This window comes from Candidatus Hydrogenedentota bacterium (genome assembly GCA_016791475.1).
In the GTDB taxonomy this organism is placed as follows: Bacteria; Hydrogenedentota; Hydrogenedentia; order Hydrogenedentales; family JAEUWI01; genus JAEUWI01.
This window is the reverse complement of sequence record JAEUWI010000032.1, coordinates 1-57,671: the sequence shown is the minus strand read 5'-3', so window position 1 is coordinate 57,671 and position 57,671 is coordinate 1. Positions and strand designations below refer to the sequence as shown.

46 protein-coding genes (1 of these 46 running past the window's edge) are annotated in these 57,671 nt (G+C 60.2%); 27 read left to right on the top strand and 19 right to left on the bottom strand.

The annotated features are described in order from the left end of the window. Both JNK74_17165 and JNK74_17160 read right to left on the bottom strand, forming a co-directional pair. A protein-coding gene (locus JNK74_17165) for a DEAD/DEAH box helicase (protein MBL7647916.1) crosses the window boundary here: on the bottom strand, positions 1 to 459 show its 5' portion. It extends 756 nt beyond the left edge of the window; only the first 459 of its 1,215 coding nucleotides appear in the window; it begins with the start codon at positions 457 to 459; its stop codon lies beyond the left edge, outside the window. A 78-nt stretch (positions 460 to 537) separates the two neighbouring features. Then, positions 538 to 3,033 carry a sodium/solute symporter gene (locus JNK74_17160; GenBank protein ID MBL7647915.1) on the bottom strand — a complete coding sequence of 832 codons (2,496 nt, stop codon included), beginning with the start codon at positions 3,031 to 3,033 and terminating at the stop codon, positions 538 to 540. 307 nt (positions 3,034 to 3,340) lie between these two features. Between JNK74_17160 and JNK74_17155 the strand changes: the two genes are divergently transcribed. The 3 genes from JNK74_17155 (at position 3,341) to JNK74_17145 (ending at position 7,468) form a co-directional block, all read left to right on the top strand. Then, positions 3,341 to 3,709: a sulfurtransferase gene (locus JNK74_17155; protein MBL7647914.1), complete on the top strand. Its 369-nt coding sequence runs from the start codon at positions 3,341 to 3,343 to the stop codon at positions 3,707 to 3,709. 225 nt (positions 3,710 to 3,934) lie between these two features. Then, on the top strand, positions 3,935 to 6,040 hold the full coding sequence (locus tag JNK74_17150) for a penicillin acylase family protein (protein MBL7647913.1): 2,106 nt from the start codon (positions 3,935 to 3,937) through the stop codon (positions 6,038 to 6,040). 165 nt (positions 6,041 to 6,205) lie between these two features. Beyond that, on the top strand, positions 6,206 to 7,468 hold the full coding sequence (locus JNK74_17145) for a Gfo/Idh/MocA family oxidoreductase (protein ID MBL7647912.1): 1,263 nt from the start codon (positions 6,206 to 6,208) through the stop codon (positions 7,466 to 7,468). A gap of 362 nt (positions 7,469 to 7,830) precedes the next feature. On the opposite strand, the gene JNK74_17140 is transcribed toward JNK74_17145, so the two are convergent. Then, positions 7,831 to 8,124 carry a flagellar biosynthesis anti-sigma factor FlgM gene (locus tag JNK74_17140; GenBank protein MBL7647911.1) on the bottom strand — a complete coding sequence of 98 codons (294 nt, stop codon included), beginning with the start codon at positions 8,122 to 8,124 and terminating at the stop codon, positions 7,831 to 7,833. A 342-nt stretch (positions 8,125 to 8,466) separates the two neighbouring features. On the opposite strand from JNK74_17140, the gene flgK reads away from it, so the two are divergent. The 3 genes from flgK to JNK74_17125 all read left to right on the top strand — a co-directional run bounded on the left by flgK (position 8,467) and on the right by JNK74_17125 (position 13,293). Then, a complete protein-coding gene (gene flgK / locus JNK74_17135) occupies positions 8,467 to 10,167 on the top strand; it encodes a flagellar hook-associated protein FlgK (protein MBL7647910.1) in 1,701 nt (566 codons plus the stop codon). A 136-nt stretch (positions 10,168 to 10,303) separates the two neighbouring features. Beyond that, positions 10,304 to 11,983: a DUF1800 domain-containing protein gene (locus JNK74_17130; GenBank protein MBL7647909.1), complete on the top strand. Its 1,680-nt coding sequence runs from the start codon at positions 10,304 to 10,306 to the stop codon at positions 11,981 to 11,983. A gap of 83 nt (positions 11,984 to 12,066) precedes the next feature. Then, on the top strand, positions 12,067 to 13,293 hold the full coding sequence (locus JNK74_17125) for a DUF1501 domain-containing protein (GenBank protein MBL7647908.1): 1,227 nt from the start codon (positions 12,067 to 12,069) through the stop codon (positions 13,291 to 13,293). Between the two features lie 146 nt (positions 13,294 to 13,439). Here JNK74_17125 and JNK74_17120 read toward each other — a convergent pair whose 3' ends face one another. The 4 genes from JNK74_17120 to JNK74_17105 form a co-directional block, all read right to left on the bottom strand. Continuing rightward, positions 13,440 to 14,552 carry a PQQ-dependent sugar dehydrogenase gene (locus JNK74_17120; protein ID MBL7647907.1) on the bottom strand — a complete coding sequence of 371 codons (1,113 nt, stop codon included), beginning with the start codon at positions 14,550 to 14,552 and terminating at the stop codon, positions 13,440 to 13,442. 226 nt (positions 14,553 to 14,778) lie between these two features. Continuing rightward, on the bottom strand, positions 14,779 to 15,762 hold the full coding sequence (locus JNK74_17115; protein MBL7647906.1) for a methyltransferase: 984 nt from the start codon (positions 15,760 to 15,762) through the stop codon (positions 14,779 to 14,781). A 460-nt stretch (positions 15,763 to 16,222) separates the two neighbouring features. Then, positions 16,223 to 17,434, bottom strand: coding sequence for a M20/M25/M40 family metallo-hydrolase (locus JNK74_17110; GenBank protein ID MBL7647905.1), 1,212 nt, complete (start codon positions 17,432 to 17,434; stop codon positions 16,223 to 16,225). Between the two features lie 441 nt (positions 17,435 to 17,875). Further along, on the bottom strand, positions 17,876 to 19,780 hold the full coding sequence (locus JNK74_17105; protein ID MBL7647904.1) for an exo-alpha-sialidase: 1,905 nt from the start codon (positions 19,778 to 19,780) through the stop codon (positions 17,876 to 17,878). A gap of 546 nt (positions 19,781 to 20,326) precedes the next feature. Here JNK74_17105 and JNK74_17100 point away from each other — a divergent pair. The 9 genes from JNK74_17100 to JNK74_17060 all read left to right on the top strand — a co-directional run bounded on the left by JNK74_17100 (position 20,327) and on the right by JNK74_17060 (position 24,656). After that, on the top strand, positions 20,327 to 20,752 hold the full coding sequence (locus JNK74_17100; GenBank protein ID MBL7647903.1) for a hypothetical protein: 426 nt from the start codon (positions 20,327 to 20,329) through the stop codon (positions 20,750 to 20,752). A gap of 11 nt (positions 20,753 to 20,763) precedes the next feature. Continuing rightward, positions 20,764 to 21,438 carry a phage shock protein PspA gene (gene pspA / locus JNK74_17095; GenBank protein MBL7647902.1) on the top strand — a complete coding sequence of 225 codons (675 nt, stop codon included), beginning with the start codon at positions 20,764 to 20,766 and terminating at the stop codon, positions 21,436 to 21,438. A 95-nt stretch (positions 21,439 to 21,533) separates the two neighbouring features. Beyond that, positions 21,534 to 22,028, top strand: coding sequence for a hypothetical protein (locus tag JNK74_17090; GenBank protein MBL7647901.1), 495 nt, complete (start codon positions 21,534 to 21,536; stop codon positions 22,026 to 22,028). 18 nt (positions 22,029 to 22,046) lie between these two features. Beyond that, positions 22,047 to 22,295, top strand: coding sequence for a hypothetical protein (locus JNK74_17085; protein MBL7647900.1), 249 nt, complete (start codon positions 22,047 to 22,049; stop codon positions 22,293 to 22,295). 591 nt (positions 22,296 to 22,886) lie between these two features. After that, a complete protein-coding gene (locus JNK74_17080; GenBank protein MBL7647899.1) occupies positions 22,887 to 23,273 on the top strand; it encodes a PspC domain-containing protein in 387 nt (128 codons plus the stop codon). A gap of 147 nt (positions 23,274 to 23,420) precedes the next feature. Beyond that, positions 23,421 to 23,651 (top strand): hypothetical protein, encoded by a 231-nt coding sequence (locus JNK74_17075; protein ID MBL7647898.1) that lies wholly within the window; start codon positions 23,421 to 23,423, stop codon positions 23,649 to 23,651. Next, positions 23,648 to 23,830 (top strand): hypothetical protein, encoded by a 183-nt coding sequence (locus JNK74_17070; GenBank protein MBL7647897.1) that lies wholly within the window; start codon positions 23,648 to 23,650, stop codon positions 23,828 to 23,830. Before JNK74_17075 ends, JNK74_17070 begins: the two co-directional genes overlap by 4 nt. Continuing rightward, positions 23,827 to 24,216 carry a PspC domain-containing protein gene (locus JNK74_17065; GenBank protein MBL7647896.1) on the top strand — a complete coding sequence of 130 codons (390 nt, stop codon included), beginning with the start codon at positions 23,827 to 23,829 and terminating at the stop codon, positions 24,214 to 24,216. Before JNK74_17070 ends, JNK74_17065 begins: the two co-directional genes overlap by 4 nt. Before the next feature lie 209 nt (positions 24,217 to 24,425). Beyond that, positions 24,426 to 24,656, top strand: coding sequence for a hypothetical protein (locus JNK74_17060; protein ID MBL7647895.1), 231 nt, complete (start codon positions 24,426 to 24,428; stop codon positions 24,654 to 24,656). Between the two features lie 165 nt (positions 24,657 to 24,821). On the opposite strand, the gene JNK74_17055 is transcribed toward JNK74_17060, so the two are convergent. The 6 genes from JNK74_17055 to JNK74_17030 all read right to left on the bottom strand — a co-directional run bounded on the left by JNK74_17055 (position 24,822) and on the right by JNK74_17030 (position 31,104). Continuing rightward, positions 24,822 to 25,394, bottom strand: coding sequence for an ImmA/IrrE family metallo-endopeptidase (locus tag JNK74_17055; GenBank protein ID MBL7647894.1), 573 nt, complete (start codon positions 25,392 to 25,394; stop codon positions 24,822 to 24,824). Next, positions 25,391 to 25,669 (bottom strand): hypothetical protein, encoded by a 279-nt coding sequence (locus JNK74_17050; protein ID MBL7647893.1) that lies wholly within the window; start codon positions 25,667 to 25,669, stop codon positions 25,391 to 25,393. Before JNK74_17050 ends, JNK74_17055 begins: the two co-directional genes overlap by 4 nt. Positions 25,670 to 26,097: 428 nt before the next feature. Then, the gene (locus tag JNK74_17045; GenBank protein MBL7647892.1) at positions 26,098 to 27,948 is read right to left on the bottom strand and encodes a phosphoenolpyruvate carboxykinase (GTP); all 1,851 of its coding nucleotides are present in this window, start codon (positions 27,946 to 27,948) and stop codon (positions 26,098 to 26,100) included. A gap of 431 nt (positions 27,949 to 28,379) precedes the next feature. Beyond that, positions 28,380 to 29,405 (bottom strand): hypothetical protein, encoded by a 1,026-nt coding sequence (locus JNK74_17040; protein MBL7647891.1) that lies wholly within the window; start codon positions 29,403 to 29,405, stop codon positions 28,380 to 28,382. Beyond that, the gene (locus JNK74_17035; protein ID MBL7647890.1) at positions 29,402 to 30,163 is read right to left on the bottom strand and encodes an ABC transporter permease subunit; all 762 of its coding nucleotides are present in this window, start codon (positions 30,161 to 30,163) and stop codon (positions 29,402 to 29,404) included. Before JNK74_17035 ends, JNK74_17040 begins: the two co-directional genes overlap by 4 nt. Continuing rightward, positions 30,163 to 31,104 carry an ABC transporter ATP-binding protein gene (locus JNK74_17030; protein ID MBL7647889.1) on the bottom strand — a complete coding sequence of 314 codons (942 nt, stop codon included), beginning with the start codon at positions 31,102 to 31,104 and terminating at the stop codon, positions 30,163 to 30,165. Before JNK74_17030 ends, JNK74_17035 begins: the two co-directional genes overlap by 1 nt. A gap of 230 nt (positions 31,105 to 31,334) precedes the next feature. On the opposite strand from JNK74_17030, the gene dinD reads away from it, so the two are divergent. Together dinD and JNK74_17020 are read left to right on the top strand one after the other, a co-directional pair. Beyond that, positions 31,335 to 32,204 (top strand): DNA damage-inducible protein D, encoded by an 870-nt coding sequence (dinD, locus tag JNK74_17025; protein ID MBL7647888.1) that lies wholly within the window; start codon positions 31,335 to 31,337, stop codon positions 32,202 to 32,204. 194 nt (positions 32,205 to 32,398) lie between these two features. Beyond that, positions 32,399 to 33,607, top strand: coding sequence for a hypothetical protein (locus JNK74_17020; protein ID MBL7647887.1), 1,209 nt, complete (start codon positions 32,399 to 32,401; stop codon positions 33,605 to 33,607). 39 nt (positions 33,608 to 33,646) lie between these two features. Here the strand turns inward: JNK74_17020 and JNK74_17015 are convergent, their stop codons facing one another. Together JNK74_17015 and JNK74_17010 are read right to left on the bottom strand one after the other, a co-directional pair. After that, the gene (locus tag JNK74_17015) at positions 33,647 to 36,355 is read right to left on the bottom strand and encodes a sigma-70 family RNA polymerase sigma factor (protein MBL7647886.1); all 2,709 of its coding nucleotides are present in this window, start codon (positions 36,353 to 36,355) and stop codon (positions 33,647 to 33,649) included. Positions 36,356 to 36,687: 332 nt separating this feature from the next. Next, positions 36,688 to 39,474, bottom strand: a complete 2,787-nt coding sequence (locus JNK74_17010) for a sigma-70 family RNA polymerase sigma factor (protein MBL7647885.1) — start codon at positions 39,472 to 39,474, stop codon at positions 36,688 to 36,690. A gap of 154 nt (positions 39,475 to 39,628) precedes the next feature. On the opposite strand from JNK74_17010, the gene JNK74_17005 reads away from it, so the two are divergent. Continuing rightward, on the top strand, positions 39,629 to 40,888 hold the full coding sequence (locus tag JNK74_17005; protein ID MBL7647884.1) for a Gfo/Idh/MocA family oxidoreductase: 1,260 nt from the start codon (positions 39,629 to 39,631) through the stop codon (positions 40,886 to 40,888). A 192-nt stretch (positions 40,889 to 41,080) separates the two neighbouring features. On the opposite strand, the gene JNK74_17000 is transcribed toward JNK74_17005, so the two are convergent. The 3 genes from JNK74_17000 to JNK74_16990 form a co-directional block, all read right to left on the bottom strand. After that, a complete protein-coding gene (locus JNK74_17000) occupies positions 41,081 to 43,066 on the bottom strand; it encodes an FAD-dependent oxidoreductase (protein MBL7647883.1) in 1,986 nt (661 codons plus the stop codon). A 108-nt stretch (positions 43,067 to 43,174) separates the two neighbouring features. Beyond that, complete coding sequence (locus JNK74_16995; protein ID MBL7647882.1) at positions 43,175 to 44,287, bottom strand: hypothetical protein; 1,113 nt, start codon at positions 44,285 to 44,287, stop codon at positions 43,175 to 43,177. A 51-nt stretch (positions 44,288 to 44,338) separates the two neighbouring features. Then, positions 44,339 to 44,494 (bottom strand): hypothetical protein, encoded by a 156-nt coding sequence (locus JNK74_16990; protein ID MBL7647881.1) that lies wholly within the window; start codon positions 44,492 to 44,494, stop codon positions 44,339 to 44,341. A gap of 216 nt (positions 44,495 to 44,710) precedes the next feature. On the opposite strand from JNK74_16990, the gene JNK74_16985 reads away from it, so the two are divergent. Further along, positions 44,711 to 46,090 carry a Gfo/Idh/MocA family oxidoreductase gene (locus tag JNK74_16985; GenBank protein MBL7647880.1) on the top strand — a complete coding sequence of 460 codons (1,380 nt, stop codon included), beginning with the start codon at positions 44,711 to 44,713 and terminating at the stop codon, positions 46,088 to 46,090. 229 nt (positions 46,091 to 46,319) lie between these two features. Continuing rightward, positions 46,320 to 47,912 (top strand): sigma-70 family RNA polymerase sigma factor, encoded by a 1,593-nt coding sequence (locus JNK74_16980; GenBank protein MBL7647879.1) that lies wholly within the window; start codon positions 46,320 to 46,322, stop codon positions 47,910 to 47,912. A 33-nt stretch (positions 47,913 to 47,945) separates the two neighbouring features. Here the strand turns inward: JNK74_16980 and JNK74_16975 are convergent, their stop codons facing one another. Then, complete coding sequence (locus tag JNK74_16975; protein ID MBL7647878.1) at positions 47,946 to 49,109, bottom strand: amidohydrolase family protein; 1,164 nt, start codon at positions 49,107 to 49,109, stop codon at positions 47,946 to 47,948. 263 nt (positions 49,110 to 49,372) lie between these two features. On the opposite strand from JNK74_16975, the gene tadA reads away from it, so the two are divergent. The 7 genes from tadA to JNK74_16940 all read left to right on the top strand — a co-directional run bounded on the left by tadA (position 49,373) and on the right by JNK74_16940 (position 57,471). Next, entirely contained in the window at positions 49,373 to 51,352 is a 1,980-nt protein-coding gene (gene tadA / locus JNK74_16970; protein MBL7647877.1) for a Flp pilus assembly complex ATPase component TadA, read from the top strand. 677 nt (positions 51,353 to 52,029) lie between these two features. Further along, positions 52,030 to 53,136: a DNA polymerase III subunit beta gene (gene dnaN / locus JNK74_16965; protein MBL7647876.1), complete on the top strand. Its 1,107-nt coding sequence runs from the start codon at positions 52,030 to 52,032 to the stop codon at positions 53,134 to 53,136. A 528-nt stretch (positions 53,137 to 53,664) separates the two neighbouring features. Further along, positions 53,665 to 54,150: a chemotaxis protein CheX gene (locus JNK74_16960; GenBank protein ID MBL7647875.1), complete on the top strand. Its 486-nt coding sequence runs from the start codon at positions 53,665 to 53,667 to the stop codon at positions 54,148 to 54,150. Positions 54,151 to 54,155: 5 nt separating this feature from the next. Next, positions 54,156 to 54,638 (top strand): N-acetyltransferase, encoded by a 483-nt coding sequence (locus JNK74_16955; GenBank protein MBL7647874.1) that lies wholly within the window; start codon positions 54,156 to 54,158, stop codon positions 54,636 to 54,638. A 47-nt stretch (positions 54,639 to 54,685) separates the two neighbouring features. Then, on the top strand, positions 54,686 to 56,194 hold the full coding sequence (locus JNK74_16950; protein MBL7647873.1) for a hypothetical protein: 1,509 nt from the start codon (positions 54,686 to 54,688) through the stop codon (positions 56,192 to 56,194). 91 nt (positions 56,195 to 56,285) lie between these two features. After that, entirely contained in the window at positions 56,286 to 56,867 is a 582-nt protein-coding gene (locus JNK74_16945; GenBank protein MBL7647872.1) for a HupE/UreJ family protein, read from the top strand. A gap of 46 nt (positions 56,868 to 56,913) precedes the next feature. Continuing rightward, positions 56,914 to 57,471 carry a HupE/UreJ family protein gene (locus tag JNK74_16940; protein ID MBL7647871.1) on the top strand — a complete coding sequence of 186 codons (558 nt, stop codon included), beginning with the start codon at positions 56,914 to 56,916 and terminating at the stop codon, positions 57,469 to 57,471. Positions 57,472 to 57,671: the final 200 nt, after the last annotated feature.

Below are 57,671 nucleotides of genomic sequence, written 5' to 3'. Positions count from 1 at the left end.
TTCGTCGAAGACCAGAATCTCCAGGTTATCGAACTTCACCGCGCCCCGGCTCATGTGGTCCAGCAGGCGGCCCGGCGTGGCCACGATGACATCGCAACCCCGCTTCAGGTCGGCGATCTGACCGCCGAACCCCACGCCGCCGTAGATCAACGCACTGTGCATATGCAGCGCCTTGCAAAGTCCCGCGATCACCGACTCCACCTGCACCGCCAACTCACGCGTGGGCACCAGCACCAGCATCCGGTTGCGCGATTCTTTCTCCTTCGCAAGCCGCGAAAGGGAGGGAAGGGCAAAGGCCAGCGTCTTGCCGGTTCCAGTCTGTGCCGTCGCCACCAGGTCTTTTCCGGTGAGCACGATAGGGAGCGCCTGCTCCTGCACGGGGGTGGGGGATTCGATCCCCATCTGCTTCAATACGCGCAGGCAGCGCGGATCGAGATCCTCAAATTCCTCAAATGTCATAATTTCTCTCTGGTTCAGGTTTCCAACAGTATAGCGGATCGAAACGCCGGAAATGGAATTTTGCTCCCCGGCCGTATGCTACCCCTGCGGGGCCGTGTCCACCTTCCGGGGCGCAAGCAGGCTCGCGATATAGCCCACAAAGAAAGAAACCAGGAATCCGATCATGCCGTGGAGATAGAAGTGGGTCAGGTTCTGGGCATTTACGTAATACACCGCCACCGCGCTCACCGCCGCGCCCGCAAGAACGCCCCAGCCGCTGGCGCGTTTCGTGAACATGCCCAGCGCCACCACGCCCGCCAGGCCCCCGCCCGCCATCCCCAGAAGCTTCATATAGGTGTCAAACAGCGAGGTCGCCTGGGTGCCCGCCAGAAACCACGCCGCCCCCGTGCCCAGCCCGCCCAGCAACACCGTCAACCAGCGCGCGATACCGAGCGCCTTTACTTCGCTCACCTCGCCCTTGAAACGGCGATAATAATCATTTACGAGCACCGATGCCATGCTGTTCATGCTGCTGTCCAGGGAAGACATGGCCGCGGCAAAGACACCCGAGATCAACACGCCCTTCATCCCCGTCGGGAACATGGCCATCACGAAAACCGGCAGAATCGCGTCGTTTTTCAGCGTGGGATCCAATTGGCCGGGGTGGTGCTTGAAATACACAAACAGCGCCGTGCCCAGGCCGAAAAAGATCACCGACACCGGTATGGTAAGCGCGGCATTCACCCAGACCGCACGCTTCGCGTCGTTCTCGTTTCGCGCACTCAGATAGCGCTGCACCATCGTCTGATCCGCCGTGTACGGATAGAGCATGGCGAAAAAATTGCCCACGAGACAGACCCACACCGCCGTCGTGGTCATGTCCCAGGTCCAGTTGAAGGTATGGAACTTGTCGTTTTCCACCGCCGTTGCGAATGCCCCGACAACCCCCCCATCAATATTGGTAGCCACCAGATACAGCGCCAGCACGGCCCCCGCAAGCAATACGATCGACTGGACCACATCGGTCCAGATCACCGCCTCAATCCCGCCCATCATGGTGTAGAACGTCGCCAATACCCCCGTCGCCAGAATACAGATTTCGATGCTCAGGCCCGTGGACGCGGACAAGGTAATGGCGGGCAGGTAAAGCACGATAGCCATGCGCCCAAATTGAAACAGCATAAAAACCAGGCTGCCGTAGATCCGCACCGCCAGATTAAAGCGCTGCTCCAGGTAGGTGTACGCCGTGGGGACTTTTGCGTTCCGATAACGGGGTACGTAGAGCCATACGACAAAGGGTGCGACCAGCACAATGCACGTATTGCTCAAGAATCCGACCCAGTTGGTCGCGTAAGCATTCGCCGGAATGGCCAGGTAGGTAATTGAACTGAGCGACGTACCGAAAATACTGATGCCCAGGGCCCACCAGGGGATTCGACCACCACCCAGGAAATACACTTCCGTATTCGCCTCGCGACGAGAACAATAGATCCCGATATAGACCAGCGCGGCAAAATACAGCCCGAGCGCGCCATAATCCAGCCAGCCAAGACTCTTGGCAATGGCCATAGGCACGCCCGAAAGGACCGACGACATCCGATGCCCCGGTCGATCTTCACCACCGGGAATTACCATCCGATCCTGCCACAGCACCGCCTGCGTCGTCACCGTGGGCTGGGGCACCGTGCCCTTCTCCACCCACGTGTCCGTAATCGTGTGATACGCCCAAATCGTCTTGGGAAAACCAGGGTGACCATCCCCCAGTTCCGCCGACTGCTCGAAGAGCTTTCCGTCGTCCCCGCTGCTCACCAGAATATGCGCCTGGCCCCAGGGCAGCGCGGGCGCCGCCACCAGCGGCACGGGCGGGCCCGTCAAAGTCTTCCAGCCCTTGCCCGGTGTGTAGCGATAACCGTCGTTCAGAAACACCCGGCCCGGCGTGCCGTCGTCCTTCTTAAACAATGACGCCCCGCTGAAAACATAAAGGCTGTCGTCCCGGCTGAGCACCACCGGCAGCATCCGCGATCCACCGGGCAGCGCCTCAACCTCTTCCCAGGTCGCGCCCGCATCCGCATACGCCCACGACCAGGTTCGGTTCAAGGCCTCCGTGGCTTTCGGATCAGACTGCCCGCCCGTAAGGTAGATGGATTTTCCCACCAGCGCGGCCCCGTGAAAGGCCAGGGGCACGGGAATCGTACCCGCCGCGTCGATTGATACCGCCCCGCCTTTCCACGCCAGCCGCAGCACGCTCTCGAAACACGTCTGGCCATCCGTACCGCCGATAAGAAAAACGCCCTCCGGCGTGGACACCGTACCGCCGTAGGCCCGAGGCTGGGGCAATTGCCCCGCGTCGATCCACGCTTCCGCGCCGGGTTCCAGCACGTAGATCCGGTCCAGCCACTGCTTTTCACCGCCCTGGAAGGGGGAAACGGGAAAATTGGAGCCGCCCGCGACGATCAACGCGCCACCGTGAGTACCGGAAAAATGCCCCGACATGGGAACGGGCAGGGGGGGGAGATCCTTCCACGCCATCTCCGCCCGCGCCCCGGAGATCATCCCCACAACGACAACAAAACACACCACTATCCAACACGGCACCGACTTAAATCCAAGCACCAGCCCAAATCTCCCTTGTTACCCGACTATCGTTGCGACTCAGAGCCCGGCGGCTATTGGACCTGAAACCTTCCGGGCATTTCCAGTGTCTGGAAGGGGACCGTCCCCCGTTTTTAAAGCGCGGGACAGTCCCGAACGCAAAGCGGGCTTCGTCGCAAGGCAATGGCCGGATTGACCCGCAGCTCAGGCGCCGTTGTTCTGGGACCTTTGCGCTCAGGACAGTCACGTCGCGTCATCGGCTATACTAGCGCTTCGACTAGTTTTCAGGACCCGCCCAGAGGAGCACCCCATGTGCCGTTTTTCAGATATCGTAGACCACGCCAAGACCCGCGTGCAGGAGCAAACCGTGGAGGAAGTCAAGGCACGCCTCGACGGGGGCGAGGGCCTCGCCTTCATTGATGTGCGCGAAGATCGCGAATGGGTCACCGCCCACGCCACCGGCGCAACCCACATCAGCAAGGGTGTGCTCGAACGCGACATCGAGAAGGCCGTACCCGATACCACCACCCCTGTCGTGCTCTACTGCGGCGGCGGCTCCCGCTCCGCCCTGGCCGCGGAATCCCTCCAGCGCATGGGCTACACCCAGGTCGTCTCCATGATCGGCGGCTTCGGCGGCTGGAAAAACGCGGGCTACCCCGTAAGCGCCGGCGATGAGTAAGGTCGGAAGTGAACTGCCCGTAATCTAAAGAATGGGTCTTATAGGTCGTATGGGTCGTATGGGTCATTATGAACCCATACGACCCAAAAGACCCAAAAGACCCAAAAGACCCAAAAGACCCAAAAGACCCAAAAGACCCAAAAGACCCAAGAGACCCATAAGACCCATAAGACCCATAAGACCCATAAGACCCATAAACCCTGCCACCACCAAAGGAAACCCCTTATGCCAAAGCATCCCCTGGCCCTCTTGCTCGCCCTTGGCCTGGGCGCCCTGATTCAGAGCGCCCACGCCGGAACCGCCACGGTCTACCGTGATACCTGGGGCACGCCCTACATCTACGGCACCACCGACGCCGAAGCCGCCTATGGCCTGGGCTATGCCCAGGCCGAGGATCGCCTCGACGACATCTACCTCAACGTCCGCCAGGCCGTGGGCCGCATGGCCGAAGTCCTCGGTAAAGACCACATCGAATCCGACTACGTCATGCAGATGGTCGGCAATGAAAAGCGCTGCGAAGCCTTCTGGCCCTCCGCCTCCGAGCCCGTGAAAGCCATGGCCGCGGGCTACGTGGCCGGCGTCCAGGCCTATCTGGCCGATCACCCCGACCGCAAATCCCCCTTTGCCCTCGATCTCAAGCCCTGGCACTCCCTCGCCATCATGCGCGCCATGATCCTCAACTGGCCCCTGGGCACCGTGCGCGATGAAATGAATCAGGAAGGCAACACCCTTGGCTGGGGTTCTAACGAATGGTCGGTATCGCCCGCACGCAGCGCCGAGAACTGCGCCATCCTCCTCACCGATCCCCACCTCACCTGGCAGGGCATGTCGGTCTTCTACGAGGCCAACGTCTACGGCGATGCCCTCAGCGAACAGCACGGCTACTTCCTCGTAGGCACCTTCCTGCTGGCCTATGGCCACACCGAGCACTTCGGCTGGGCGCCCACCACGGGCGGCCCGGACACCGCCGACGTCTACGCCATGAAGCTTAATCCCGCGAATCCACTCCAGTATGAATACGACGGGCAATGGCTCAACGCGGAGCTCGGCGCCGTGACCATCAATGTGAAGGACGGCGCGCCGGTAACCATGCCCACCTACACCACCATTCTCGGACCGGCCTTCGCCGAGCCCAATCTGGAAAAGCAGACCATCCTCGTGGGCGCCACACCCTACCTCGAGCAGACCCTCCTCCTGGAGCAGGGCTACAAATGCCTCCAGGCAAAGAATGTCGACGACTTCATGGCGGCCCTCGCCATGAACCAGTACATGGAGCAGAACCTCATGTCGGCGGATCGCGACGGCAACATCGCGTACATCCGAACCGGCCGCGTGCCCATCCGGCCCGAGGGCTACAACTGGAGCGCGCCGGTGCCCGGCAACACCTCCAAGACCAAGTGGCTCGGCATCCATGACGCCAAAGATCTCGTCCAGATCAAGAATCCCGAGCAGGGCTACATGCAGAACTGCAATATCAGCCCCGAATTCATGATGGAGAACTCGCCCCTCACCCCGGACAAATATCCGGGCTATATCTTCAACGTAAGCTGGGACTCCCGCAACAGCCGGGGCGATCGCGCCCTCCAGGCCCTCGCCGCCGATAACAGCCTCACCAAGGAAGAGGCCATGGATCTCGCCTTCGACGTGACGGACCCCTACCGCGAGGGCTGGAAAAAGGCCCTCAAGAAAATGGCCATGAGCTCCGCCAAGAAGGCCCTGGAAGATCCCGCTTTCAAGGCCGATTTCGATCGCCTTGTCAATTGGGATGGTCGCTACATCAAAGAGAGCAACGCCGCGCCCCTCATGCGCTATTTCCGCATGGAGGCCTTCCAGGTGGTCGACCCCCTCAAGGTCAACGCCGGAAAAGATCTCTCCGTGGAAGAATACCTGGCGCTGAAAAAAGCCATCGACTCGGCCCGGGAAACCATGCTCAAACTCTATGGCAAGACCGATATCACCTGGGGCGACATGATTGAAGTCGGCCGAGGCGATACCTTCGTGCCCACCTCCGGCGCCGATTTCGGGCGCGGCGAGAACGACAAGAGTGTCCGCACCCTCCTGAGCATCGGCGTGCGCGAAACGCCCGAAGGCAGCGGCAAGTATCGGGCCTACAAGGGCTCCATGGCCATGCTCCTCATGTTCATGCACAAGGACGGCATCGAGTCCTACAGTTGCATCCCCTGGGGCCAGAGCGGCGATCCCGCCTCGCCCCACTACATGGACCAGGGCGAGAAGCTCTTCAGCAACCGCACCTTCAAGCCGGTCTACCGCAGCAAGGACGAGTTGCTGAAAAACGTGGAATCGGAAAAGAAGCTGGAGGTGGCGCTGTAACCCCAATAGGACGGATAAGACCGATAGGACAAATCTCATACGTCCTATCGGTCAAATCCGTCCTATGCGTCGGATTGAATTCCCCCGCAAATATGCTATGCTGGTCAGCGCTGTGCATTGACCGCACCAAACAACCCCACACGTCAGACCAAAGGAGAGGACCTCATGTCAGAGAAACCTGCATCGGGCATGTCCCGCAGAAATTTCGCCCAAACCAGCGCCGCCGCGGGCTTCGCGATTCTTGCCGCCAAGACCGGCATCGCGGAGAACAACGGCGAAACCATCAAGATCGGCCTCATCGGCTGCGGCGGACGCGGCACGGGCGCGGCGGTGGACAACCTCACCGGCAACAAGAACATGAAACTGGTGGCCATGGCCGATCTCTTCCAGGATCGCCTGGACAACTCCCGCAAGACCCTCAGCGGCCACGCCAACCCCCAGGTAAGCTCCCAGGTCGACGTCACGGATGAAATGTGCTTCGTCGGCCCGGACGCCTACCTGGAACTCCTCAAGACCGACGTGGACATGATCATCCACGCCACCACCCCCTACATCCGCCCCAAGCACATCGAAGCCGCCGTCAACGCCGGCAAGCACATCTTCACCGAAAAGCCCATCGCGGTTGACCCCGCGGGCGTCCGCCAGTTCATCGCCGCCGCCAAGCTCGCCGAAGAAAAGAAACTCTGCCTCGTCACCGGCCTCCAGCGCCGCCACCAGAAATCCTATGTGGACACCATGAAGCAGGTCCAGGACGGCGCCATCGGCGAAATCCTCTCCGGACGCGCCTACTGGTGCGGCACCCTGCCCTTCGCCCACAAGCGCAAGCCCGAATGGAGCGACCTCGAAACCCGCATCCGCAACTGGTACGCCCACTGCTGGGTCTGCGGCGACAACATCGTGGAGCAGCACATCCACAACCTCGACATCATCAACTGGGGCCTCGGCACCCCCGTCAAAGTTTTCGCCTCCGGCGGCCGCGCGTGGAAACACCTGGAAGACCCCGAAACCTACGGCGATCTGTGGGATCACTTCTCCTGCGACTATGAATACGCCAACGGCGTCCACGTACTCAGCATGTCCCGCCACTGGCACAGCGAATGCACCCAGGACGTGTCCGAACACCTCGTCGGCACCAAAGGCGTCACCAATTGCCACGACAAGGGCAAGGACGATGAGAACCCCTACGTCCAGGAACACATCGACCTCGTCAAGGCGATCCGTGGCGAAGCCCCCTACATCAACGAAGGCGTGCGCACCGCCGAAAGCACGCTGACCGCCGTCATGGGCCGCATGTCCGCCTACACCGGCAAGGCCGTCACCTGGGAAGAGGCCATGAACTCGCCCCTGAGCATCGTGCCCGAAGTCCTCGACTTCAGCAAGCCCTACCCCGTCGGCCCGGTCCCCGTACCCGGCCCCGCGAAGGCCTGATCGCTTCCAACAGTAAAGGGCCGCGGCAACCGCCGCGGCCCTTTTTTTGCTGGGAGCGCCAAAGGCGCTGCCCGCACTCTGCGCAACCCGCCAAGTGCAAAAGAAAAGCATTCGACCATTGGGAGCGCCGACATCCCTGTCGGCACATTGCGCCAAAGGCGCAATAACCCTTCAGGTTGCTTTCGCTCAAACAAAGTAGCATGAATTCACTCAAATTACCCTCGCTACCTTGCCGGCAGGGATGCCGGCGCTCCCAACTTACAAATCACTTTGATACGTGCAGGTGCGTATCGCGCACCAACAACAAAAAAAGCGCACCCGGAATCCCGAGTGCGTCCTGATTCTTTGAATGGGCGGTCGCCTTAGATATAGCTCACCAGGGCCGAGGCCAGTTCCGTCAGAACCTCCTCCACCCGCTGGCGGCCTTCACTCAAGTTCTGCTTCGCGGCTTCAACGCGTTCCTGGCGAATTTCCGAGTCCTTGGCGGACTCGCGAAGGTAACGGGCCACTTCCGCAGCCTGCTGGGCCGCTTCGCTGATCTTGACGGCGTCCTGGTCAGTGGACGGAGCGTCCGCGGCCGGCAGGTTACGGGCGCCCTTGATGGGCCGCGCAACCTGCAGCTCATTCAAGTTTCCGATGCCTGTGATTCCGGTCATGACTTGCTGCTCCATTTTGGGTGTTGTCGCTGCATTATTCCGGGCCTGTCCGTAGTGCGGACCTTCCGCTTTCGGTCAGGCTCGGTCGCTTCAACTGTCTGAACTACCCTGATTATCGGCAAAGCGCGAGGGGAGCTTTAGCGGAATTCACTGCCGGAAGCCCGTGGGCAATTCCTGCCTACAGGCGGTAGTTAATGCCGCACGGGCCCACAAAATGCGGGGCCGACCCGCCCCCATACCCCCGTATTAAGTACCTGTCAACTCCCGCCGATAATTGGAACGCACCTTGCTCTAAGGCAGGGGAATGAGCTTTTTCAACCAACCCAGTGATCGGAGTTCGCCGTGGGCACCCTCTTCAGCGCCTTGGACATCGGTCGAAGCGGCCTGAGTACCGCCCAGATCCAGCTTGATGTCACGGGCCACAATATCGCCTCCGCCAATAAAGTGGGCTTCTCCCGCCAGCGCGCCGATATTTCCACCCGCGCCCCCCTGGAACGCTCCTACGGATTTCTCGGACGGGGACCCTTCATCTCCGGCGTGAACCGGCTCCGGGACGCGTTCCTGGACATTTCCTACCGGGACCAGGTCGCTACCCAGCAGAATGCGGAGATTCAGACCAGCTTCTACTCCCGCCTCGAAGACCTTTATCAGGAACCAAGTGAAGACGGCTTCTCCGCCAAGCTAAATCAATTCTTCGACGCGATGAACGACTTCGCCAACAACGTGGAAGACATTCCCACCCGCGTGGCCACCATCACCGAGGCGGAATCCCTCGCCTCAACCCTGCGCCAGAACGCCGCCGCCCTCGAAGACCTCCGCACCGCGGCCAATGAAGACGTGCGCGCCCTTGTGCCCACCATCAATGGCGTGGCCCAGCAGATCGCGGACCTGAACTTCGCCATCAAGACCCTCGAAGCCACCGGCGGCACCGCCAACGACCTCCGCGACGACCGCGATGTCCTCCTCGATGAACTCGCCGGGTACATCAATATCGATTACCGCGAACGGACCGACGGCCAGGTGGATGTGTTAATCTCCGGCGAGGAACTCGTCATCGGCAACCGCGCCCGAGAGATTGAGGCTGTGCCCGACGGCTCCATCGACCCCGACCGCCCCGATTTTCTGCGGGTGCGCTTCGCCAACAACGGGACCGAGGTAAATGTGATTGATGGCGAGCTCGCCGGCGCGTTGGAACAGCGCGATGTCGTCCTTGCCGAGCTGGTCGATCGAAACGACACGCTGGCCGCCGCGCTCATTGAAGAGGTCAACGCCATACATTCCCGTGGCAACGGTCTGAGCAACCTCCGGCAGCCCCTGGCCGCTTCCAACGCGGTCACCAGCGCCGCCGCCGCTCTGGACAGCGCCGGACTTCCCTTCACCGTCAATGACGGCGCCTTCGACATCGTCGTGTACGACAGCGCGAACAATATCAGCGAAACCATTTCCGTCCCGGTTACCGCGGGCACAACCAGCCTCAACGACATCGCCGCCGCCATCAACAGCTCCGGGAACATGAGCGCCTCCATCGCCAACGGCGTGCTCACCGTGACGCCCGACGCCGGTTTTACCTATACCTTCGCCAATGACACCGCCAACCTCCTGCCCGCCCTCGGGCTCAACGGCCTCTTCACCGGCAGCAACGCCCGAAACATCGGGGTGAGCCAGCACATCATCGACGACCCCGCGCTCCTGAGTTCGGGCGACAGCCTGAACGTCCTCGAAACCGGCAATAACACCATCGCCCTCGAACTCGCCGCCCTGCGCAATACCCCCGTGCTCACCAACGACACGGAAACCCTCGGCGACTACTTCGAATCCACCGTGGTACAGCTCGGCATCGACGCCGGCGCCAATCTGGACCGCCGGGACGTGCAGAACGCGGTCATAAACGACCTCAACCTACGGCGCCAGGAAGTCTCCGGCGTCAACCTCGACGAAGAAGTCACCACCATGATCCAGGTTCAAAAGGCCTTCGACGCCTCCGCCCGGGTCATCACCATCACCGACCGCATGCTCGATACCCTCCTCGGCATCGTGCGGTAAACAACGCCATAGCGGAAGCGCGGCTTTTCATAAACGCGTTCTTTCTCGATCACTGAGCGGACCCAGGGAACCTCCCCGCTCCGGCGGTGTTTCAGCTAACATCAATCCCTGCTGAATCACCAAAAAGGAGCACATCATGGCCAGCCTGCCCCCCCTGGGACCTGAATCCTGGGATCTTGCCAAAGCCCGACACCTGCTGAACCGCGCCGGGTTTGGCGTTCCCCACGCCCTGGCGGTACGCCTCTCCGAAATGACCCCCGACGCCGCCGTCGACTACCTCCTGAACTACGAGTCAATCCCTTTCGAATTTCCCGAGCCCGACTTCCTCGTGCCGCCCATGAGCAACAAAGAGCGGGCCGAAGCGAGGAAAGCCCTCGGCGAGGAAGAACGGCGCGAACTCCAGCAGAAGATGCAGCGGGAAGAGCGGGAGGCCGTTCAGAAACTCCGGGGCTGGTGGCTCCAGCGCATGCGGACCTCCCCCCGGCCGCTGGAGGAAAAAATGGCCCTCATGTGGCACGGCCACTTCGCCACCTCCGCCCAGAAGGTCAAGGCCTCCGAGGTCAATTACGCCCTCTACGAAGTCTTCCGCACCCACGCCACCGGCAATTTTAAACGCCTCACCACCGAGGTGGGCCAGTCCCGCTGCATGCTGCGCTATCTGGACAACGACCGCAGCACGAAAAAACAGCCCAATGAAAACTGGGCCCGGGAACTCATGGAACTCTTCACCCTGGGCCAGGGCCAGTACACCGAAGACGATATCAAGAACTCCGCCCGGGCCTTTACCGGCTGGTCCACGGACGGAGTCTCCTTCGCCTTCAACATCACCAATCACGATCCGGGCGCCAAGACCTTCATGGGCCGCACCGGCGAATTCGACGGCTGGGACATCATCAATATCATCTTCGAGCAGCCCGCCCTGGGCACCTTCATCTGCGGGAAACTCTACAAGTTCTTCGCCGCCGAGGAAGTGGACCCCGCCGTGGTCGAGACCCTCGCCGAAACCTTCCGCGCAAATAACTTCGAGCTGAAACCGGTCCTCCGCCAGCTCTTCCTTTCCCAGGCCTTCTACAGCCCCCGGGTGATGGGCACCCAGGTTAAGAGCCCCGCCCAGCTCGTGGTCAAACTGACACACGACCTCAGCCTCGATTCCGTGCCGCCCACCGCCATGGCTCAGGCCACCGCGACCCTGGGCCAGAACATCCTCCATCCACCCAATGTGAAAGGTTGGGACGGTAACCGGGCCTGGATCAACGCCAACACGCTCCTCCTGCGCTATAACCTTCCCGCAACCCTGGCCAGCGCCGCCACCAAGGGCCACAATCAGTTGATGATGGGCGGCGGCGAAAGCACCATGATGCTGGCGGGCGAAGGCGACCCGGAGGCCATGTCCCCAGCCGCCATGGCCGAAACCCCAAAGCCCGATCCGCGCGCCGCCATCCGCGAACAGGTCCGGGAAAAGCTGAAGAGCCTCCCGAAGGAGGAGCGACAGGCCAAGGTGAAGATCCTGCGCGAAGGTAAACCCGCCGAACGAAAGGCCCTCCTTCAGGAGCTTGGTATCGACGCGCCGCCGGCCTTCGATCCCCTGGACGACATGTTCGAAGGCCTGAATTTTTCCACCGCGACCGAATGCGTCACCGTCGTGGCGGGCAAGCTGCTCGACGCGCCCTTGAGCCCCGAACAGCAGTCCACCCTGGTGGGCGTTCTGGGAGTCGCCGCACCGGACAGCCCTTTTGCGCCCGACAACCTGACGGATGACAAGCGAAAAGAGCTGCTTCACCTGATTACGAGCATGGCCGAATACCAGCTCTGCTGAAGACGGGGCGCTGATTTCAGTGCAACGGACGAGAAGATTGAATTTCAAATGATACGGCGCAACCGCGACCGAGGAGAACTAGAATGCCGATTTCACGCCGCGACTTCATGAAGGGGATGGCCGTCTTTTCCGGCATCGGCCTGGCCCCGAAATTCCTGACCGACGCCTACGCCGATCCCGCCCAGGTGATCCAGGGATTCAACGACGACCGCGTCCTCGTGGTGGTGCAGTTGGGTGGCGGCAATGACGGCCTCAACACCATCGTGCCCTTTGAAGACGACCTCTACCACCGCGCCCGGCCCCAGATCGGTCTCAAGCCCGAACGACTCATCAAGCTGAACGATCTGACGGGAATCAACGACGCCATGCGGCCCGTCATGCCCTTCTTCGAGCGCGGCGAGCTCGCCGTGATCCAGGGCGTGGGTTATCCCAACCCCGACCGGTCGCACTTCCGCTCCATGGAAATCTGGCACACCGGCAGCGACTCCGACGAGTACCTCGGCGATGGCTGGATCGGGCGCTACTTCGACAACAACTGCGCCGGCGCCGCCCAGCCGCAGGTGGGCCTCGCCCTGGATGCCGAACGGCCCCAGGCCTTTGGCAGCGCCCTTGGTTATGGCGTGGCCACCACCGACCCCGGCAAATTCGGCTGGAATCCCGGAAAGGGCGCGGACAATGAGGCCGCTTTCCTGGCCCTGAACGCCGGCAAGCCCGCCCATAACCCCACCCTCGATTTCCTGCGCCACACCACCGCCAACGCCGTCACCAGCTCGGAAGAGGTGCGCGCCGCCGCGAAGAAGGGCAATATTCAGATGATCGAAAAGGGCAAACGAAACGCCGGGCCAAGCCAGCTCGACGCCGTGGCGGGCCTGATTCGCGGCGGCCTCGCCACGCGCATCTACTACGTCTCCACCAGTGGTTTCGACACCCACTCGGGTCAGGTTGCAACCCATGACCGGCTCCTCGGCGGCGTTGCGGGCGCCCTGGCGCGCTTTCAGGATCAGTTGGAAAAAGACGGCACCGCCGATCGCGTGACCACCATGGTCTTTTCCGAATTCGGCCGCCGCGTGAACGAGAACGGCAGCGGCGGCACGGACCACGGAACCGCCGCGCCCATGTTCCTCATGGGCAAGTCCGTGAAGGGCGGCATCCACGGCGCCGCGCCGAACCTGGGCGACCTCGACGGCGGCGACCTGAAATACAGCACCGATTTCCGCCAGGTCTACACCACTCTGCTGGAAGACTGGCTCCACGCGGACCCGGCAAAGGTCCTCGATCAGCGTTTCGACAAACTGCCGCTTCTGGCGTAAGGGGTTTCGGAAGCGCAGTGGGCCGCCGGCGGATGCCGGCGGCCCATGTCGTTTGTGGCATGGGACGGATAGGACATACAGGACCGATTGATCAGATCGGTCCTATCGGTCTCATCGGTCCCATCGAGAAAAGCGCGCGCCGCCCCTCAGCCCGTATAGGCAATCCGATAAATCACATTCGCAAAGTCATCGGAGACCAGCAGCGCGCCGTCCGGCATCACCCGCACGTCCACGGGACGTCCCCAGGCCTCCTGGCGATCCAGCCAGCCCGTGGCAAAGTCCTCATATTTCGCCACGTTGCCCGCGTCATCCAGCGTGATCTGCTTCACGCTGTAGCCCACCTTGATCGACCGGTTCCAGGAACCGTGCAGCGCCGTGAATATGCGGTTCTTGTATTCCGCCGGAAACTGCTCGCCCGTGTAGAACTTCAGGCCCAGCGGCGTAACATGCGCGCCCATCTGCTGGATCGGCTTCACGTAGTCGTCCGCATTCTTGCCCGCGCCATGGACCGGATCGGGAAGGTCCCCGCCATGGAAATAGGGATAACCGAAGTGCTGCCCCGGCTCCGTCGCCCGGTTCAATTCACACTGAGGAACATCATCACCCATCAAATCGCGACCGGTATCGTTGAAGTACATCGCCTTCGTCGCGGGATGCCAATCGAAGCCCAGCGAATTGCGCACGCCCAGGGCGAAAGTTTCAAGCCCCGTGCCATCGGTATTAATGCGCTGCAGCGTTCCGAATAAAGGATTGTTCTGTTCTTTCGCCGCATCGCAATCGTTGCAGGGCATTCCGATATTGAAGTAAAGCTTGCCGTCCGGGCCGATGTTCAGATACTTCCAGCCGTGCATCTGCTCCTGCGGCAGCGTGTCGATCACCACCACCGGCTCCGGCGGCGCGTCCAGCGAGTTTTCGATATTCTCAAACTTCACGATCCGGCCGATCTCCGCCACATACAGCGTGCCATCCTTGAAGGCCACGCCATTGGGCCACCAGAGTTCCTCCGCAACCACCACCGTGCTGTCCGCCTTGTGGTCGCCATCCGTATCCGAAACCGCATACACATTCCCCGCGCGCTGAGAACCAACAAATACCGTGCCCTTGTCGCCCAGCGCCATGGAACGGGCGCCCGGCACGTCGTCGGCATACACGCTGATGGAAAAGCCCTGGGGCAACTTAATCTTATCCAGAGGAAGCTCCGCAGCAAATGCGGGAACAACCGCGAGCGCCAGCAAGGTACCTGCAACCGTCTTCTTCATGACACACTCCCGTGATAGTCCATTGGTTTCCACAGCCCATCATGCTAAGCCATACCCCGCATACAGGACAACAAACGCCCGGGGGACGGACCCGCGACCGGAAAACCGATTCGGTACAAAGTCCCGAATTCAAAAGGCACGCCCAACCGGGACAGGCCCACGTCAACGCGCGGGCCTGTCCCAGGGGATAAACGAAGAGGTTCGGACACGCCAGAAGAGCCCGTCCCTACTTATACGCAATCACCGCAGACGACGGCCCGGTCAGCGGCATCACCTCCACACGCTTGAAGCCCGCTTCCAGCGCCCAGCCTTTGAAGTCGGCCGCAGAATAGTCGAAGCCGCCCGTGGTCTCCAGCAACATGTTGACGGACATGAGCAGACCAAACACATTGCTGCGGCGCTCGTCGTCGATGATCGTCTCGATCACGGCAAAGGCGCCGCCGTCCGGCAGGGCCTCGAAGGCCTTTCTCACGAGCAACCGCTTCTGCTCCAGATTCCAGTCGTGCAGAATGGACCCCATGGTGATAATATCCGCGTTCGGGAAGGGATCGCTGAACATGTCGCCCGCCAGGGCCTGAACCCGCGACGAGAGTCCGGCGGCGGCAATGTTCTCTGCGGCCACCTCCGTCACCTTTGGCAGATCAAAGCTCGCCCCCTGGACATCGGGGTTGTGTCGCGCCACCTGGATCGCCAACTGGCCGCCCGCGCCGCCGATATCGCAATGGCGCGAATGGCCCGAGAAATCGAAGCGCTCCGCAAAGGCGATGAAGTTGCCCATCTGAATGCCGCTCATGGCGTTCAGGAAACCGCGCAAGTGGGCATCATCGGAATAGATCGCCTCGAAAATTCCCTTACCCGTCAGCCGCGCCTCGTTCTGCAGTAAACCCGACCTAAGCCCGTCCTCCAGGCGGCTCCAGAGGTCGTAGCTCCGGCTGTCCATCATCTCCAGGATGCCACCCATGTAGCTTGGCTTGTTCTTGTCCAGGAACAGATCGACATCCGGGGCATTGGAATAGATCGCGTCGTCAAGAATTCCAGTGCGTTCCAGAAAGCCCAGCGCCACCAGCGCATCCAGGAAATCATACAGCGCGCGTTCGTGCAGGCCCAGCCGATCCTTGATTGCCGCGCCGCTCCGCGGCCCCTGCGCCAACTCGGTAAACAACCCCAGCTTCACCGCCACCAGAAGCGTCTTTGACGCCCAGAAACCCATACCCACCTGCACAATTTTCGAAGGATCAACCACTGCTGCTGCCTTTCTAAGATCGGGCGCTGCCACGCCCGCCAGGTTGGGATGCCATGCATCCAGAATGCCGGAATTATACCTGAGATTCGCCGGAATGCCAGTCCAGTTGTGACTTTTCCTGAATGGCCGCGCGTCGCATCCACGATGTTCTGACCACAAATTGCGGAAAGTCTCTATTCACCACGAAGGCACGAAGAGCACGAAGGGGGAAGGGTGGTGGCGGCGCGATTGGACATCGGCGGTCGCACAGTCACGGTTGGAATTCTTCCCGATCTATTGCACGCGAAGGCGCGAAGACGCCAAGATAACAGGGAAGCAAGTTCAATCGAGTATCGCTTGGATTGTAGAGGAAAACTCAGGCATGTAAGGCTTCTTTCTCTCTTTTTTCTTCGTGCGCTTCGTGGCCTTCGTGGTGAAACGTTCGTGCTCAACAATCAGTTTTTCCATCGTCGAATTGCCGGACCGTCTCCGCCACCACCGCGATCGCCGCCGCGATACACCCCGCGTCCATCGCCTCCACATTATCCCGGCGCGTATGATAGAAATCCGCCGGGGCCGGATCCATCGCACAGAGCGCCGTCGCCCGCAGGCCCGCCTGCGTGAAGGCCGCCGCGTCCGTGGAACCCAGCGGAATCGATGCGAGCGGAATATCGTGGCCGCAGGCCTTCCCCGCAGACTGCACCAGCGCACTGAAAGCCGCATCATTGCGCACCGTGCCGTTGAGGTCACGGTCATACACCACCAGATGCTCCAGATCGCGCAGCGTGTCCAGCGTGAGGATTACCGTCTCGCAGTCCGCCAGTTCCCCGGCATGGCGCGCGGCCCACGCCTGCGCACCCCGCAGCCCCGCCTCCTCCGATCCCGTAATCAGGCAGGCAATCTCGGTATGCGCGAGGCGCTGTCCCGGCGCGCACAGGGCCTTCGCCACGCCGAGCGCGATAAACACGCCCGAGAGATTGTCGTTGGCACCCGGAACCGTCGTATTAAAATCCGTGAAAAAGAGCGACAACACAAAGCCCGGCAACAGCAGCACCTGCGCAAGTCCGAGATACGTCAGGGCGGCGGCGTGGGGGGCCACGAAGACCAGTACGACGGCGGCAAGATCCATCAGCACCATCAGCGGCAGCCCGAGTAGTCCATAGCGCACGAGCCAGGGAAAGGCCTTGGGCCAGCGATAGTGATAGCGCCACTCGTAAGCCGCGTCCATATGGCCATTGAGGATTATACGCCGCTTCGTCTCCTTCGACGATTTCCACCGCGCAAATACATTCATTGAAGCGGTGGTGGGGTAGAGGGGATCGAGCAACAGCCGGTAGCGTACAAACTGAAACCACGTCACCACAAAGCCCGTAAGGCTTAATACCAATGCGGGCAACGGCGATAACCAGTACGAGAGAAAAGCGATTATCAACAGCCAGCCTGTGACCGTCTGAAAGCGCATGAAAGCGTGCGACGCCACGCCAAAATCTTCGCAGCACACCTCATCGGCCTCCGCGGCGGCCAGGCATTCCGCCACGTACGCCTGGGCCTTTCGCTCCCCCGCACTCCCCGGCGCGCGGGGCCCGAACTGCGCGATCACGTGGCGCGCCTGAGCGATGACTTCTTCCGCGATGGCGGCTATGGTGTCAGCGGTCAGCATTTCGCTAAACCTACTACCAGCGTTGGAATTGTCCCTTGCTGGTGCAAAAGTAGACCACGGGTGCCACCCGTACACGCGGGAGCCGTGGCGACCAAGTTTACGGGTGTGTGTTCGCGGTGGACGATGCCGCACACTGGATTGACTGGAGCGCGGTGCAAAATACCTTGGACCTCGAACAAAAGCAGTGTCCTATCACCCGTAAGCTCCCCCGCTGCGCTCCTCCGCGTACGGGTGGCACCCATGGTCTTGCTTTGGATGAACGTGACGACTCGGACACTTCGCGAATCCCACGTTGGGGCGAGCGCAAGCTCCCGGACGCGACACATTCTCCACGGGGACATGCCGCCGCGCTCAAGACCCCCACCGTTAATCTGGCGAACTTTACATAGTAAAGACAACCGACGGCGAGCGGGGCACCTCTGCGGCGGTACGTCCCATTGGTCACTCATACAGCCACGCGATCGGGATGGACCGGAAGCGCGACGAGATCTTATCCGACCCTTCTTCGGCCACGTAGTAGGTCAGCAGCACCCGGCCACTGTCGAAGGTTGCGCTGATGTAAGAGAAGCCATTCATGAAGGGCGCGCCGGGTGCACCCGCACCCGTTTCGATGTTTTTCTTGTGCTCCCAGGTCTTTCCTTCGTCCTTCGAGATCGCCACCGTAAGCGGACTGCGCTTGCCACCGTGGCCCTCACCCTCCACGTAGGCATCGTTCCATACCAGCATCAGATCGCCCGTGGACGGAATCCGCCGCACCGTCGACGGTGCCTCCGGGGCGCGCACGCCCCAGTCCGACGCCGCACTCCATGTGTCGCCACCGTCCTCCGACCAGGCCGCCGCGATGTGACCCAGTTGGGTGCGGACGATCATGAGCACGCGCCCGTCGTTCATCTCCAGCACTTCGGGCTCCATTGCGCCGCGCTTGGCGTAGTCCACCGTGCCCGTACCCGCACGCCAGGTAGCCCCGGCGTCGTCCGAGATAAAGGTGCGGCACACGTAGTGATCCACCTTCTCCGCGTCGGCCGTGCTGGCCACGGGCGCGAGCAGGCGGCCGCTCTTCAGGCGGATTACCCGATCATTGTTCATCACGTGGTAACCGGGAATATTGGTTACCTGCATGGGCTCGCCAAAGGTCAGGCCGCCATCCGTAGAGCGCCGCAGGAACACATTCAGATCCGTCATGGAATTCGCAATGAGGTAGAACATCCCCAGTTCGCTGTCGTTCAGCGCCTGAAAGGTGAGGGACATGACGTTGAATCCGCCCACGTTTTCCTGGAGCACCTTCGGCTCGCCCCAGGTCTGGCCGCCGTCCGATGATATTTTCCCCACCAGATGGGCCTTTGCAAAATCGCTCGTGTCGCCGATGAACTCCGTTGTCGCATACAGATAGCGCCCGTCGTTCAACACCGTGACATCGCCTTCGCTGTAACGCGGGTTGGCCGCCGTCGCGGGATAAGGATCGTTCGTAATCACACCCACCGGCTTCGTAGCGGGCTTCGCCAGCATGAGCAGAGACTGGGCCGCGCGCACGCGCACATCGAGGGTCTCATCCGACAGCAGCCCGATCAGGGCCTCCCGCGCGTCCACCAGGCCGCTCTCACCCGCGAAATTCGCCGCCATCGTGCGAACGCCCACCTCTTCACTCGCCAGGTTCGCTTTCAGCGCCGCCAGCCCCTCGGGATCCTGCAGGCCCGCGAGCGCATGGACAAAAAAAGACTTCGCATCCGGATCATCGAAGCGCGCCACACCCGCCTTCAACACGGCCACGTCGGACTGATCGCCCACGAAGCCCAACACCCACGCCGCAATCTTCGCCACATCGGGGTCCTCAGATTGCACCACTTCTCGAAGATAAGCCAACGCCTCCGCATTGCCCCAGCGCGACAGGGCCGCCGCCGCCATCATCGACTTGGACGCATTCGCCCGATAGGCCAGCGCCGCGCGCAGCAGCGTGCCGTCGCCAATCTGATTCACCTTGAACAGGCTCTCGGCCGCATGGACATGGGCATAGGGATCGGCTTCCGCCAACAGACCCAGCAGGATCGACGTTTTGCTCCGGTCACCCGCCCGCACCAGTTCTCGGGCCAATCCGCAGCGCTTCTGGCCGTCCGTCTCGGTGGCCAGCAGGGGCGTGAGGGCCGCCGTCACGTCTGCGCCATGGCCGCCCAGCGTGAGCCCCTCCGCCGCATGCATCGAGGGCCAGAACTCCGACGAGGCCAGTCCTTCACGAAGCACCTCCAGACAGCGCGCTTCCGTAGCAGGGTCCAGCGCGATGGGCGCGGCCTCCGCCGCATGCAGGGTGCTGATCAGGGCCAGGGCGCACACGGCGCAAGAGAGAATTTGCATGGGTCGGCTGCTCCAATCTGGGCTGTGGTTGTTATAACCAAAGTATAGGAAGGCGACGGAGCAATTACAACTGACCCCGGGGGGAAGAATGGGTCGTATGGGTCTTATGGGTCCTATGGGTCCTATGGGTCCTATGGGTCCTATGGGTCCTATGGGTCCTATGGGTCCTATGGGTCCTATGGGTCCTATGGGTCCTATGGGTCAAAGGACAACTGCTCGGCCGCCCAGACTTCCCACACGCCCGACACGCGCCGCACGCGCCGCACGCGCCACACGCCCCAGACTCCCCACACTACCCATACGACTCATACGACTCATACGACCCATACGACCCATACGACCCATAAGACCCATAAGACCCATAAGACCCATAAATGGTGAAATCCGCCATAATCTAGCCACACCCACCACCACCCAACACCCCAAGGCCACCCACGCCTCACCCTAACCACTTCATCCAAAACCACTTACCCCAACCACCCCAACTGGCACGCCGGTTGCATTACACCTGGCATCAGCGCACAACGCGCCAATAGAAAGCACCCCATGGCCACCATAAATCACAAAATGCGTGAGTTGAGAACGCCCCTCGCCGGGTCCTTCGCCTACGCATCGGGCTGCGGCGAAGCGGGGCGCGCCGACTGGCTGAACATCAGCCGGTGCGGCGCGGCCCTCCGCCTCGGTCGCTATCTTCGCCCCGGACACCTCATCCAGTTGATGCCCGAAGGCGACGACTGGAGCATCCCGGCCCGCATCGCCTGGTGCAGCCCCATCGCGGGCACGCCCCTCTTCAAGGCGGGCCTTACCGTACAACGCACCTGTCCAGAATCCGCCCTGCGCTTCGCCACCCTCGGGTACGAAGCCCTGGCGTTGAATAAAAGCAACCCCAACTCAGTAGTAAACGCAGTGTGGCCGGGCTTCAATCCCGCCGAACTGCCCACCCGCTTGACCGCCCTGGTTCAAGCTATCTAAAGGAGCCAGTCATGGGTATTTTCACACGGGTACGCGACATCATCAGCTCGAACATCAACGCCATGCTCGACAAGGCGGAAGATCCCGAAAAGCTGGTGAAAATGATGATCCGCGAAATGGAAGACACCTTGATCGAGATCAAGGCCAACTGCGCCAGCGGCATGGCCACGAAAAAGAAGATCAAGCGCGAGATCGAAACGGTGCTCGACCTGGCGAAAAGCTGGGACGGCAAAGCCCAGCTCGCCATCGACAAGGGCCGGGAAGATCTGGCCCGGGAAGCCCTCCTGGAGAAGCGCCGCCACGTGGAGCGCGCCGAAGCCCTGGAGGAAGAGCTGGAACAGGCGAAAAACCTCGTCACCCAGTGCCAGAATGATATCATGCAGTTGGAAGACAAGCTCGGCTCCGCGCGCGAAAAGCAGCGGGTGCTGGTGCAGCGCCACACGAACGCCAACACGAAGAAAAAGGCGCAGCAGCAGATCCGCCGCTACGACACTTCGGACGCGCTCCAGCGCTTCGACGACTTCCAGCAGCGCATCGACCGCATGGAAGCCGATGCCGAGTTGGTGAACTATGGCCGCAAGGCGTCCCTGGCCGACGAATTCAAGGCCCTGGAAACCGATACGGAGCTCGAAAAGGAGTTGGCGGCGCTGAAGGCCCGGAAGTCCGGCGAAACCACGACCGCGTAGTGCAGCGGCGTCCGCCCGGGTTGGAAGTGCCCGGCGGACGCCCGCACAGCGTTGTGTGAGGGATACGCGGAGTTGGCAACGGGAAGGAAAGTGTCATGGGTAAATTTCTGAAATTCGCTCTCGGTGTGGCGGTGTTGGGCGTAGTCGGGCTTGTCGGCCTGAGCGTGATGAGTATTGTTGCCACCCTGGTATTCAGCCGCTCCGCCAGCCACCATGTCGTGCCGGGCGAGGAAGTGCCCGCCCGGACTGCCGAGGTGAGCGGGATTGAGCGGGGCGTGTACGACACCTTCAATGCGCCGGCAATGGTTCCCCATCGTGTCCCGGCGAACTGGAGCCTACCCGCACAAGTCCAGGTCAATGTTCACGATTCGTGGATTGATGCCGCAAGCCCCTTCGTAGGGATAATCATTCTCTTCGGAATGCCCGCGATCATCTTCATCGTCATTCGTTCCATGCGAAGGGGTAGAGGCGCCGCCCCCTCCGATGAATCCGCCCTGGTCCATGAACTCGCCCGGCGCGCGCAGGATCTGTCGCAGCGGATGGAAGCACTGGAAACTATACTGCTCGACCGCACGCGCACGGCGCGTTAGCCCGGAAGGAGCGCTTCGATGAATACGCAACTGTTCGTACTCTGCATCATCTTCGGCAGCATGTTCTGGATTTACGCCATGGCCCGGACGGGCGTGCGGAAGCAGGACCACCGCTACAACGAGGAAGAAACCGAAATCATTCAAGAGCTGCACCGCGGCCTGGAGAAGATGGGCAAGCGCATCGAAGCGCTGGAGACCATCCTCCTGGACCAGGCGGAGTACCGGCGAACCTCGCCGCCGCCCCACGAAACCGCGCACCGATTCTAAACCCACAAGTCATCAGCGATACGGACAGTTGAATCAAGTACAAACGTTCACGGAATCCGCAGGGACTGACGCGCCCACGAACACTACAAAGATCTTCGGAAGCCGCGTCCACACGCGCCGCAGGGTGCGTGTTCGTGACGTCTTCGGGCGTGGCTGTCCCGTCGTCTGCGGAGTTGATGGAGGCGTGAGAGTTCACTGGAGCATGCGACAGGTCGCCTGTCAACGCATCGATGGCGGCACCGGACCTGCTTCGTGCATGGTAGTCTTAGTCCCGTAGGGACGGCATATCGTAGCCCAGGGTGAAGCGAGGTACGAGCGAACCCTGGGTTTATGGGCCTTAATTCACGAGCCCCAGCGGGGCGGCATAGAAGGTGTAGATGCGTATTTCCGCCCGACCTGTGCCACCCCTCCGGGGTTGATACTATGGGGGCGACGATCCCAGGGTTCCGCTCGTTCCTCGCTTCACCCTGGGCTACGATATGCCGCCACTTCGTGGCTAAGAATTGAGAAAACCTCGCGATTCTTGCACGCGAGATATACGACCGAAAAATGTTCTCGACTATCACGATCCACATAAAAGGAGTCACCACCATGAGCCAGCATTACAACCGCGATCACAGCGGACCTTATCGCAGCCGCAATGGCCTCATCTTCGGCGTTTGCCGCGGCCTGGCCGACTACTTCGACTTTTCCGTCATCGGCATGCGCTTCATTGTGGTGGTCGCCTTCTTCTTCACCGGGCTTTATCCCGTGGGCATCGCCTATATCGTGGCCGGTTTCATCATGAAGCTGGAGCCCGTGCTGGCGCTGCAGAATGATCGGGAGACCGAATTTTACAACAGCTACACCACCTCGCGGCCCATGGCCCTCAGCCGGCTCCGTGATACGTTCGACAGCCTGGACAAGCGCATCCAGCGGATGGAGAGCATCGTCACCGCCCGCGACTACGACTGGGATCAGCGCCTGCGCAACGGTTGACAAACGGGAGCGCGGGTTTTTCCGCCCATGGGCGGATCGATGACTTACTCGCGTCGTGTGCCAAAGACACACGCCACACGGACTGGAAAGTCCGTGCTCCCGCCAGAAAACTCGCTCAGATAAGCAGTAAAAAGGAACCAACCTACCATGGACGTCACCGCCGTACTCATCGTGGCCATTATTTTCGGCTCGATCCTCATCGGTCTTTTTATCATCTCAAGCCTGCTTGGCAAGGTGCTCGGCTCGCGCGGACGCGGCCGGCTCAGCGATGAGGAATCGCAAATCATGCAGGAGATTTTCTACGGTCTGAAGAAAATGGAAGAGCGGATCGAATCACTCGAAACCATCCTGCTTGACCGACGAGGGAAGGACCAATGATGAATTTCTTCAGCTTCCTGCTCTTCACGGGCCTGCTGGGCGCCACGCTGTGGCACGTGCAGCAATTGCGGGACGACCTCAACACGTTGAAAACCCAGAACGAACGCATCATCAAGGCGCTGGAGGAAAGGGCGGAACGCCCCACCTCCACGCCGGACAACCCAGGGGAGGAACGATAGTGAACCAGTCACCCAGAACCGGCGGACCCTATCGCTCGCGCAGCGGCGTCGTATTTGGCGTGTGCCGGGGCCTGGCCGAGCATCTCGACTTTTCCGTGACCGTCATGCGAATCATCGTATTCGTGGGCACGCTGTTCACCGGCCTCTGGCCTGGCATCATCGGCTACATCATCGCCGCGCTGCTCATGAAGTACGAGCCCATCGTGCCCTTCGACTCCCAGAGCGACGCGGAGTTCTATAGCTCCTACAGCGCCTCCGGCACCATGGCGCTCCAGCGCTTGAAGGACACCTTCGACAACCTGGACCGGCGCATCCAGCGCATGGAAAACATCGTCACCGCGCCCGACTTTGACTGGGATGAGCGGCTGAAGAACAACCACGAGTAGGAACCCGTCATGGAACCGCACGTTTCCCGATCGCACCTCGCCATCATGGCCGCGATTGCCTGTATCACGATCCTCCATGCGTTGCTGACGCGTTAAGAAATCCCGCCGCAGGAGGACGGGAGGGCAGGGGGGTAAAACCTGAACGCGACCCGAACAGCCCCATTCACCCCTACGATCCCAGATACGAGTCACTGAAGAAGGAACAATTCATGCCCCAGAGTATTCGGAGAAAAGGCCCCGCCTGGTATTTCCGGCCCTTCACGGGCGCGTGGCGCTTCGCCTCGCTCTTCGAGCAGCGCCTGGGAATCTCCGCAACCCTCTTCGCCGGGGCCTTCCTGATGGTGGTGGGGATTATCCTATGCCTGACCATCGCGGGCGCGCTCATTGGCATCCCGGTGGGCTTTCTCGGCGTGATGATGATTATGCGCGCGCTCTATTGACACCCCCGCACTTCCACGGGCGGTCACCTACTCTCCTCGGGTGGCGCCCGCTCCTTCCCGCCCGCGTCACCGCGCTCCCACGGTGGCGCGGGTGTTTTTGCGTAGTCATGCAACTCAAACGCAATGGGATTGTGACGAGTTAAGGTTGCTTCTGAGAACGGTGCGCTATTCCTGCACGAGCTTCAGATCCAGCGCTTTGTACCCAGCCGTCATGGGACTCACCTGAAATTCTTCCGCGGCATGATTTCGGGCGATTGACAGCGCTTTGCTTCCCTTTACTCCCACAGCATGGAGTTCGCGTACTTTGTCGCGAAAGACACTTTCGAATTCCTGATCGGGCATCAATATCATGGCCGCAAGAGTTTTCGCATCTCGCTCAACCGCATAGTGCTGTTCCTCGGTGAGCTCGTGGCAGGAACCGCCCAAGGGTAGCTCTTTGTTGTTCCAAAGTTCATACTCCAAAATCAGGTGGCAAATTTCTTCCGCCAGTGTGAATCGGGCTCTTGGGAGATAGGTGAAAATACGCTCATCAACCACAATGATTCTGGGATCGGCGGCGAGATATCCTTCTGCGTAGCGCCTGAAGCCTTGGCGGGGAAGAATATCGACGCCGAGATCTTCGATAATTCCCTCTATGTCGATGGCTCGCCCGATACGTCGATCAGGAAAGCGATCAAGAACGGAAGTCGCAATCGCCTTGAGCTTTGCAATTCCTTTGCGCTGATAGTGGTAGGTCATTTCAACGGCGAAAAAACAGCGTCAAGGATGGCGGCATGACTGGCTTCGCTCAACTGTTCGCCGTTGTTCCGCGTTCGCACCGGGGCGAGCTGTTCGCGCGTGAAAACATCGGAAAACTCCAACGGCTCCGCAGTGCGAGCAATTTCCAGAAGCTGGTGAAAGGGGTCGAATTCCTTCTCAGAAAGCGCGAGGACCTCCTGAATAGCGATTTCGTGGTCGGCTGTCAGCCAACGCACGATCCCTGCTTCTACTTCGGCGTATTCCGCTGGATACATGCCTATTCTGCCAGCGAATACTCGAAGTACAATTCGCCTTTCTTGTCGTTTGGACTTGAGCCAAGTACCAAATTCTTTTGCCGGATGCTCCATAGCTAAATGATAGCATGGATACACAGAGTGCGTAAATAGCCTCTAAATGGTTTGGAGTGATTAAGTTAGAGTCCCCGTGAACGCATGCGATATTGCCCGCCGTGCGTTATGGGGAGAAATTCAGATATTCGATCTTCGTCATCGTTCGCGTCGCGATTCCAGCATCCACCGGGACATGCCGCCGCATGGGCGTGGGTTTCGCCCCGTCAGGCGCCGCAAAATGGCCTGCGCGTTGTGCCGCGCGTGACCGGCACCCGTGCGGCGGTACGTCCCCAAGGACAGCAAAACGCCCGGCGGGGTTGCCGCCGGGCGTCGCCACATCATCTGGTTCCCACCTATTTGATGTAAGGCGCGGTCACATGCGTCGGTTCCCAGTGTTCAGGCGCGCGCCAGAGCTGGCTCAGGATGAGCTGGCGCTTCAGCATGAACTCTTTGGGCAACCGATCGTACAGCTTGATGAAAAGTTCCTCGTGGGAGAGGATTTCGGCCTCCCAGGTGCCCCGGTCCACCGACATAATCTCGTCGAACTGGGCCTCGGTGAAGTCCAGACCCGTCCAGTCGATATCCTCGTAGCGCGGCACCCAGCCCAGGGGGCTTTCCTCCGCATAGGCCCGACCGTGAACCTTGTCCACGATCCACTTGAGCACCCGCATGTTGTCGCCGAAGCCCGGCCAAACGAACTTGCCGTCGGCATCCTTGCGGAACCAGTTCACGCCGAAGATGCGGGGCGGGTTGTTGATGGCGCGGCCCACGTTGAGCCAGTGATTCCAGTAGTCGCCCATGTGGTAGCCGATGAAGGGCAGCATGGCGAAGGGGTCGCGGCGCACATTGCCCACGGCGCCCGTGGCGGCGGCGGTCGTCTCGGAGCCCATGGTGGCCGCAAGATACACGCCGTAGTTCCAGTTGTAAGCCTGCATCACCAGCGGCACGGTCGAACTGCGGCGACCACCGAAGATGAAGGCGTCCAGCGGCACGCCGCGCGGATCGTCATAGGCCGGGTCGGCGCAGGGGCAGTTGCGCAGCGGCGCGGTAAAGCGGGAATTCGCATGGGAGGAAACGCGCCCGCAGTCGGGGGTCCATTCCTGACCCAGCCAGTCGGTGAGCTTTTCCGGCTTCGTATCGGTCATGCCTTCCCACCACACATCGCCATCGGGCGTCAGCGCCACGTTGGTAAAGATGGTGTCGCGCTTCACCGATTCCATCGCGTTCGGATTGGACTGATAGGACGTGCCGGGGGCCACGCCGAAGAAGCCGGCTTCCGGGTTGATGGCGTAGAGCTTGCCGTCGGGGCCGGGCTTGATCCAGGCGATGTCGTCGCCCACCGTGGAAATCTTATAATCGCCGATTTCCTTCGGCGGAATCAGCATGGCGAAGTTGGTCTTGCCGCAGGCGCTCGGGAAGGCCGCCGCGATGTAGGTCTTCTCGCCGTCGGGCGCGGTCACGCCGAGAATCAGCATGTGCTCCGCGAGCCAGCCCTCGTCCCGCGCCATGCACGAGGCGATGCGGAGGGCAAAGCATTTCTTGCCGAGGAGGGCGTTGCCGCCGTAGCCGCTGCCGTAAGACCAGATGCTCCGCTCTTCGGGGAAGTGGACGATGTATTTTTCGTCGTTGTTGCAGGGCCAGGTCACATCGGCTTCGCCGGGAGCCAGAGGCTTGCCCACGGAGTGGACACAGGGGACGTAGGCGCCGTTTTCACCGAGCTGGTCGATCACCGCGCGGCCGACGCGGGTCATGATGTGCATGTTCACCACAACGTAGGGGGAGTCGGTAATCTCAATGCCGATATGGGAAATTGCAGAGCCGATGGGGCCCATGCAGAAAGGGATCACGTACATCGGGCGACCACGCATGGCGCCGTTGAACAGACCCTGAAGCGTCGTCTTCATTTTCGCCGGGTCGATCCAGTTGTTGGTGGGGCCGGCGTCTTCCTTGCGGCGACTGCAGATATAGGTACGATCTTCTACGCGGGCCACGTCTTTCGGATCGGAGCGGAACAGGAAGCTGTTGGGGCGCTTCTCTTCGTTCAGCTTGATTGCCATCCCCGACGCCACCATCTCCTTCATCAGTCCGTCGTACTCTTCCTTCGAGCCGTCGCACCATACCACGCGATCGGGTTGGCACAGTGCCGCCATCTCCTTCACCCAGGCGACAAGCTGGGTGTGCTTCACATAGGCCGGAGTTTCCATTTCTTTTCCTCGCTTTCAAGGTACTTTTCCACCGGATTCACAGTAGAGTTTGCCGTTCTTTTCACTTGCCCGAAACAGATGCAATCCGCGTGCCATTCGCTCCGGACGGCCCACTGCGTCTCTTTCCACACCTTTTGTCTGCGCAAGCTGCGCAAATAGCTTGCCGGACGCCACTATACGGTGAAGTTGGGGCCGGTTCAAGGACAGGTTTGCGCAGGGCGCATGCGCAGAGGTGTGCAAGGCACTTGTGTGCAGGGCTCGGCCACGATACCACCCTGCGCCCTCAATATTAGACGTGCCACGCGATCCGCGCGTAAGAGCGACTCGTGTGCCAGTGCCGAAGTTCATCGGGTACGGCAACACCACCTGAATCACCCTTTTGCGCCACCATCCGGACGCCAACCTGAAACTCTTCGCGCGACCCGAAATCCCTATTCCACCGCGCCCGTGGCCGGATCATAGCGCCACGACTGCGCCGGATAGGGGTGGACGGGAATCACGCTGGTCTGGCCCCGTTCCACCAGCTCCTCCAGCGATGCCGGCCAGCGGTTGTTCTTATTCTTGAAGGAATTGACCTGATTACGGATCACCTTCAGACGATTCTTCTTTTCCTCGTCCAGGAGCGTCGTGTTGCGGATCACGCTGTCCGCACCCATGAAGAACGTACCGCCCAACGGATCGGGCCCGAGCGGGTTGATCAGGCCCGCCTGCACCATCTCGTCGATGGAATTTGGGAAGCGGCCCTGGCGCTGGTTATACATCAGGACCAGCTTGTTCAGATTGTCCACCGCCGTGCGGATGTCCATCTCCACCAGCTTGCGCTCGCCCAGCTCACGCAGCAGCTTGTCCTCGCCCTCGGCCATGCGCTGCCACATCTCTCGCTCCACGTCCACCAGATTGAACTGACCCTGCAGCTTGGTGGCCAGATCCCGGATGAATTCCGGGCAACCCTCAATCGCCGCCGCCATGCTGAGGTAGTAGGTCGCACGCTCTTTGGAGCCCGGCTCGTCTTTGCGATTGAGCAGAAAGATCATCGCCAGCTCGTAGGGCAGTTGAAAGTTTCTGGGATTCTCAATGAAGCCCCGCTCCAGCAGATCAATCCCCGCGTCGTCGTCCGCCCGCAGCGCCGCGAGGAACATGCCCCCGTAGCGATAGGCGTCGCCGAAATAAGGATCAAGCTGGACCACCGTCTCGAGCATCTGGTTGAGCCAGGTGAAATTGCGCTCGCCCTTGTTTTCCTTGCCCACATACTGGATACAGCGCAGCCAGAGCAGGTCCGCCACCACGTTGTTCATGCCGCCGGTGAAATGGTTCAAGATCTTCTGGTTTGGCAGGTAGAGAATCTCGTCGCCCTCGGCCTGGGCCCGTACGCCGTTCGCCTGGCGCTGGGCAAAGACCGCCCCGGCGAAGACGGCCAGGGCGCAACCGAAGGCGATCGCCTGCCGCGGCGCGATCATACATCCTTCTCCTGAAAGGCCAGGGCCGCCAGAATCAGCAGCATGACCGTGTACATCAGGCCGTAGGTCATGACCCAGATCACGTAGGCGGGGGAGACGTCGATGCCGTTGGCCGCTTCCCGGGCAATATCGAAATTGCTCAGGTTCGGGATCACGTAGTAGGCCGCTTCGAGAATCGCCTTGGCCGCCGTACCGTCAAACTGGGGCGGCAGATCGCGAAACACCTCCGTGGCATGGCCGAAAACCGCCACGGAAAACACGATAATTGCGCCGAGAATGGGGGAGGTCATGGCGGACATAAGCACGGCGAAGGCCGTGATCAGCATCAGCTTCCAGTAAATCAGCAAAATAGCCAGAAAGAAGGTGGTGTGGAGCGTGCCACCCAGCAGCAGGATGTACAGCGACGACACCACCGCCATAATCACCGTGGTCACCGCGAGCAGGGCGATGAGCCCCAGATATTTGCCCACGATGAACTCGTAGCGGTGCATGGGCTGCGCCAGGATCGTGTAGAGCGTGCGCTTGTCGATTTCTTTGTAGATCAGGCTCGTGCCCACGAAAATCGCGATCAATACCCCGAAGACGGACGTGGACGCCAGGGCGATGTCCTTAACGATCTTGATGTCCTGGCCTATACTGATCCAGCCCAGGGCCTTGGACCCGAAAATGGTGACTGCGGCGAAAAACAACAGGACGTAGAGCACCTTGTCCCGAATGGACTCGCGAAAGGTATTCTGGGCAATGGCGAGAATACGCATCAGACCGCCCTTTCTTTCACGGGAGCGGCCCCCTGCTGCCTGAGGAAAAAGTCTTCCAACGATTCGCGCACGGGCGAGAATTCCACCAGACGGCCCGACTGCCCGTGAATACGCCGGACGGCGTCGTTGGCCGTGGGCTGATCCTTGAAGGTAAAAATATCCTGCTCGTCCAGACGCCGGTGCGACTCCGCGAGGCCCGCCAACTCGGCGCGGACCGCATCGCTCAGATCCGCCGCAATAACTTCCACCGCCTTGATATTCTGCGCCAGAAGCTCGTCGATACGGCCCCGGTGGGTCAGTCGGCCCTTTACCAGGATGCTGACCCGATCACAAATCTGCTCCACATCGCCCATGACGTGGGAGCTGAAGAAAATCGTCTTCTTTTCATCACGGCAGCGCATGATGAGGTCGCGGATCATCCGACGACCGATGGGGTCCAGCCCGCTCATGGGCTCATCCAGAATCAGCAGGGGCGGGTCACCCACCAGCGCCACGGCGAAGCCGATCCGCTGGCGCATGCCCTTGGAAAAGCCCTTGATCCGCTGCCCCGCGATTTCCCGCAGGTCCAGCAATTCGGAAAGCTTGTCCCATTGTTTGTCCCGCTCGGCCGGACTCAGCTTCTGCAATTTCCCATAGAAATCGATGGTTTCCCGGGGCGTGAGGTACTCGTAGAAGTAGGGCTGCTCCGGCAGATAGCCCAGCAGGCGTCGCGCCTGGGGCGTGCGCACGTCTTGACCAAAGACCGCCGCGTCGCCCGAACTCGGCTTGATGAGACCGCAGAGGATCTTGATGGTCGTGGTTTTACCCGCGCCATTTCGGCCCAGAAATCCGTAGACCTCATTCTGCTCGATCGTCAGGGTGAGCCCGTCCAGCGACTTCACGGCCGCCTTGCCGACTTCCTTGTATATCTTCGTCAGATTCGTGGTAACAATGGCACTCACACACAAAGGCTCCTCAACAGGGTGGTGAACGTTTCTGCTCCAACGCGGATTTTAACGCGGTCCTCGCGGGCTTGTCCAATGGACGGGCAGGGAGTGATAATGGGCATTCAAGGGCAAGTGATGGCCTTTGTGCGTCGATGACAATGTGAAACTTCGCGGCAGTTGGAAGTTTCGGAAACAGGCACGATCCCTGTCGACCCATTAACAGAGCAAGTGACGAGGGTATGGAGATGAAACGAGAGAAGATAGTTGAGCTTCATGCCGAGTTCGAGGAAATAGTAAGGCGTGACGACGACTCTGATATCGAATTCTGGATGGCCCGCGATCTTCTCCCCTTGTTGGGTTACCGGACTTGGAGAAACTTTGAGCCGGTGGTCGAAAAAGCGGTAAAAGCCTGTGAGATGTCGGGTTATCCTGCGGAGGACCATTTTGCGCGCGTGCGCACAATGGTGAACATAGGTTCAGGTGCTCAGCGCGATGTGGACGACATCATGTTGACCCGCTATGCCTGCTACCTCATCGCGCAGAATGGCGATTCCACCAAGGCCCCGGTGGCCTTTGCGCAAACCTACTTTGCCGTACAAACGCGCAAACAGGAAGTAATCGAAAAGCGACTGGCCGAAGTCGAGCGCCTCAGCGCGCGGAAGAAACTGACCCAATCCGAACGAGAGCTCTCGGGTATAATATTTGAACGCTTGCGAGACGGGCAGAGCTTCGCGCGCATTCGGAGCAAGGGAGACATGGCGTTATTCGGCGGCAATACGACCAACGATATGAAGAAACGCCTTGGCGTCTCGAAGGGCCGTGCACTGGCGGATTTCTTGCCCGCAATCACCATCAAAGCGAAAGACTTTGCCAACGAAATCACGAATTTCAACATCAAACGCGACGATCTGCGAACCGAGCCGAAGATCACGGCGGAGCATACCAAGAACAACAAAGATGTGCGCAAGTTGCTTCTTGATCGAAAGATTGTGCCGGAGAATCTGCCCCCCTCGGAGGATCTGAAGAAAATAGAACGCCGGTTGACGTCGGAAGAAAAGAAACTTCCGAAACGCACAGAGTCGTTCGAGCCACACGACGAGAAGGATGCTCGCTGATTGCCCTTGGATTTCGGAACGCTGAAAACCAATCGTCCACCGCGCTTGCATACATCACCATCACCTCATCCAGTACTCGGCGCTTGAAGAGCCCCGTGCCGGAACGCCCCGCTTGATTCGCCGCCGCCCTTTCCGCAACCATAACGAGGCGATGCCGCCCGCATCGCATTCAGGGGGCTGGAGAGATTCCCACCATGACCAGAAGAGAACGTGTCCTCGCCGCATTAAACTTCCAGGAAACCGACCGCGTCCCCATGGACCTCGGCGGCATGGACTCCTCGGGCATCAGTTGCTTTGCCTATCCAAGTCTCGTGGCCGCATTAGGACTCCCGCCCCGCCTGCCCCGCGTGCACGATACCGGCCAGATGCTCGCCCTGCCCGACATTGACGTGCTCGACGCGCTGGATTGCGACGTGGCCACCGTCCGCATGGACCTCGGCAACGCCTATCCCCAGCCCGACCTCTGGCGACCCTATGACTTCAATGGACGACTGCCCGCCCTGGTGCGCCACCCTGACGATTTCCGCGTGCAGCCCGACGGCACCATCGTGCAGGGAGACCGGACCATGCCCCCGGCCGCACACGTCTTCGAACACGAGCACGGCGGACAGCCTGTGTCACTGATGGGAGAAATTCCCCGTCCGGACCTTCGCGAAGTGGTCGACACCCTCGTGCGCAGCCGCCCGAGCGACCGGGATCTCGCCGCGCTTCGGGACCATTGCCGGCGCGCCCGGGAATCCACCGACCGCGCCATCCTCTTCGCCGGGCCCGGCTGCCCCATCGGCATCGGGAGCTACACCGGTATCGGCATGTTTCCCCTGCTCTGCCTCACCGAGCCCGACTACGTGGCCGAGTTCCACGACGCCGTTACCACCGAAATCCTCGGCCAGATCGCCGCGGTGCTCGACGAAGTCCACTCCTTCATCGACCTGTACCACGTCACCTCCGACGACTGGGGCACCCAGAACAGTTGCATCGCCTCGCCCCAGACCTACCGCGATCTGTTCAAGCCCAGCTACCAGCGGATGAATGACACCGTCCACCGGCACGCCCCCGGCGTCAAGACCTTCCTCCACACCTGCGGCGCCGTCTTCGAACTCCTCGACGACTTCATCGAAAGCGGCTTCGACGTCATCAACCCCGTCCAGTGGACCGCCGGAAGCGAAGGCTACCGCGCCTGGAAAGACAAGACCCGGGGCCGCATGGCCCTCTGGGGCGGGGGCGTTCAGACCCAGAAAACCCTCCCCCTCGGCACTCTGGAAGAAGTGGAACAGGAAGTCAACGAAGTGGTGTCCTGCCTCCGCCAGGATGGCGGCTACGTCTTCGCCGCTATCCACAACCTCCTCGCCGAGATCCCCGGAGACAAGATCGTGGCGATGTACCGCGCGGCGGGGCGGGTGTGAATACGCGTTTGGGGGCGATTAAAGCACTCAGTCAACGCGCTATTCCTCAACCAGCTTGAGCGTTCCCAGCGCGGTGATTGCGTTGGCCTCCAACGTGATTTGTTCGGCGCTCCAGATTCCGCCTTCACCGTCCTGACGGGAAATTGCGATATCCACCACTTCGGCAGGAGCTTGATCGACGATGGTAAAACGGCCTTCAGCGTCCGTGGTCGATTGGAGCGGCCAGGACTGCCCGTCGGTGTTGGAGACGGTAATCTTCAGCACGACATCCGAAAGGATCTTGTCTTCCGAATCGGAAAGGACCCCCTCAAAGCCCGCGCCGGAGGAAAACACGATCACATCTTCGGGGTGGACGGTGCCCGCGCTTTGATCTTCAAAAAGTGTGCCCCAGGCGTTGGCGTAGCCCGGCTTTTCGAGCCAGATGCGTGCGCCGCAATCGGGTGGCATCAGCAAAATACGGTCCGCGCGCCCATCGTCATTCGTCAGAATTCGGGGATCGAAGGTGCCGGTCGTTGTGGTGATGTAATGCAGTGCGGCACCCGCGACGGGGTTTCCGGCGGAATCAACGGCGCGCACGGCGAAACGCTGAGGATCTGGAAGATTAACCTCGATATCAATATGGTCGCCTGGTGCAAGGTCATAGGGCTTTGAGGGATCGCCCTTCACGTCCAGATTGAACATGTAGCGCGCTTGAAACGTGTACGTGCTGGCCTTGCCCGCCAACAAGAGCTTCACCGCATTGGGCCCATCGTGCTGGCCGTAGGCGATATCCTCGCCGTCACGCTGTGCCACGACGGTGAAAGGCACATACACTTCAAAGGGTTTTCCGGTAGGCGTGCCCACGACGGTGGCCTGTACGGTCGCCATATCCGATTCCACGGTGGGGTTGAAAGTTCTCGATTCCCCAGGGGCCAACGCGGCCAGATTCTCGCGCTTTCCGGTTTGCCTCATCGCATTGGTACTGACATCCGCCTCGAAATCCAGCCCCGCGTCCACAGTGACGGCATACTGTCCCTTGATGTCGCATCGTGCGCTGAAATAACCCGCACTCGACGGATTCCGCCAGGGATCGACACCGTCCGCCTGTGCCACGTCAACGCGCTTGCTGCCGTAGAAGTTGAGAACCGCACCGGGCACAGGCGCGCCAGTCTTGTATTTCACCGTACCTTGAATGATGGCGGGGGCCGAGAGGCGGAGTTCGATGGCATGGTCGTCCAGCACCGACACGGTGGGAAAAGTTGCCGCGCCATGGAGCGGCGACTGGGCACGCAGAGCCACGACCATACCACGGGACTTTTCGTCGAAACCCATCGTGAAATAACCCGACGCATCAGTTCGGGCTGAAATGTTCTGGATCATGGAACCGCTACTGGGCCCGGTCAGGCATAGCGTCTGCAACAGGCCATCGGACACCGGTTCGCCCGCCGCAGTCAAGAGCCGCCCCTCAATCGTGGGGCCGGTGGACAGGGTGAAGTCGATACCCGCCGCACTTTTTCCCGCGGCGATGTCGATGGGCGCACTGGAGGACTCGCCTCGCGCCACGTCCGCATAGCCCGGCTTGGACGCGGCCACCCAGAAGCTTCCCCCATGGTCGATAGCGTCAATTGTGTAGGTTCCGTCCGCATTCGTGCTTACGACGCGGGATAGATCACTGGCACCGGGGAGACGGCCCCACGAACTCGATGGGGTCAGCGCCACCGTCGCATTGGGAACGGGATACCCCGCCTGATCCACCACCGAGCCCGATATCGAAGCGTAGTCCTCGGGCTTTTCTATCCGTGGATAAAGCCGCATCGCATCGTCCAACACACTGTGAGAGAGGGCGAGCAAATCGTCCAGCTCCGAAGTCTCACCAGTTACATCGGCCGGTGTCGCGGTCGGTTCCACCGGTGCCGGTGCGGGCTCGGCTTCGGGCACCGCTGCGATGGCGGTCGGGATTGTGGGCTCCGCAATGGCCTGAGGGTTTGGCACCTCTACAACGGGCTCATGTCGCGTGGAAGCCACATAGACACCCACACCGAGGAGCGCGAGGACAATGGCGGCAATGGAGATTTTCGTTTTCATGATCAGCAGGCTTCCTATCAGGCTTGTGGTTGTGACGGTGCCAGCGCTACCGGTGGTCCCGGCGGCGATGGCGAGTTTTCCCAATGAAGCCTTTAAGGAAAGGGGTGCGGTGGAGGCGTTCGCCGCGAAGAGCGGCCCAAGCGCAGCGGCGGAGAGGGTGACGCCCTTCCGCGCAAGATCGCGACGGATGGCGTCGAGGCCGCCCTGGATGCGGTAGGTGACCGCGCGCCGACCGATGCGTAGATCGGCGGCGATCTCCGCGTGGGTGCGCCGCCCGAGAAAGTGGGCCACAATCGCGTCGCGCGTTGCCCCGGGCAACGCGTCAATCGCCGCGTCCACATGCGTCTGGATGTCGTCCCACGTGGTCTCGGTCGCCTTCGGCACGGCAGCGCTGTAGGCCGATTCACGCGCACGGCGATTGATCTCCCGGCGGATGCGGTCCCGGCAAAGATTCGTGGCCGCGCCATGGAGCCAGCCGCCCAGCGATGATCGGACGCCGCCCCCCGCGCGCACCAGCAGAAGAAAGCACTCCTGTGCCGCATCCTCGGCGTCGGCGTCGTTGCGGAGGATACGCTTGCACGTGCCATAGACCTGGTCCGCAAAGCGCTCAACGATCTCGTTGAAGGCTTCCGCGTCCCGGCGCGTGGTCCAGCGTTCCAGCAGCGTGGCGTCATCGATTGGCATGGCGGGTGTGGCGCTCCTTGTGCCCTTTTCCTTAAAGGTACACTACAGTTGCAGCCGGAGACGATTTGGGAAGGGGAAATTTCGGGGGACCGCAAATTTGAGCAGATGGACGTACATTGGACTTCGCGGCACAACGGATCTTGGACATTCTTGTCCGAGGCAGAGCGCGCTTGGGCAAGAAGACGCATTCGCTGTGTGCGAGCAAGCCTGAAGCATCAGAAGTCACAACTTTGGCAAGGCGGGATCACTGGACAAGTTCGCCGGGCCTCGTCGATATCAGCGTGCGTTTTGCCTCGGACAGGAATGTCCGAGATCCTCTATTCGGCCCCTCCCTATTCATCTTGCGGCCCCTCCTCGACCAGCGACATATTCCCCAGGTCGGTGATCGTCTTGGCCTCCAGCGCGATCTGCTCCGCGCTCCAGACCCGAAGATCGGGCTCGAAAGGCTCGCTTCCAATTGGGCTTGGAAGGGTGACCACATCATTTCCCACGCGAAACTCCACCGGGCCAGGTTGCGGCTTGATCACAATTTCGATGTCCACGACTTCGGCCGGGGCCTGATCCACCACGGTGAAGTGCCCTTCGCCATCCGTTGTCGTTTCGAGTGGCCAGCTCTGGCCTCGTGGGCTGGTGAGCGTGATGCTCAATTCCGCGTTCGCGACGGGGTTGCCCTCCGCGTCCGCGAGTTCCCCTTCAAAGCCCGCACTCGCCGTGAGCACGATCAAGTCCTCGGCCTGAATCGTGCCGGGGCTCTGATTTTCGTGGATCGCGCCCCAAGCCGGGGCGTAGCCGGGTTTTTCAAGCCACAGGCGGGCACCGCAATCGGGCGGCATAGTGATGGGACCGTCGATGCGGCCATCTGCGTTGGTCAGCTCGTTGGTCTGATAGTTCTCGATGGTGCTGGTCATAACATTCACGCGCGCACCTTCGACGGGGTTCCCGTTTCCATCCACGGCGCGGAGGGTAAAGACCTGGGGATCAGGTACGACAAGCTCAATGTAGTTTTTACCATCAGACGACAAGTCAACGGGTTCCGAGCGGGGGCCCGCTGCAAAATCATTGAACTCGTAACGCGCCTGCAACTGGTAGCGTCCTTCCGCCAAAGGAAATGAGAGCGAGAAAGCGGAATGGGTCTGCGCATCCATGTGAATGGCTGTGTCGGTGACGACCGAAACACGAAAGCCGCCAAGCACATCAACAGGAATGCCGGACTGCTGCCCGAGAATTTTGCCTTTTATCTGGATTGTCATGGTGGCCACAGTTACGTCGTAGGCGCGAATTTCGCCCGATGCCAGCGCGGCGACAAGTGGACGTTTCATAGTCATCCGAATATTCTCGTCCCCGACTTGCGCGCGGAACTCGATCCCGGCGTCCACCGCGACGGCGTACCGACCTTCCGAATCGCATTGCGCGGTAAAGAATCCCGAAGAAAGCGGCATTCCCCACGTCCCCGGCGGATCGTCGGGTGCCGCGGAGATTTTCCTCTGGCCTCCGAATGAGATACGGCCATGGGGAACAGGCTCTCCCCTATCCGATGTAAGCGTCCCCTGAATAATGGCGGGTGGCATCATGCGAAGTGTCTCGCGCCGACCGCTGTCGATGGGAACACCAGCGAAAGTCGCTTGGCCATTCTTCCCGGCATGTACACGCAAGGCCGCGACATAATCGGTATGGTCCTTCGGGAAGCCCAAGGTAAATTCACCCTTCGTATCCGTTACGGTGGTATTCTCTTGGCCCAGCGAGACCATATCGCGCGCCGCAGTACCGATGCATTGCACCACGGCGCTGGGCACAGGTTTGCCTGAGCTACTGAGGATAACCCCTTCCAGTTGGACGCCAGAATCCAAGACAAAGTCGATCTCGCTCTTCCGAGCACCCGGCGCTATCTCCAAGGCCGGTTTCACCCGCTGATCGGCATAGCCATATTTCGATGCGCCGACCGCGTAGAATCCGCTGCGGTCGATGCCCTCTATCGCGTAGCGACCGTCCGCACCACTGATAGCGGACCTTAAGCGTCCCTCGGTGTCCGGAAAGCTCCCCCAACCTCTTTCAGGCATGACGTACACATAGGCTCCGTCGATGGGATAGCCATTGGTATCGACCACCGTGCCCGAGACGGATGCGAACTGTGCAGGGTCCGCTATCTCGGGGTATTGTTCCAGCACTTCCTCCAGTTTGGCTTGGGAAAGGGCGAGCAAATCCTCCAACGAGGGCATGGCGCCATCGCTCTCCGAAGCAGTCGGCACCGTCTCCGCCTTGGCGACCTCGCCGCTTGATGTGGGTATGGATGGCTCCATCCTATCGGCCAACATTATTTCAGGAATGGGATCGGACTTTGGCGAATCGTTGGCCCGGGGCATCCCCCAGTAAACGCCTCCGGCTACCATACCCACTATGAGGGCCAAAGCGACGAGTTTCATTTTCATGATCAGCAGGCTCCCTATCAGGCTCGTGGTTGCGGCGGTCCCGCCCGCGCCTGACCCGGCAGTTCCGGCGGCGATGGCGAGTTTTCCCAGTGAAGCCTTTAAGGAAAGGGGCGCGGCGGAGGAAAAGTTGTCCGCAAGGAGCGGGCCGAGGGCGGCGGCGGAGAGGGCGATGCCGCGTCGGGCAAAATCCCGCCGGATGGTATCGAGGCCCCGTTGGATCCGCTGGGAGACCGCCCGGCGATTCATCCCTAGTTCCTCCGCGATTTCCTCGTGGGTCTTGCGTCCGAGGAAGTGGGCCACGATCATGTCCCGCGTGGATTCCGGCAATTGATTGATCGCCGCGTCCACGTGCTCCTGGATGTCGTCCCACGAGGCTTCGGTAGCCTTCGGCGCATGTCGCTCGTAGGCCGATTCCCGAGCGCGACGGCGCGCCTCGTGGCGGATGCGATCCAGACTACGGGTCGTGGCCGCCCGGTGGAGCCAGCCGCCGAGGGACGTGCGCACCTCGCCGCCGGAGCGGACGAGGAGGAGAAAACACTCCTGCGCCACCTCTTCGGCGTCGGCGTCGTTGCGCAGAATGCGCCGACAGGTGCCGAAAACCTGATCGGCGAATCGGCGAACGATCTCGTCGAAGGCTTCGGCATCGCGCCGGGTTTTCCAGCGTTCCAGCAGGGCGGTGTCATCCAGGGGCATGGCGAGGGCGGGTCTCCAGAGTTGCCTTTTCCTTAAAGGTACACTACAGACGGCACGATGAGGCATTTGGGAACATGGGGGGAAGATCAAAGGGCTTGTTGACGTGCGATGGCTCACGTTGCGCGAATAAATCGCAAGGGTTAAAGTAGGCAATATGAAGAGTGATTCCACACGCCGCACCTTCCTCGCCGCTTCCGCCGCGTCTCTGGCGGCGGCTCCCTTGCTGGCCTCCGCGGAGGGCGCTGCGCCGGTTCGCTGTGCCGTGGTGGGGACGGGTGGACGCGGATCGGACCTGATCCGGAAGCTTACCGATCTGGCGGAGGCGAAGCTGGTGGCCATTTGCGATGACTACCCGCCGCACCTGAAGTATGGCGCGAAGTATGCCGGGGATGGGGTTGCTACTTTTGAGAATTACGACGCGATGCTGGCGGAGGCGAAGCCGGAGGCGGTTTTTGTGGCGGTGCCGCTGCATCTGCACCATGAATTTTGCATAAAAGCGCTGGACGCGGGGGCGCACGTGTATTGCGAGAAAAGTCTGTGTCATTCGCTGGCCGATGCTCGGGATCTTGCGGCGCGGGTGAAGGCCGTCGGCGCGGTGTTCCAGGTGGGGCTGCAGCGCCGTGCGAATCCGGTCTATGAACAGGCCGTCGCCATGGCGTCGAGCGGGATGATTGGGCGCATCACGGCGGTGAAGTGCCAGTGGCATCGCAACCATCCGTGGAAGCGCGATCTGCCCATCGGCCCGGAAGATTCGCGCCATGCCGCGCTGGAGCGCAAGCTGAACTGGCGACTCTACGACGAATACTCCCATGGCCTCTTCACGGAACTCGGCAGCCACCAGATGGACGTGGTGAACCGAATCCTGGGTACGCCACCGAAGCGGGTATGGGCCACGGGCGGCATCGACTACTGGCGCGATGGCCGCGAGGCGGAAGACAATGTCTTCTGCACCTATGAGTACGCGCTGACCGATCCGACCAAATCAGACGAGCCCTACACCGTGCGCGCCACATGGTCCGCCATCCTGAACAACGCCTTTGAGGGGGCGTCGGAATTGATCATGGGCACCAAGGGCTCGCTGCTCATCACGCGCAACAAGTGTCTGCTCTATCGGGAGGGCGCGGGCGTGCCCGATGCGGCGGCGGGCAGCGGCAACCCCGACGGCGCGGATGCCGTGACCAGTGGCAAGACGCTGCTGGTGAGCACGGATCCGTGGGATTTCCGAGGCGAACCGACTGAATTCGAGATCGAGGGGGACGACACGCGCTGGGCGGTGCGGTCATTTCTACAGCACGTCCAGACGAAGGACGTGAACACGATCTGCAATGTGGACGTGGGCGTGGAGAACGTGGCCACGATGCTCATGGCCTTTGAGTCGATGCGGAGCGGCGAGGCGAAGGGGTATCCGGGGTGAAGAGTGGGAAATAGAGAAGATTTTCCCACAGATGGACACAGATGAACACAGGTAAGAGGAAGAGGAACCACAAATAACGCAAAGATCACAAAGGATAGAGGATGTTTCGTGATCTATCTGTGTCCATCTGCGTTCATCTGTGGGAAACTCTTTCCGTGAACTTCCGCGCATTTCCGTGGTTAATATTCCCCGCTATGCGTAGCACCGCACTTCATAGATCCGCGCATAGCCTTCGTACACGCCCGTGACATGCACCCGCACCGCCACGGCATCCACCGCCGCGAAATCATGCCGCCGGATTCGCTGGTGGTTGTTCTGCGCCTCCGCCACCACCGTCCACTCAGCCTCGGGCGCGGTCTTAACGAGCACACGATAGTCCTTCACCAATTCCGGTTGTACGCCGTCCACCTGGTTCTTCCGTGCACTGAACTGCTCCGTCAGCGTGAGCTGGCGGTAGAACGCGGAGTCGAAGCAGAGTTGCACATGGCTGATACGCTGCGGCGCTGGCCAGCTCAAATCGAGCCACGCGCCTTCGGGGCCCATTTCACCGCCCCAGCGATTCTTCCATTCGCCTTCCATGTCGCGTACCCAGCCATTGATCACGTTGGCGGCCAGACTGCCCTCCACTTCGGAGGACGCCGTAACCGTCGCCGTGCGCGCGAGATCCAGGGGGTCTTCGTTCTTCACGTTCTTAATCGTCTGGTCGTCGCGCAGGAGCACCTGCTGGTAATCGCGCAGCCGTTCCCTGTCTGCCACGAAGTCCTTGGGCAGCAGGCCCTGCTGTTTACACAGCGCCGCCGCCGTGCCGATGGCCTGGCCCTCCACCGCGCAGGTCGCCATGACGCGGGTGGACCCAAAAGCCACGTGGGTATTGCTGATGTTGCGCCCCGCCATGAAGAGGTTGTCCACGTTTACGGAGAACATGCTGCGCAGGGGAATGTTGTAGACCTCTGCAATCTTGATGGAGACATAGGGCGGAATCTCGGGATCGTCGAAACCTGTGGGCGGGTGGTTGTCGAAGGGCCACCCGCCGATGCACGCCGCGTCATCAAAGGGCGGGTTCAGGCCCATGCAATCCTGTTGCGTGAGGATATGGGGCCCTTCCAGGTGACGGCTGGCCCGCTTGCCGGGGATCATCCCCACCCAGTCCATGGCCCAGTTTGCGCTCTCGGGCTTGTCCCCGGAGTTCTTGATGTAGTCCCACACGCCCATCACGATGGAGAGCAGCTCGAAGCGGATGCGCTCGTTGTCGCGGATGGCGTCAATGTGTCCGCCCCACTCGATCCACCAGTAGCCATACTCCCACGAACCCACGCCGCGAAACTTCAGGTGATCCTTGGTCACCTTCCGCGCCCAGGTCGGCGGCGTGAAGGCCATGGGCTTGCCGTAGTCCTTCGCCGTAAATAGAATGCTGCTGCCGAGGGTGCCGGTGCCGCCCACCTCCGGCGCCAGGGGCTCGTTGAACTCGGCGCGGCTCTCGTGGCCCAGGCGAATCTTCGCGCCCGCCTCCAGGCCCAGGCGGCAGTCGCCCGTGCAGTCCGCGTAGTAGGGCGCCTTGATGTGGTAAATGTGCTCCGTCTTATCCGAGCGCGCCGCAGCGCTCACGATGCGCCCGTCCTGAACCTCCGCGCCAAAAACGAAGGTATCCAGAATCAGGGTGATATTCGGCTCGGATATCACCTTGTCATAGAGCATGAAATCGAAGAGTTCCCAGGCGTGGTGCGGATTGCGCATGGCGTTTTCGAGGCGCAGCTCTTCCAGGATGCCGCCCTCCCGCCACCCGGAGCGGTTGCCATGGTGATCCGCGCCCACGATGTGCATCCGCACTTCGCTGCTGGCGTTGCCGCCGAGGCGCGAGCGATCCTGCACCAGAATCACTTTGGACCCGTGCCGCGCCGCGGCGATGGCCGCGCACACGCCCGCCATGCCGCCCCCGGCCACCAGAAGATCGCACTCCAGTTCCACGAGGGTCATGTTGAGCTCGCCGACGATCCGGTTTTTCAGGGGCGCGGTTGGTGCGATAGCCTCAAAGCCGGGCTTTGCCGGTATTACAGCTTCGGTCGCCGGTGAGACGAGATCATCCGCCTGGACCATCACGGAATAACCCAGACTGGCGGCACTGGCGCCGCCCAGGGATTTCAGAAAGCGGCGACGATTGACGGGATCGGAGTGTTGCATGGAAAAGCCTCTCTCGTTGTGTGAGAAGCCAGAATAAGGGGTGCGGGCGCGGGATGCAACTACGGCAGGAAGGAGAGATCGGGCAGAACCCTGCTCTTCTCGAACTGCTTAGTCCACGATGGAAAGCGAGCCCGCGATTTTCAGCCCCAGATTCAGCAGGTCTTCCTGGGGCTGCTCGTCGGCGGTCTTGCCGCCCTCAAGTTCGTTCAGCAGCTTGCCATACAGGTCCAGCGATTGCGCCACGACCTTCAATTCCTCGCCGATGGCCATGGAGAAGTTAAGGTTCAGATCCGCCTGCACCAGCTTCCCGTTTTCCACGTCAAAGTAAATTAGATTTTCGCCCGCCAGATCGAAGCTGGGCATGCTGAAGTTCATCCCCTCGCCCAAAGCGCTCTCGGGTGAGGTGATCTGGCCGTCTTTCTGTTGCGATTTCAGGGTCTGCCGGATCAGGGCGCAGTAACGGCCCCGATAGAGATTGAAGCCTTCCAGTGTATTGACGGCCTGGCTGCTGACGAGTCCGTCCACCCCCGGCACCGGCATCCCGAAATCGGAGGTCCACTGAAATCCCGGGTTCAGGTCGCCTTCGGGAAACTGCACACTGGCCAGGATCGTTTCCGGCGAGATCATCTGATCCATCCCCCGCGCACCCGACACCTGCAGCACATCGCCCGACGGCGCAACAACCGCCTTCGTGGGCGTGTTGAAAAATTCGAGCTGGGGAATCCCCTTGATCGAATCGCCCGACGCCGTGCTTATGTGCTCGTTGCCGTATTGATACTCTGTGCCCGCCATGGAATGGCTCAGGTTCACGGGTTCATCCATAAAGCTCCCCTGCATCACCACGTTGTCAAAGCGGATGTCCAGGTGGCCATTTCCCGAGCTGTCCACACTTTCGGTGATTACCTGCATGTCCCCGCCCAGACCCATCGCCACGCCGCTGGAGCCCGCCAGCGATTCGATGCCCGCCCCGCTGATGTCCGCCTGAAGCCGGTAATAGGTGCGCTCCCCCGGCACAAACTTATAGTGGAGGAGACTTTCCTGCGTGGCCGGAATCATGGCGTCGGGCACGGCCGGCGTCGATGCCTGCGGCACGAAACTCGCCTGCTGCACCCGCAACGGCGAACTGTGGACCGTTTCACGGGCCCAGTTTCCGGTGGACAATCCCGCAGCCGCCACGCCCGCCGTAAGCAGCCCCTTGCCTAAGAATGCCGTAAATTTCATAACGCTCACCAAGCTCCTTCGCCTTCATCGTCGCATAAATCTGTAAAACTGTCAAGCGCCGCCCGCGCCAAGTTGCGCCAGCACATGCGTGATGGCATGCCGATGGGCAGAGAAACGTGCTTGTTTGTCTCGGTCTCCATTCGTCTTGAGACAAAAATTGGCTGTTAAGTATTTGTAGATAAACGACTTAGGAAATACTAATTTCATACTAATTCCTACTAAATTAGTATTTGGCCGTGCACGCAGCACTCCATGGATCACCAGTCCACCGATTCTGCCGCACCCTGCGGTCGAAATCGATCCTCCGTTCGTCTTCCCCCTTCCGTGAATTTCCGTGCCCTTCCGTGGTCGATCCGCCAACTAGATCTCGCCTCGAATTTTCCCTATCATGGCCTGCGAACCCCATTCACGGAGAGAGACCCCATGCAGCACCACGATCTGACCCGCCGCGCTTTCCTGGCCGCCACGACCACCGCCACCCTGTCGGCCTGCGCCACCACGAAGGTGAACACCGCCAACGTGGTGCCCGGCAAGATCTCCCCCAATGAAAAACTCAACGTTGCGGCGGTCGGCATCGGCGGCATGGGCCGCAATAATATCGCCGCCTGCGCGGCCACGGAAAACATTGTGGCCCTGTGCGACGTGGACCATAACCACGCGGGAAAAATCTTCGATCTCTATCCCGGCGCGAAGCGCTTCGTCGATTACCGCGATATGTTCGATAAAGCGGGCAAGGACTTCGATGCGCTCATCGTGGCCACGCCGGATCACACCCACGCGGTGATCTGCATGGCGGCCATCCAGAATGGCAAGCACCTCTATTGCCAGAAGCCCCTGGCCCACACGCTCCACGAGGTCCGCACCATCACGAAAGCGGCCCGCGAAGCGGGTATCCAGACCCAGATGGGCAACCAGGGCCATTCTTCCAACGAGATCCGGTTGGTAAAGGAGTGGATCGACGACGGCGCCATCGGTCCGGTGCGTGAAGTACTTGCCTGGAGCGATCGCCCCGTGGGCGGCGATCCCTGGTCGGACTTCCCCATCATGGCGCGGCCAACAGACACTCCGCCCGTCCCGGAATCCCTGAATTGGGATCTCTGGATCGGCCCGGCGCCCATGCGGCCTTATCACCCCATCTACCACCCCCTGAGCTGGCGCGGGTTCTACGACTTCGGCACAGGCCCTCTGGGCGATATGGGTTGTCACATCCTGGACCCGTCCTTCTATGCGCTCGATCTCGGCCACCCCACCAGTGTCCATGCCGCCACGACCCACGACATCCCCGAGATCGCGGCCGAGACCTATCCCCGGGCCTGTGTGGTGAATTACCAGTTTGCTGCCCGGGGCGACAAGCCGCCGGTAAAGCTCACCTGGTTCGATGGTCGCCTCATGCCTCCGATTCCGGACGGGCTGCCCGGCGATTTCGAGTTGCCCAACAATGGCGCCCTGCTCATCGGCGAAAAAGGCATCATCCTCCACAAGTCCCACGGCGCGGGCGGGGCCCAGATCCTGCCCGAGGCCCGGCGCAAGGCCTACACCGATCCCGCGCCAACCATCGAGCGCGTGGCCCAGAACAGCGCCCCCCACGAGCAGGACTGGGTCCGCGCCTGCAAAGACGGCAAGCCCGCGAGCGCCAGCTTCGAATATGGCGGCCCCCTCACGGAAATGGTGCTCATCGGCGTGCTGGCGATCCGCATGAAGGATCACCGTCTCGAATGGGACGGCGACAACCTGAAGGTGACCAACAACGCCGAAGCCAACGCCCTGATCAATCCGCCCTATCGCGAAGGCTGGACCCTTTGAAGGATGAAGGATGAAATCTGAAGGTTGAAAAAGGACGGGTAGAAAGAGTCATATCGATAAGTTTGACTCGTTGATCCTTATTCGTCCTATCCGTCCTATCCCATTTCATCCTTCAACCCCCTTCATCTTTCATCCCCGCCATCGACTCTGCTACCCTTTAGCCTTGAGCCGGGCGGTGTGCCGCCGGCCGCCGCAGCACCTCATTCCCAACTACCCACGCGTGGAAACGATGACTACGGAAACGCAGGTTACCCATAACAATCCCGATATCGATGCGCGACCGCTTCTGGCCGAAATTAAGAAGGGCGATCCCGCCTCGTGCCGCCCCCTGATCGAGCATGTTGAGCGGCCGCTCTACAACTATCTCTATTGGCTCACCGGCGATCCCGAGCGCGCTTCGGAATTGTTCCAGCGCACCCTGGCGCTTTCGGTCAACAATCTCGCCCGGCTGCGCAAGGCGCCTTCCGTAAAGGACTGGATCTTCCGCACGGCCACCCTCGTAGCCCTGGAACACGCCCGTCGCCAGCAGCAGCAGAAGCGCTCTTCCTGGGACAACATCCTCCGGGGCGGCATGGCCCCCGCGCGGGATGACAAATGGTCCGCCTGGGACGATGACGCGTCGGCGGTGGAAACGGAACGCCACGACCGAAACGCCGCGCTCGTGAACGCCCTGAAAGCCCTTACCCTTAAGGAACGGGCCGCCGTGCTGCTGGCCTGCGTGGTCGGTCTGCATCCGGCCGCACTGGGCGAGAGTCTGAACCTCTCTCGCCGCCGCGCGGAAAGACTCCTCCTGGACGCCTGCGACCGCATTGCCCAGCCATCCGGGGTCGCCACCGCCTCACCCGTCCCGAAGGGCCTGCGCGACAACATCCGGCGCCGACAGCTCAATCTGCTTTCGCCCGGACGCCAGCGAAAGCTGGCCGCCGCCATTGCCGCCCTGAAGGAGGGCGCGGCGCTGGCCGCCGCGGAGAGCGCCACGCTGGAAGCCATTCGCGAACTTCCGGAGGTCCATCCCCCCGAAAACCTGGCCGCGCAGACGGAAGATCACCTCCGCGCCGGCCACGAGGCCCAGGAAGAGCGCATCGCCACCTGGGGCTTCCGTTTCATGCAGGTCACCGTGCCGATTTTTATTATTGCCATCATCGCCATTATCCTGCTGCCCACCATTTCCCGCTCTCTGGAAGCGGCCCGGCAGGCTGCGGGCGCGGAGAACCTGGAAACCATCGGTAAGGCGCTGCTGGAATACAGCGCCCAGTCGGAAGCCAACCAGTTTCCGCCCATGGTTACCGATGTGCCCGGCGCCTGGGTGCCCGATTTGCGACAGCTCTACCCGCGCTACATTAAAGATCCCGCCCTGCTGGTGCGGCCCAGCCTCAACGACCCCGAACTCGTAAAGGCCATGAAAAACGCCCTCGAAGCGAGTCCGCCGGACTTCAACACGGCCCACGCCCTCATGGCCCGCTCCTACGTCTACACCGGCTACGTCCTGCTCGACGAAGCGGCCCTGGCGGCCTTCAAATCCGCGCTGGAAAGCCCGACGCCACCCGATATCCAATCCGACATCGATACGGCGGACAAAATGCTCCGGCGCCTGAAGAAAGACGTGGAGTACTTCTTCGTCGCCAAACGCAGCGATCCCCTGGCCGCGGCCAATACCCGCGCGGCCATCCCCATCATGTTTGAGCGGGTCACCGCCAGTGTATTCGGGCGTGATCCGGACAGCGCCAATGTCCTCTATCTCGATGGCCACGTGGAACCCGTGCGATTCGGCTCGGCCTTTCCCGTAACCCCGGGCGTGCGGGAACTCCTCGGCGGGGGCTGAGGGGAGGAGAGGGGGCGGTTCCGCTATCCCCGACTACGGCTTCTTTAATCCCGCCAGCAGTTTGTCGATATTGGTTTCATAGATCTTTTTCAAGATCTCCGGCGGCAACCCGAGACCGCGAAACTCCCCGTAGATGTTCTTCCCCCCGGCATAGGCGTACTTGGAGCCCTGAGCGGCCATCCAGAAGGTATAGTGATCCTTCTCATGGAGATCGCGGCAGGCCCGAATGACCGACGTGATCCAGGCCTGGGTCTTCTCCGAGTTGCCCGTCACCACCATATCCGTGCCCCAGACAATACGATCCTGGTTCTTCCGGTAAAATTCTTTAAATATGTCCGGATTATCGCTGACCTTCTCCAGACCGCCCACCAGGATCTCGCGCGTGCCGAAGCTCGTATCCACATACAGGTTGGGATACTTCGCCAGCATCGCCTCCATTTGCTTGATCACCTTGCCCTCCGGCTTCCAGAAGCCCACACCGAAGTGGGGCAGGAGCACGTACATCTTCGGGTGCTTCTCCATCACCCGTTCGAATTCGTCGCCGTATTTGTCCATGTTGATGTGCCACACGATGGGCAGGCCGTTCTCCTCGCAGAAGGCATAGACCGGCATCATTTCATCGGCATCCAGCTTTCGATCGTAAAAATTGCTGTGCCCCGTGTAGAGCTTCAGGCCCATGGCCCCTTCCGCCATATAGCCCTTCAACAGCTCAATTTTCGCCGGATCATCCGGGTGAAGCGTGACGAAGGGTATGATCTTGCCCGGATGCTTCTTCGCCGCCGTGAGAATTTCCTTTGAACTCCAGTCGTTCAGCTTGTCCTTCGCGCCTTTGCCTTCAAAGGTAAACTCGGAACTGGCCACGAAAAGTGTGCGCGTCACGCCGAGCGTCTCCGCGGCCGCCAGGTACTTGTCCAGATGCTCCAGCTTGTACAGATGATCGTGCCCGTTGGTAATCCGATACACGTTCTCCAGCGGCGGCTGCGGTGCCGGACTCGCCGGATTGGCCGGCGCTTCCGAGACCGAAGTTGAGGCCGTTGCACTGGAGCCCGCGAGCTTATGCCGGAAATGAAGCCAGGTGACCAGATTGGAAGCCACCAGCAGAATAACCAGTAAACTGGACACAAGTTGCAGGTAGTTCACCGGGGGTCGAACCAGTTCGGGCTGGTTTTCCGGCGTTTGGGGGGTTGTATTGTCCATGGATCGTTCCGCGCGCTCTGCCGATGTGATGAGTAGGTGAAAACCCGATGATACGCGAAGATGACCCCGCACACCAAGTGCGGGTACGCCGGGGACCCGCAAAAAGGACTTGCAATATTGGGAAAGATCCCGGATGATGGTTTGCTGGTTGAGGCGAACCCTGCCGACGTGAATTTTTCGTTAAAATAGCACTTTGCGATCCATTCATGTTAAACCTATAATGCCCGACGTCCCAGGGAACCGAACGGAGGAGGAACCCCCTTATGAATGCGCGCAGAAACAGCGCTACACTCGGTGAAAATCTCGTCAAACAGGAGCTCATCACCCGCGATGAGCTCAACAAGGCCAAGGAAAAAGAAGCCAGTACCGGAACCCCATGGTACAAACAACTCATCCAGGCCAGAAAAGTGTCTTTCAACGCCGTTGAAGACATGCTCCGCTATGAATTCCATTCCAAAGCCGTTCATACGGTGCAGCAAAGCATGGGCGATACCCTGGTCGGTATGGGGGTATTGACCCAGGATAAGCTCGAAGAGGCCCTGGCCCTTCAGAAGCGCAAGGGCCGACTGCTGGGCAATATTCTTGTGGAACACGGCTATGCCACGCGGGAAGATATTGCCCGGGCCTTCAGTTTACAACACGAATTGCCCTATACCATCCTGGAGAAGACCCCCAGCGACACCGAAGCCCTCGCATTGATTCCGGAAAGCGTGGCCCGCAAGAATGAAATCATACCCATAAGCCTCCAGGGCGATCGGCTCGACGTGCTGATTACCAGCCCACAGGCTCTGGACCGGCTTGAAGCCGCAAGCATTATCCTGGGAAAACGAATCCACGTCAGCATTACCGCCTGCGAGGACATCAAGACCGAACTTGCCCGGCGCTATGGAACCTTGAAGGAAAACGACGCCAGTGCCGCGACCCCGCCGGTCCGTGCCGCCCGGCAGGCCGCAAAACAGCTCGATGAAGAAGTGCCTGTAAAATCCGTCCATCCATCTATAAGCAAATCGGTTATGGAGAATGATACCGTGAACGTTAATGAGGAAGTCGAAGTAGAGCGGGAGTCCGCGCGTTTTGAAGCCATTGCCCGGGCGGCGTCGGGAAGTTCCGTGATCCAGATGGTCACCACCATCATCGAGGGCGCCGTCAATTCCGGCGCCACCGACATCCACCTGGACCCCCAGGAACCCGAAATGCGCGTTCGATACCGCATCGACGGCGTGCTCCACGACATCATGAGTATTCCCGAAGAGCTCGAAAATGCCGTGGTTTCCCGCATCAAGATTATTGCCGAACTCGACATTACGGATACGCGCCACCCCCAGGACGGCCACATCAGCCTGGAGGTCGGCGACCGCGAGTTCGACGTGCGCGTTGCGACGCTGCCCACTTTCCTCGGCGAGCGCATTGTGCTCCGCCTCCTGGATCAATCTTCCGTGCTTTCCGGTATCCGCGATCTGGGCCTCGAATCCGACGATGAGGAAAGCCTGACCCGCATTATCGAACAGCCCTACGGCATGATCCTCGTCACGGGCCCCACGGGCAGCGGTAAGACCACGACCCTTTATGCGGCCCTGAATCAGAAAAACGTCATGACCGACAGTATCGTGACCATCGAAGATCCGGTGGAATACCAGCTTTCCGGCATCAATCAGGTGCAGATCGATACCGATATTGACGTCACCTTCGCCAATACGCTCCGCGCCGCCCTCCGCCAGGATATCGACGTGCTGCTCGTGGGCGAAATTCGAGATTCCGAGACCGCCCGCATCGCCATCCGCGCCGCCATGACCGGCCACCTTGTATTCAGCACCCTGCACACCAATGACGCGCCCGAGGCTATCGCCACCCTGCGCAACATGGAAGTGCCCGCCTATCTCATTTCCAGCGCCCTGACCGCCGTCATTGGCCAGCGGCTGGTCCGCACCATCTGCCGCGAGTGCGTCACGTCGTTCAAACCGGCGCCCACGCTGCTTAAATCCCTCGGTTTGCCCGCGACGACAAAGAAACTATTCCGCGGCAGCGGTTGCGACGCCTGCTACCACACGGGCAATCATGGTCGTACCGGTATTTTCGAGGTGCTGGAAATTACCGAGCCCATCCGCAAGCTGATTTACGAAGAAGCCAGCGCCGAAGTCATCATGAAAGCCGCAAAACTGACCACCATGGCCATGCGTTGTCGCCAGAAAGTGACGGAGGGCCTGGTGAATCCGGAAGAATTCCTGCGTGTTATCCGCACCTGAGGTGGCTCAGCAGCGCACCGAAACGGAAAAATTCAATTAAAGATGGAAGGGTGAAGAAGGCCTGTGGAAAACATGTGGATAACCCCTCCTGAGGTCGAATAACCGGTATTTCACCCCCGGTGGTAAACGACGTACAAACTATTGTATTTCATAGGGTTAGGGTTGCCGGTTCACTTGGAACCTACGATACAATTGAATAATTAACCCGTTTATTTTCAATGGCTTATGTGAGACGCGCGCCGGATTCCGGCGCGCGTCCCTCGTTTTGCACAGGCCGGGAAAAACTTTTTGGGGAACTTGGGGATAACCGGGAAAAGGCTCCAAAGCAGGCCCTGAAAGCGGTGTGGATAACCTTCGAAAGTCGGTGGAAAAACGAGACTCCGGCCCCCGGTGGAAAAGCGTCATATAACCTATGGAAAACCACCGGGGTTTTACACATTCCGATAGGGATATTCACAGGCGGATCTAAACCAATACGACCCCCTTGGGGAGGGCGGTGGAAAACGAAGTGGGTTATTCAGGTTTCTTTCCACAGGCTAAACAGCTATAATCAAACACGTTGACCCACTTTTCCACGCTATCCCAGTCCCTATTACTATTACGACTGGTTTTATCTCTATATTCAATCTAATATAATAAGCACCACTTATCCCCGTAAACGGACATGGAGAACCAGAATGAAGATTACGATCCCGCGACAGGATTTGCTGGATGCCGTCAATAAGGTCAAGAGCATCGTCTCTTCCAAATCCGCTTTGCCCATTCTCTCGCATATCCTGATTGAAACGGGCGAAGCCAACATTAAGCTGGCGGCCACCGATCTCAAGGTCAGCATCGAATGCACGGTGGATTGCACCGTGGAACGTCCGGGCGCCCTCACCGTATCTTCCCAGCGCATTTCCTCCATGCTTTCCGAAATGCCCAACGAAGACATCACGCTCAACCTGATGGACAACAACGTCATCGAAATCACCTGCGGGCGAATCGATACGAAGCTCTTCAGCATGTCGCCGGATGAATTCCCGCCCATCCGCAGCTTTGAGGGCATAGAACCCCTTACGCTCAAGCAGGGGACCTTGAAGAAGCTGTTCCTGCGCTCTTCCTTCGCCATCTGCAACGACCAGGCGCGCTATAACCTCACCGGCCTGCTTTTTGAGATAGCGGACGGCAAAATCACCGTTGTGGCCACGGACGGGCGCCGGATGAGCTTGAATCGCGAGTTGGAGGGCATTCCCTCGGACCGTGAGGCCAAGGTAATCATTCCCTCGAAGATGATCCACGAGCTGGAGCGCCTGCTGGATGAAGACGAGATGGCGCAGATCTTCCTCGACGAAAGCCAGATCGCCTTCGTGTTCAACAACCTCCGCATGGTTTCGGCCCTGATTGAAGGCACCTTCCCCAACTACAACATGGTGATTCCCGCCAAGCATGACAAGGAAATCCTCGTCAATACGGAGCGTTTCACCGAAGCCGTCCGGCGTACCCGCACCATGACCAACGACAAGTTCAATTCCGTGCGCTTCGGCTTCGGCAAGGGCGTGATGACGCTGAAGGTGGTGACCCCCGAAGTCGGCGAGTACGAGGAAGAGCTGCCTATCGATTATGATGGCGATAAGGTGGAAATTGCCTTTAACCCCGATTTCGTGCTGGATGTGCTGCGCCGGATGGAGTCCGATCAGGTGGCCCTGGTGGTGAAGGACGCCATGAGCCCGGGTATTCTCAAGCCCTGCACGGATGCACCGGATGATACCTACATCAACGTGGTGATGCCGATCCGGATCTGAGGGGTCCGGTCGGACTGATCGTTATGCATGTTTGGCAGGAGCCGGCAATTTCGGCTCCTGTTTTATTTTTTGACGAGGCAAAGCGGGTATGGGGCAATATATGGTGGTAAGTCAACGTGAACTGCTGTGTTTATGCCTGTGGATAACATGTGAAAAACCATGGGGCGCCTAGTGAAAAATATTGCGAATGCCGGTGGCTCTTCAGTTACCCATAGTCGTAAATCATAGTGTAACCTCTTTATTTTGAGTTATTTGAGAATAAACATCTGAAAAGATATTCAACACCCGCTCTTTCCGCGTTGGGCTGAAACACCCTGTGGATAAGTATCCGAATTCGACGTTAATACCCCTGTTTTCCGGTGGACACCAGCCGCACAATATGTTGCGTTGTTGCGGAAAAGGCTGCGGGATGCGAAAATGGCACACTCGGGTCTTGCCGGGGCAAAAGTGCCCCTGGTGGTTGACCGGAGTGTGATGAATTTCAGCCAGAACCCGGATTGCCGGTGAACCCTGGAGCGAATGGTCCCAATGTCTTCATCCCTGAAACTGGAGCTTATCGCTCCTTTTATCGACGCCACCAAGGAAGCCTTCTCCACCATGATCGGCATGCAGATCCGCCGGAAGGAGGTTTTTATCAAGCAGGGTTATGACATGTACGGGGATGTCAGTGGCGTTATGGGGCTGTCGGGCACGACCACGGGCACCTGCGCGCTCAGTATGCCCGCGGAACTGGCGGAGCGCGCGATTCGGGCCATGCTCATGACGCCGGATGATGAAATGCTTGCGGAATCAGAGATACGCGACGGGGTGGGCGAACTTATCAATATGATTGCGGGCGGCGCCAAGACCAGGCTCGCGGGAACGATGTACAAGTTCAATATGACCCTGCCCACCATCATTTCGGGCGGCAAGCATGAAGTGTTTCACCGCAGCGGCACGTATTGTGTCGTTATCGTTTTTGAGAATGTGGAACGGGAGTCTTTCGCCCTTGATGTTTGCATCTCGGTGAAGTAGGCGCCATGATTCGCGCGGCCACCGGACACGACGGTCCATCTCTAGCGTCGATTTACAATCCCTACGTTACCGACCTCGTTACCAGCTTCGAATATGGGGCCGTGGACGATGGGGAGATGACCCGCCGCATCGAAACCATTACCGCACGTTACCCCTGGCTGGTTTATGCGGATGGGGGAGAGATTCTCGGTTATGCCTATGCTTCGCGCTGGAAGGAACGGGCGGCCTATCACTACTGCGCCGAGACCACCATATATCTGCGCCGGGGCGCGGAGGGGCGGGGGATTGGTACGCAACTCTACACCGAACTTCTCCGTGCACTTCCCGACCACGATGTGAAGATTGCCATAGGCTGTATCGCCCTGCCCAATGAAGCCAGTGTGGCCCTCCACGAAAAGCTGGGCTTTGAAAAGGTTGGCCATTTTCCCGCCGTAGGCTTTAAATTTGATCGCTGGATCGACATCGGGTACTGGCGCAAGGCACTATGAGGAGAATACAGCCCTGGCCTGATTCATGAACGATTGGAGTACCCGCTGTGAAACGACGCACCTTTTTGACCACTGGAACTCAGGCGATTGTTGCGGGGAGTGTGGCGGGACTTTCCACACCGGCGGCACAAGCCCTTGAAACGCCCATTTCGGGTCCGTCCGATCCGGTCGCTTCGCTCCTTCGCGCGTATGACCGGGAAGATCATCGGCGTCGACTCATCAATATTGCGACCTGCACCCAATCCATTCGAAGCGCCATGCGGACTCATCTGATCACGGACTATCTTCCCGGACAGGCCTGCTACAACCTGGGTGAATATCCGGCCACCAGGCCCTGGGTGGTGGATGACTACGACGCGGGCGAGCTGGATCGCATGCGCGACGAAGGCATTCAAATCATTCAGGTGTTTGATGATTGGAACGATTCCCTCCGCCTTTTCGGTGGCGACAAGTATTCCGCCGTGAACCCGGAAGGATATCGAAAGTTCATCGCGCTGGCCCATGAGCGTGGCATGAAGGTTTTGACCTATACCTCGCCGTGCTTTATTCAGCGTACCGATCCCGATTTCAAACAGGAATGGAGTCGTGAAGGCGATTTCCTCGAAGTGGGCTACTGGAACATGGCCCGTTGTTCCCCTGCGAGTCCGGGTTGGCGCGCCTTTGTGCTGCAGAAATATGCCCAGATTCTTGATGAATATGGCACCGATGGCATCTATGTCGATGGAGGTTATCTCGCCAACAAACATCCGGCCAAGGGCGCCATGCCCGTTGCGAAGGATGAGATTGTGGCCTTTGAAGAGACGGCCGAGCACGATGGCGCCTTTGCCGATCTGTTGGCCTTGATCTATGCCGACGTGAAGCGGCGTGGCGGTATATTGAAGCTCCATGTGAATGCCGCGGAAATGCCCATGGCGGGTGCGTTGAAGACCTATGACTACCTCTGGGTGGGCGAGGGCGTGGCCGAGGCGGATGCCCTGCGCAACCTCACAAAGAACCATACGCCTTACCTCGTGCCCTGCATCGACATGGGCTTCGCCTCCACCGAAAGCGAGGATGAACCCTATCTCCAGTCCATTCCCTACATGCAGTTTCCTGTTTCCATGGGCGGTCGTATTTTCACCGGCGAGCGCGGCTTCGTACCGGGTGTGAGCTACAAAGACGATTTCTGGCTGAAACGCTGCCGCGACACTTTTGCCCAGTATCAGGCGGATCCCACCAAGCTCCACACCTACAGCGCCTGGGACGCCGTACCCGGCAATCCCAAGGCCCGCCCAACCTACGCACGCTGGCTCAAGCGCTACAAACCCCTCGTGGAAGAGGGAACCATGGCCTGGCTTGAGATTAGCGATTCCAGCCTCTTCAACGGGCCTCTGCCGAAGGATGTGGTGGCGTCGGCCTTCGCCAATCGGGAGCTGCACCTCGTGCTGGCGAACTATGGGAGGGAAGCGGTCGAGGTAAGAACGGCAACGGCCTATGTGGATACCGCCACCGACGGAAAATCGGATACGTGGACGATTCCGGCGAGGTCGCTGGTGATATTGCGGGGTACGTCTTAATATGCGGAACACGACATTCACATCGTTGATGTGGCTCCGAACAGGCTGCTACACTCCCGTCCAATCTTCCAAACGATAGGAGTGTTCAGCCATGCGACGGACTACCTTGCCTGTTCTTCTCGGGACCTGTGGATTCTGTGCCGCCGCGGCCCATGCCCACACGGGCACGGGCGCGATGGGTGGATTTCAAAGCGGTTTTCTTCACCCCGTGCTTGGTTTTGACCACTTGCTGGCGATGTTTCTCGTGGGCATCTGGGGCGCGCAGCTTGGCGGGCAGAATGTCTGGAAATTGCCTGTGGTATTTCCCATTATTATGGCGGTTGGCGGATGCGCGGGCGCGGCGGGCCTTCCCCTTCCAGGCGTGGAAGTTGCAATTGCCCTGTCAGTCGTTGGACTTGGGCTCTGCGTTGCCATTGCCTTCAAGCCAAAGGAGTGGGTCACTATTACGATGGTGGGGATGTTCGCGGTTTTTCATGGTTACGCTCACGGCGCGGAACTTCCCGAGGCCGCCGATGGCGTGTCCTATGGCATGGGATTCGTGCTGGCCACGGGACTGATTCACCTTGCGGGCATTGGGTTTGGCCTGGCGGCCCTCTCCCGGTATGAGGGCAAGATAGCGCGCATTGCCGGAGCGGCCATGTCCCTCGTCGGCGTGTACTTTCTCCTTGGCTAGACCGCGAAAATACTTGTCTGCCGCGTTACCGGTCGGACTGCTCCTCGTGGCGCTTTCACTTGCAGGCGTTGCCTTCGGTCACGGAGACCACAGCGCTCCCCTTGCGCATCGCGAGGCACACTTGTTGCCTCTTCCCGATCAGGCCATTGCCCTGGTCGCGCTTGCCATCGTCTTCGCGCGTCTTGAGACCGATTCGGGTGTTGCGCCCCTGTGGACCCTGTGCCTGGCCATCGTTGGGAGCGTTATCGCCGGTGCCCGATCTAGTTTCGGCCTTGTAGAATACGCGCGGGCCATTCCGCTCATCGTGATCGGATTGCTGCTGATCGATCCCTGGGAAAGGAGCAAAGGGTGGCCCCGAACCGTTATCGCCCTCGCAGGTACTGCGGCGGGGCTCTCCTACGGCGCGACCCTCACACCCGATATCAACTACTTTGTTCACGCGGTGTTCTTTTCATCTCTCGGGATCATGTCCGCAGTAATCGCGGCGGCCTCGTGGAAGCGTTTCTACCGGCCCTGGCTCCGAATAGCCGCTAAAATAGGGGGAAGCTGGATGGCGGCGATTGGGACGATCCTGCTGGGTGGGAAAATCAGTAACCACCGGTAAAACCGGTGGTATGAGGAAGGCCCCTAAAGGGGGCCGCGGTGGATCGAATGTAAAGTCACGTTGGGTTTTAGTCTCGCAGGGACGGCATATCGTAGCCCAGGTCGAAGACCCGCCGTGGTGGGCGCGAGCGAAGCGAGTCCTGGGATAGGGAACGAGGATTGACTAATCCCGCAAGGGGTGACATAGGAGATACTGCAAAC

Coding starts and splice junctions, on each gene's coding strand:
- JNK74_17050 (MBL7647893.1), bottom strand. CDS start 25,669: ATGTATCCAGCGGAATACGCCGAAGTAGAAGCAGGGATCGTGCGTTGG.
- dnaN (MBL7647876.1), top strand. CDS start 52,030: ATGAAGATTACGATCCCGCGACAGGATTTGCTGGATGCCGTCAATAAG.
- JNK74_16945 (MBL7647872.1), top strand. CDS start 56,286: ATGCGACGGACTACCTTGCCTGTTCTTCTCGGGACCTGTGGATTCTGT.
- JNK74_17010 (MBL7647885.1), bottom strand. CDS start 39,474: ATGCCCCTGGATGACACCGCCCTGCTGGAACGCTGGAAAACCCGGCGC.
- dinD (MBL7647888.1), top strand. CDS start 31,335: ATGAAACGAGAGAAGATAGTTGAGCTTCATGCCGAGTTCGAGGAAATA.
- tadA (MBL7647877.1), top strand. CDS start 49,373: ATGAATGCGCGCAGAAACAGCGCTACACTCGGTGAAAATCTCGTCAAA.
- JNK74_17055 (MBL7647894.1), bottom strand. CDS start 25,394: ATGACCTACCACTATCAGCGCAAAGGAATTGCAAAGCTCAAGGCGATT.
- JNK74_17005 (MBL7647884.1), top strand. CDS start 39,629: ATGAAGAGTGATTCCACACGCCGCACCTTCCTCGCCGCTTCCGCCGCG.
- JNK74_16995 (MBL7647882.1), bottom strand. CDS start 44,287: ATGAAATTTACGGCATTCTTAGGCAAGGGGCTGCTTACGGCGGGCGTG.
- JNK74_17150 (MBL7647913.1), top strand. CDS start 3,935: ATGCCAAAGCATCCCCTGGCCCTCTTGCTCGCCCTTGGCCTGGGCGCC.
- JNK74_16960 (MBL7647875.1), top strand. CDS start 53,665: ATGTCTTCATCCCTGAAACTGGAGCTTATCGCTCCTTTTATCGACGCC.
- JNK74_17000 (MBL7647883.1), bottom strand. CDS start 43,066: ATGCAACACTCCGATCCCGTCAATCGTCGCCGCTTTCTGAAATCCCTG.
- JNK74_17085 (MBL7647900.1), top strand. CDS start 22,047: ATGAATACGCAACTGTTCGTACTCTGCATCATCTTCGGCAGCATGTTC.
- JNK74_17045 (MBL7647892.1), bottom strand. CDS start 27,948: ATGGAAACTCCGGCCTATGTGAAGCACACCCAGCTTGTCGCCTGGGTG.
- JNK74_16990 (MBL7647881.1), bottom strand. CDS start 44,494: ATGAAATTAGTATTTCCTAAGTCGTTTATCTACAAATACTTAACAGCC.
- JNK74_17125 (MBL7647908.1), top strand. CDS start 12,067: ATGCCGATTTCACGCCGCGACTTCATGAAGGGGATGGCCGTCTTTTCC.
- JNK74_17080 (MBL7647899.1), top strand. CDS start 22,887: ATGAGCCAGCATTACAACCGCGATCACAGCGGACCTTATCGCAGCCGC.
- JNK74_17090 (MBL7647901.1), top strand. CDS start 21,534: ATGGGTAAATTTCTGAAATTCGCTCTCGGTGTGGCGGTGTTGGGCGTA.
- JNK74_17115 (MBL7647906.1), bottom strand. CDS start 15,762: ATGGGTTTCTGGGCGTCAAAGACGCTTCTGGTGGCGGTGAAGCTGGGG.
- JNK74_17060 (MBL7647895.1), top strand. CDS start 24,426: ATGCCCCAGAGTATTCGGAGAAAAGGCCCCGCCTGGTATTTCCGGCCC.
- JNK74_17100 (MBL7647903.1), top strand. CDS start 20,327: ATGGCCACCATAAATCACAAAATGCGTGAGTTGAGAACGCCCCTCGCC.
- JNK74_17105 (MBL7647904.1), bottom strand. CDS start 19,780: ATGCAAATTCTCTCTTGCGCCGTGTGCGCCCTGGCCCTGATCAGCACC.
- JNK74_17130 (MBL7647909.1), top strand. CDS start 10,304: ATGGCCAGCCTGCCCCCCCTGGGACCTGAATCCTGGGATCTTGCCAAA.
- JNK74_17040 (MBL7647891.1), bottom strand. CDS start 29,405: ATGATCGCGCCGCGGCAGGCGATCGCCTTCGGTTGCGCCCTGGCCGTC.
- JNK74_17015 (MBL7647886.1), bottom strand. CDS start 36,355: ATGCCAATCGATGACGCCACGCTGCTGGAACGCTGGACCACGCGCCGG.
- JNK74_16985 (MBL7647880.1), top strand. CDS start 44,711: ATGCAGCACCACGATCTGACCCGCCGCGCTTTCCTGGCCGCCACGACC.
- JNK74_17145 (MBL7647912.1), top strand. CDS start 6,206: ATGTCAGAGAAACCTGCATCGGGCATGTCCCGCAGAAATTTCGCCCAA.
- JNK74_17155 (MBL7647914.1), top strand. CDS start 3,341: ATGTGCCGTTTTTCAGATATCGTAGACCACGCCAAGACCCGCGTGCAG.
- JNK74_17035 (MBL7647890.1), bottom strand. CDS start 30,163: ATGCGTATTCTCGCCATTGCCCAGAATACCTTTCGCGAGTCCATTCGG.
- JNK74_17110 (MBL7647905.1), bottom strand. CDS start 17,434: ATGCTGACCGCTGACACCATAGCCGCCATCGCGGAAGAAGTCATCGCT.
- JNK74_17140 (MBL7647911.1), bottom strand. CDS start 8,124: ATGACCGGAATCACAGGCATCGGAAACTTGAATGAGCTGCAGGTTGCG.
- JNK74_17075 (MBL7647898.1), top strand. CDS start 23,421: ATGGACGTCACCGCCGTACTCATCGTGGCCATTATTTTCGGCTCGATC.
- JNK74_16955 (MBL7647874.1), top strand. CDS start 54,156: ATGATTCGCGCGGCCACCGGACACGACGGTCCATCTCTAGCGTCGATT.
- JNK74_16975 (MBL7647878.1), bottom strand. CDS start 49,109: ATGGACAATACAACCCCCCAAACGCCGGAAAACCAGCCCGAACTGGTT.
- JNK74_17070 (MBL7647897.1), top strand. CDS start 23,648: ATGATGAATTTCTTCAGCTTCCTGCTCTTCACGGGCCTGCTGGGCGCC.
- JNK74_16980 (MBL7647879.1), top strand. CDS start 46,320: ATGACTACGGAAACGCAGGTTACCCATAACAATCCCGATATCGATGCG.
- JNK74_17020 (MBL7647887.1), top strand. CDS start 32,399: ATGACCAGAAGAGAACGTGTCCTCGCCGCATTAAACTTCCAGGAAACC.
- JNK74_17120 (MBL7647907.1), bottom strand. CDS start 14,552: ATGAAGAAGACGGTTGCAGGTACCTTGCTGGCGCTCGCGGTTGTTCCC.
- pspA (MBL7647902.1), top strand. CDS start 20,764: ATGGGTATTTTCACACGGGTACGCGACATCATCAGCTCGAACATCAAC.